We start from the raw sequence: 56224 nt of genomic DNA on the forward strand, positions 1-56224 counted from the left end.
CGACCGTCGCATCGGTGTTGAGGTCGGTCGTCATGAAGGTCACGAAAGCGAGCGGCGCGCCGTTCTGGCGCACCAGCAGCACGTGTTGCGCGGCGAGGTAGTCGTCGTCGAAGGCGGCCACCGAGAAGCTCTTCTCGCGCACGTCGCGCTCCTCGAGCCACGCGTCGGAGATCGCGCGCAGCACCGGCAGGCTGTCGCTCATGCGCGCAGGATCGATGTGCTCGAACGTAAAGCCGTCGCGTTCGCCGCGCTTGAGCGCATAGCGCAGATGGGCGCGCTGCGGTCCCTTGAGATCGAACTCCTGGAGCATCACGCGCGCTTCCTCGCCGAGCTTCATCAGCGTGAGGCCGGCGTCGAGATAGAGCGGCAGGGCGTCGGCGCGAACCTGATAGAACGCGGCGCGGCCGCCGTGCGCGTGTGCGAGCGAGACGAACTCGCGAATCAGCGCGGGCCATTCATTGCGCGGGCCCACCGGGTCGTGCAGCGCGGCCCACGTGCGCCCGCGCTTCGCATACATGAGGAACGCGTTGCGCGAGGACGAGAACAGGAAGCTCTTGTCGCCCATGAGCGCGAGGCCTGCGTCGCTGCGTTCCTGCGCGCGCACGATGCGCGCGGCTTCGGCCAGATCCTCGCTCGCGGGAATCACGAAGCGGCCCGCGGCCGGACGCAGTAGTTGCCACGACGCGAGCGCCGCTGCGAACACGCCCGCGCCGAGGGTCGCGCGCAGCGCGCGCGGCGCGCGTTCGTCGAACGCGAATTGCCACCAGAGATGCTGCGAATACTCGACATCGCGGAAGGCGAAGAACAGCACCCACACGGCGAGCGCGATCACGCAGCCCACCGAGGCGAGCCACGCGGGTGTGAAGGGTTCGGCGAACAGCGACGAATGACGGTTGAAGCGGCGGCGCGTGGTGAGCAACAGCGCGATCAGCACGCACAGCACGCCGGCTTCGACGAACGCGAGGCCCTTGGTGAGCGAGAGCGCGAGGTTGGCCACCGCGAGCATGAGAGCGAGCCACCAGGCGGCGTCGAGTCGGCGCAGCAGGCCGCGCGCGACGAACAGCAGCAGCACGCCGAACAGGCTGCCGAGCAGTTGCGAGCTTTCGAGCACCCAGAGCGGGATGAAATTCTGCAGGAGTTCTATGCGCTTGGTGAACGCGGGCGTGGCGCCCGAGATCACGAGCATGCTGCCGGTCACGAAGGTGACGATGGCGAGGAACAGCGGGGCGAGCTGCGAGACGCCATGGACGCCGCGCCTCGCGAAGTCCGTGTTGAGCGGATTCTTGAGCGCGCGGCCTTCGAACGCGGCGAGCAGCGCAGCCGAGAGCGCGAGCGGCGCGCCGAAATAGATCGCGCGATAGGCGAGCAAGGCAGCGAACACTTTGGGGCCCGGCACGCTCTCGCCGAGTGCGAACACCATCGCCGCCTCGAACACGCCGATGCCGCCGGGCGTGTGGCCGATCAGGCCGAGCAGCATGGCGACGCTGTAGACGGTGAGGAAGTCGGCAAAGCCGATATGCGCGTGCGGCATCACCGACCACAGCGCGAGGCCCGCGCCGACCACGTCAAGCGCTGCGAGCAGCAACTGTGCGACGAGGTCGCGCCGCGCGGGGACGGTGAAGCGCAGCCAGGCGCGCTTGAACGGCGCGGCTTCGCGCGCCTCGCTGGGGCAGGCCGCGATGAGCCCCGCGCCGAGCGCGAGCACCACGCCGCCGATCCAGCGCAGCGCTTCGGGCGAGAGGTGCAGCAGGCCCGTGAGCGTGTCGGCGGCGCCGACCATGCCGAGCGCGCTCATGAGCGCGAGGGCGAGCGCGAGCGTGACGCTCGTGAACACCGTCATGCGGCCGACTTGCGCCGCCGTGACGCCCGCGCCGCCGTAGACGCGGCAGCGCACGGCGCCGCCCGTGAGCGCGCCGAAGCCCGTTACGTTGCCGAGCGCCGAGCCGGCGATGGCGCCTACCCACAGCGCACTGCGCGAGACGCGCGCGCCGAGGTAGCGCAGGCCGACCGCGTCGCGGCCCACGAGCGCGACGAAGCTGATGGCGGTGGCGCCGAGCGCGCCGGTCCATTGCGCCGGGCTCAGGTGCCAGAGCTGGCGAATGACCGAGCGGTAGTCGACGGACTGCGAGAGGTGCTGAAACACCAGCAGCAGCAGCGCGCAGATGCCGATGGCGAAGGCCGGCGCCACGAAGCGCTGCAGGCGCAACGCGCGGGCGCGGCGGCGCAACGCCACGGCGGCGGGGCGCGCAATGCGCGAAGGGGGCGATTCAAACATGGGTTGACCTGGCGATTCTCCGATGCCGCGCGGGCGCCGTGGTTGGCGTCTTCAGGGCGGCATCGCATAGTGTTTGTCGATGGGTCCGGCGGTTGCGCGTTGCCGCGGCAGGCAGCGCAAGGGGCCGTGGGGCTGGCCTTTACGGCGAGCCAAACCGTAAACGTTTGGTAAATGACTGGTAAAAAAACAAACGCGCGGAGCGACCTGATGGTTGACCCCGTGCCCGAGAAACATCGAGGGAAGTCTCAAAGGGCCGGATAATCCAAAGAGCGGAGCGGGGCATTGTATCGTTCGCAACCCAATGATGTTTACGGCCGGATTGGGTCCTTTCTGAAACCACTGTGACCAATTCGAGACACGCTTTTTAATTCTTTTACTTCGGGTGTCGGTGGAGGTAGTCTGATTCGGTCACCTGCTGTTTGACTGCGGAAGTTCGACTGCGTCGGCGTTGCATCGGGCCTGAGTGAGTGCTTCAGCACATACTCAGGCCGACAGGAGAAAGACGTGAAACGACTCGCCCTGACTTCGCTTTCGTTCGTCGCGCTCGGCGCCGCCGGCGTCGCGCATGCGCAGACCAGCGTCACGCTGTACGGCACCCTCGACACGTCCATTACCTACGTCAATCACGCCAACGGCAACAAGAATCTCTGGGCGCTCGGCAACAGCAGCTACGGCAATCTGTCGGGTTCGCGCTGGGGCCTCAAGGGCGCCGAGGATCTGGGCGGCGGCCTCAAAGCCATCTTTCAGTTGGAGAGCGGCTTTAATCCGTCGACGGGGGCGTTGGGCCAGGGCGGCCGCCTGTTCGGCCGCCAGGCATACGTGGGCCTGACGGCAGCGCAGTACGGCTCGCTCACGCTCGGGCGCCAATATGACCCGGTGATCGACCTTGTTCAGGGCATCACCGAGGACAACTACCTGGGTTCCGTATTCGCGACGCCCGGCGACGTCGACAACTATGACAACAGCTTCCGCGTCAACAACGCCGTCAAATACACCACGCCAGTCTGGAACGGCCTGCAGGCCGCCGCCATGTATTCGTTCGGCGGCATCGCCGGCTCGACGGGGGCCGAACAATCGTATTCGGCGGCGGTGGCGTACAACCGCGGACCTGTCTCGCTCGCGGGTGGCTACTTCTACGCGGCCAACAGCCAGGCGGGCAGCGGCATCCGGACCACCGGATGGAGCAGCACCTCGGACGGCACCTTCGACAGTTCCATCAACCGCGGCTATGTGAGCGCTCACTCGCTTTCCATTGCACGCGCGGCGGCGCAATACTCGCTCGGCCAATTCACCTTCGGGCTCGGATACAGCAACGCGCAATACGCGCCGGACGGCAGCTCGGTATTCCACGGCACCGAGAAGTACAACACGGGGCAGGGCTTCATGAACTATCACCTGACACCGGTGCTCCTGCTCGGCCTCGGCTATGCCTATACGCATGCCAATGGCGACACGAACGCAAATTACCACCAGGTGTCGATCGGCGCGGATTACAGCCTTTCTAAGCGCACCGACATCTACATGACGGCGGGCTGGCAGCACGCAAGCGGCGACCAGGGCGACGGCCTGGGCGGCTCGATGCCAGCCGAGGCGTCGATTGGCTCGTACGGCTATAACGGCACGGCGACGCAGACCATGTTCAATCTGGGCCTGCGGCACAAGTTCTGACGCGTCACGGTGCTTGATGAAGGTCGGGAGCGCTGCATGGGCGGCGCGTCCGGCCTTTTTTCAGGGTGGCTGCGGCGGGCTCGATGCGGCGTCCACCCATACTGCGGCGGGCGCCGGCGCCCGCCGGACTCGTCGAGGCCGCTAACGGGCAAGGCGGCGTGCCGTGAGCAATGCGAACCAGTTGACGCAACGCCCGGCGGCGCTCCGCACCGTTGCAAACGGCGGCCGCCATGCGCTCGTGAGCGTCACGCACGCAGCGGCGCCCGGCGCGGCGGCGCTTGGTGCGGCGGAGTTTCCGGCGTCTACGCTAAGCCAGAGGCGTTCGCCGCGATAGACCCGCAGCGTTTCGCCCGGATTCAGCCAATAGTCGTAAGGCGAGCGTGCGCGCGTGAGCCAGATACGCGCGCCGCGGACGTGCAGTGTCCCGTCCGCGCGCACGCGCCATGTGAATGTGCTGGCCTCGGGCACGGCAAAGTGGATTGACAGGGCTGGCAGCACCTCATCGTGCGCGAAGGCGGCGAAGGGAGTGAAAGCACGGAAAGCACCAGAAGCGCCTTCCCGATCGGCCTGCTGCGAAGCGGAATCCATCGTGTTCTCCATGATGAGAAGCCGACGGACGGGACACAGTCACACAAAAAACAACAGCCCCGTCGATGCCGGCGGGGCTGTGATTTGCGTACGACAGACTGGACTACCCGGATTGCTCGTCCGCACACATTCCCCATGCCATGCCTTTGGGCATATGCCACGGGTGATTCATCGCGTTCGCGTGGATGAAGGTGACGGATGTGTGCATGGGTCGAGTGTGCGGGGGCACGCTTGCACTGTCAACAAGATTTGTAGGACAAGTCGTACTCGACGGTAGGGAATCGATGTTCGCAACCGCTTCGCCTGGTTCCCGGTCCGTCGTCGCGCCCCTTGTCGCGCGCGCCGGTTTCCGTCAGGATGGGCTCTTTTCTCATGCGGAACGATTTTGGCGGTCTGAGGACTCGGAGAGACGTGCTGCAGAAAGACAAAAGAGTGAATATTTGTATCTGATATACCACATACGAAATATTGATTTTTGTGGCGCCGCAGCATATGATTGAGTCATTCGATGATTCAATCTTGTGGAGCTTCAAATGGATTTCATATCTCTCGCAGTCTTCGGTTTGTCAGTTGTCGGCTTAGGCGTGGCGGCAACGGTTATGATCGCCAAATGGCTGCCGCGGGCGGCCATCGAGCAGGCGGCCGAGCATGGCCGTTTTGTCGGCCTCGGCGTGGCGCCGCGCGCGAAGCTGGACTTGCATGCGGAGCGCCGCCCGCTGGTCGGCGTGCGAGTTGTTAAAGAGGCAATGAATGTCGTCAGAACACACTGAAGCAGTCGCTACCCGGGAAGCCGCGTCGCTCAAGCTGGCGCTGCAGCCCATCAACGCCACGCTGAGCCTGCGCGATCAGGCTTACGCGATGTTGCGCCAGGCCATCGCCGACGCGGATATCTACCAGACACGCGAAGAAATCCGGCTGGACGAGCGCGTGCTGAGCGAGACGCTTGGCGTGAGCCGCACGCCGGTGCGCGAGGCCATGACGCTGCTGGAGCAGGAAGGCTTCCTGCGCATGGTGCCGCGTCGCGGCATCTATATCGTGCGCAAGAGCAAGCGCGAGATCGTCGAGATGATCCAGATGTGGGCCGCGCTCGAAAGCATGGCGGCGCGCCTCGCGACGATCCACGCAACGGACGCGGAAATCGCGAAGCTGCGCCACATGTTCGACAATTTCCGCGACAGCACGCCGGCCGAGCATATCGCCGAGTATTCGGACGCCAACATCGCGTTCCATCAGGCCATCGTCGAGCTTTCGAAGTCGCAGTTGATCCTCGATACGATCAAGAACATCTTCGTGCACGTGCGCGCTATCCGGCGCATGACGATCTCGCAGAGCGACCGGGCATCGCGCTCGATCGTCGATCATCTGCGCATTATCGAGGCGCTCGAAAAGCGCGATACCGAGCTTGCAGAGCGGCTCGTGCGCCAGCATTCGCTCGATCTTGCGGCTTACGTCGAGAAGCATTGCGATTTTCTGGACTGAGCGCAGCAGGGCAGTCATTCACTTGAGAAAGGCGGGCGACCATAAGGTCGCCCGCTTTTTTTGCTTGGGCGGCGGTCATCGTGGGCGAGGAAGGCGAGGAGGCCTGCCGGCGAGACTTTATGCGCATCAAGGCAGGACGCCCAATCCCGCGCACGGAATCTGAAATATCTCGGCACTATCGACTCGGGGTTTTCCCTTGCTCCTTGTACGCCAAAACTGCATAAATTCCTTCAAAACCTTGCCAGGTAAGGATTTCGGCTGATTCAACCTGCATTTGCACGCGGTAAATCCCCTCTTGCTTCGTTGTGATATATCACATACTGTATTGAACAAGGACGCAGCAAAGCAGCAACCGCGGACGCCCAGGCGCTCCCGCAGTCCACCGATTTTTCGAAACTCGCCCGGCCACGACTAACCAAGGGAGACATGACATGGGCAAGGCACTGGATGGGGTGCGCATTCTCGATTTCACGCATGTGCAATCGGGCCCGACCTGCACGCAATTGCTTGCATGGTTCGGCGCCGACGTCATCAAGGTAGAGCGCGCCGGCGCTGGCGACATCACGCGCGAGCAGCTGCGGGACATCCCCGACGCGGACAGCCTGTACTTCACGATGCTCAACGGCAACAAGCGTTCGGTCACGCTCGACACGAAGAATCCGCAAGGCAAGCGCGTGCTCGAGCGGATGATCCGCGATTGCGACGTGCTCGTCGAGAATTTCGCGCCCGGCGCACTGGAGCGCATGGGCTTCAGCTGGGAGCATATCCAGACCCTCAACCCGCGCATGATCGTGGCTTCGGTGAAGGGCTTCGGCCCGGGCCCCTACGAGGACTGCAAGGTCTACGAGAACGTCGCGCAGTGCGTGGGCGGCGCCGCCTCCACCACGGGCTTCGACGACGGCCCGCCAGTCGTCTCCGGCGCGCAGATCGGCGACAGCGGCACGGGCCTGCATCTCGCGCTCGGCATCGTCACGGCGCTGTATCAACGCACTCACACCGGGCGCGGGCAGAAGGTGCTGGCCGCCATGCAGGACGGCGTGCTCAACCTGTGCCGCGTGAAGTTGCGCGACCAGCAGCGGCTCGATCGCGATGGCGTCATGAAGGAGTATCCGCAGTACCCGAACGAGAGCTTCGGCGACGCCGTGCCGCGCGCGGGGAACGCCTCGGGCGGCGGCCAGCCGGGCTGGATTCTCAAATGCAAGGGCTGGGAGACCGATCCGAACGCGTATATCTATTTCATCGCGCAGGCGCCCGTGTGGGACCGCATCTGCAAGCTGATCGGCCGCGAGGAATGGATCGACGATCCGCTTTACGCCACGGCCAGCGCACGCCTGCCGCATCTCAAGGAGATCTTCGCCGAGATCGAGCGCTGGACCATGCATCGCACCAAGTTCGAAGCGATGGCGGTGCTCAATCGCCAGCACATTCCGTGCGGCCCGATTCTTTCGATGAAGGAGATTGCCGCCGACGAATCGCTGCGCGCAACCGGCACGATCGTCGAGGTCGACCATCCGGTGCGCGGCAAGTACCTCACGGTCGGCAACCCGATCAAGCTCTCGGACAGCGCCACCGAGGTCACGCGCTCGCCGCTGCTGGGCGAGCACACGGACGAAGTGCTCGCCGAATTCGGCTACAGCGAGGCGGATATCCGTTCGCTGCGCGCTTCGGGCGCGATCTGAACTGCCGGTATGTGAAGCAGCACGCGAAGATCGATGCGGGCGCAACGATGCGCCCGTGCCCATGAACGACTGAATCTTTGAACCGACGGACCGCGCGGCGCCAGCGTGCCGCGCGCCACGCAACGATGGAGCGAAGCATGGACACATGGATGCGCTTGATGGCGAACGACGGCAGTATCGTGTTCGGCCGCGTAGAGGACGGTTATCTGCATGAATACGAAGGGCTCGATCAACCGGTGCCCACCGGCGCAGTGCTCTCGCTGCGCACGCTCACGCCGCTCGCCCCCTGCACGCCGGGCAAGGTCGTGGCGCTCTGGAACAATTTTCATGCGCTTGCGTTGAAGCTCGAAAAGCCGGTTCCGGAGCATCCTCTCTTTCTGATCAAGCCGAAGGAGTCGGTGATCGGATCGGGCGTGCCGATTCGCCGGCCCGCTCACTATGCGGGAAAAATCGTCTTCGAAGGCGAACTGGGCGTCGTGATCGGCAAGCGTTGCCGCAATGCGAGTCTTGCCGAGGCAGAGGACGCGATCTTCGGCTACACGATCGTCAACGACGTGACCGCGGCGGGCCTGCTCGCGGAAAATCCGCACTTCCCGCAATGGTGCCGCGCTAAAGGTTTCGATACATTCTGTTGCCTGGGGCCTGCGATCGTTTCGGGTTTCGACTGGCGCAGCGCGCGCGTCGTGACGCGGCTCGATGGCGTGGAGCGGCAGAACTATCCGCTCGACGACATGGTGTTCACGCCCGCGCAGCAAGTGAGCCTGATTTCGCAGGACCTCACGCTCGAACCCGGCGACGTGATTGCGTGCGGGACATCGTTGGGCGTGGGCTCGATCGGCGATGGCGCGACGGTCGAGGTCGCGATTGAAGGCATCGGCACGCTGGTGAACGCCTTGGGTGCGAAAGCCGGCGCCGCGCAGGATCCGGCGCACGCGGGCCGCGAGGCGATAACAGCGGCGTAGCCGGACAAGCAGTCCGGGACCAGCAGGAGAACGCTCGCGCGTGTCGCGCGATGCACGACATGATGCATTGCGCGACGAGACGAACGATTGGGTCGCAACGAAAGGCGCGCCGCAAGCAGGCATTCGAAGCGCGAACGGATTACGTGCGCGGCATGAGTGCCGCGTGCGAGGAGGAGAGATGCCGGAGCAACTGGCAGGCGACGTGGCATGGCTTGGCGGCAGCCTGCTGTACGCGTGGCTTGCATGTGTATTTGCACAATTGGCGGCGCTCGCGCCGGCATGGGCGCGGCGCGCGCCCGAGCGCGCGAAGCCGCGCTGCAAGCATGCGCGCGAGGTGGCGCCACGGGTGCGCACCGCGCTCGCCATATCGTTCGCACTGCTACTGACGGTGCCGCCGGGCTTGCTGGCGGCGCTGGTTGCGTACCGGCCCGATGCGGTGGGCGCTGCGGAATGCGGCGTGCTTGCCGGTTTATGGCTGGGTGCGCGGCACAACCTCGCGAAGCGCGCGCGGGCCACCGCAGTGGCGGGCTGCGTGGTGAGCGCGGTGTCCATGGGCGTCTGCCTTGTCAGCTTCCTGATGATGCCGGCGCTGTCCACTTCGGGGCGCGCTGCGCTTTACGTCACGGCAACGCTGGGCGCGCTGCTCGCTGGCGCGGCCGCGAGCGCGTTCGCATATGGCGCAAGTGTTGGCATGAGCGGCGGCGCAGGCATGAACGAGCGCCGCCGCTTGCCATTCCGGCCGGGCGATTGTGTGGTGCATGCGATTGCGTTCGTTCTGTTCGCGATACTGGGCTACGGCTTTGCGGCGGTGCGCATTCTGGCCTCCGCCGAATTAGGGCTTTCCGTGCTGGTGGCCGCCTGCGTGCTGGCCGCCGCATTCGGCGTGCGTCTCATGGGCGGCGCGCGCCTCCCGGTTGCGCCGCGTCCGGGCATCGTGCGTGCGTCTGCCGGTGAGCAGGCCGACGCGGACGCGCGGATCGCGTCGAAACCGCCTGCTCGATCCCGCTTCGCAGGCGTGCCCAGTGTCTGGCTCGCGGCGGCTTGCGGCCGCTGCGCGCTCGAACCCGCGAGTCTCGACCTCTGGCTGGCGGACTGCGAACCACCGTTCGAAACGCCCCGCACGCTGCATCACGCCTCGCAGGACTTGCCGCGCCGCAGACGCAATCGCAGCCGCGAGGGCGCGCTCAGGCTGCGCCAGGGGCTGCGCCAGGGGCTGCACCACGGATTGCACTGAGGCAACCCGTTCAACAATTCGGGGGGGAAAGGAGCAAACGATCAGGCTTGCCTGATAGTTGCCCCTTGAGCCATCACGTCTTACTTATGCAGTGACGACTCGGACACCCGGGTGATGTCTTCGATGAGCTGTTTGCCTTCCTCGAGCAGGAAGCGCTTGAAGGCGAGCGCGACCGGCGGCAGGCGCTTGTTCTTGCGGTGCACGAGGTACCAGTTGAGCATTACCGGGAAGCCCTCGACGTCGAGCACCGTGAGGTGTCCGACCTGCAATTCGAGGCTGACCGTGTGCGCCGAGAGAAACGCGATGCCCATGCCGGCGATCACGGCCTGCTTGATCGTCTCGGTGCTCTGGATCTCCATTGCGATCTTCAGGTTCGTGATCTTGCCGGCAAACCCTTCCTCCATCGAATTCCACGTATCCGAGCCGCGCTCGCGCACGATGAACGCCTCGTTCGCGAGTGTGCTCAGCTTGATGTTGCGCTTGTTCGCCAGCGGGTGCGAGGGCGCCGCCACGATCACGTAGGGGTGCGGGGCGAAGGCTTCGTTGATGGCATCGGTCGTGTGCGGCGGGCGCACCATGACCGCCAGATCGGTCTGGTTGGTCGAAAGCTGCTGCAGCAATTGCTCGCGGTTGTGCACCGAGAGATTGAGCTGCACGCCCTTGTAGCGGCGCGTGAATTCGGCGAGCAGGCGAGGAAAGAAGTAGTCGCCCGCGCTGATCACGGCCACGTTGAGCTTGCCGCCGGAGATGCCCTTCAGCTGGCTCATGGCCTCGTCGACTTCATGGAACTGCTGAATGATCGCGCGGCTGTAGTGCAGCATTTCCGAGCCGGCAGGCGTGAGATAGATCTTCTTGCCGAGCTGCTCGAACAGCGGCAGGCCCGCGTGGTCCTCGAGCTGCTTGACCTGCGTGGAAACCGCCGGTTGCGTGAGATGAAGCTCCTCGGCGGCACGCGAAAAACTGAGGTGGCGCGCCACGGTCTCGAAGACTTTCAACTGGCGCAGCGTGGCGTTTCGCATGGTCATGGTCGAACCATAAAGGATACTGAATCAACATAATAACAAACTTTAATTATGAGTAATCGAGTAATCACCCTAGCATGAGTTGAAAGGCGTTCGAATGCCGTGCTTTGACATGCGGGTTAACGCCTGGAAAAGCGATAAATAGCGGGAAAACCCGTAATAAAAGGTGGCTTGACGTACTTCTCAGGCACTTTATGAATTCGCGGAATGAAAGGGGAATTACGTATTTTCATTCGAATTTTTATGTGCCGATGAGAATAAAAATAAGCAGTAAATTAGGGTGGATTCGAAGTCTATAAGTCGATGTTTATGCAAGCCGGAAAAGCGGCTGCAATTCTTGATCGGATAGTGGAGACAACCGAGATGAATGCAATCAGTCAAAGGAGCGAAGGTGGTCCGTTTTGGACGAACCGCTGGGGTCAACTGGTGGTGGGCATGCTATGCATGGCGCTCGTTGCCAACCTGCAGTACGCGTGGACGCTCTTCGTCGCGCCCATGAACGCACGCCATCATTGGGGCGAAGCCTCGATTCAGCTGGCATTCTCGATCTTCATCCTGACTGAAACCTGGCTCGTGCCGATCGAAGGCTGGCTCGTCGACAAGTTCGGCCCCCGCCCGGTTGTCATGGGCGGCGCGGTGTGCGCAGGCCTCGCATGGGTGCTTTACTCGTATGCGACCACGCTGCCGATGCTCTATGCAGGCTCGGTGCTCGCGGGCATCGGCGCGGGCGGCGTGTATGGCACCTGCGTGGGCAATGCGCTCAAGTGGTTCCCGGACCGTCGGGGTCTCGCAGCGGGCCTGACCGCGGCGGGCTTTGGCGCGGGTGCGGCCGTCACCGTGATCCCTATCGCGAACATGATTTCGCGTTCGGGCTACGAGCACACGTTCTTCTTCTTCGGCATCCTGCAGGGCGTGGCGATTCTCGTGCTCGCGCTGCTGCTTGTGAAGCCCGCACCGCGCGCCGCCATGGCAGCGGGCCGCCGCCTCGTCTCGCGCGTCGACTACACGCCGGGGCAGATGGTCAAGCAGCCGGTATTCTGGGTCATCTACGTGGCGTTCGTTGCCGTTGCCGCGGGCGGCCTGATGGCGACCGCGCAGATCGGGCCGATCGCGAAGGACTGGGGTCTTGCGCGCATGCCGATGACCGTGTTCGGCGCGACGCTGCCGCTGCTCACGCTCACGCTGTCGATCGACAACATCTGCAATGGCTTCACGCGTCCGCTGTGCGGCTTCATCTCCGACAAGATCGGCCGTGAGAACGCCATGTTCTTCATCTTCGTGGGTGAAGGCCTCGCGCTGCTCGGCATGATGGAGTACGGCACGAACCCGTATGCGTTCATCACGTTCGCCGCGCTCATCTTCCTGTTCTGGGGTGAGATCTTCTCGATCTTCCCGGCAATCTGCGCCGACACCTTCGGCAGCAAGTACGCCGCAGCCAACGCAGGCACGCTCTATACCGCGAAGGGCACGGCCGCACTGCTCGTGCCGGTGGCCTCGGTGCTCTCGGCAGCGGGTGGCTGGAGCGCGGTGTTCATCGCAGCGGCGATCATCACGATCGCAGCGGGCATCGGCGCGAAGTTCATCCTCGCGCCCATGCGCCATCGCCTGATCGAGCGCAGCGACGAGCATTCCGCCTCGCTCTCGGCAAATCCGGCCGGCCTGCAGACCGGCGAATGAGCCGCGAATATACGCTGACACGGGCCAGACCATGTCGATGAACGTTTCGCTGCAGCAACTCAAGGTATTCGTCGCGGTCGCGCGTGAGCGCAGTTTCACGCGTGCCGCGCGCGAATTCGGGCTCACGCAGTCGGCGGTGAGCCGCTGCGTGCGCGATCTCGAAGAGGCCATCGATCTGAAGCTGTTCGATCGCACGACGCGCCAGGTCGAACTCACGCTCGCAGGCAGTGGGTTCGAGCGGCGCATCGGGCGCTTGCTCGACGAGATCGAAATGGCGTTGAACGAAGGCCGCGACGCGCATCATGAATATAGCGGCGTCGTACTCGTGGCGAGCAATCCAGCGCTGTCCTCAGGCTGGGTTCCCGCCGCGTTCGCACGTTGTGCGGCGGCGTTTCCTTCGTTGACGCTGCAATTGCGGGACTTGCCGCAAGCCGCCGTTTTGCAGGCCGTCGAGCAGGGCGAAGCCGATTTCGGCGTGATCGCCGAAGCCATGCCGTTCACGAGCGCCAACTTCGAGATGCAACCGCTTGCCGCCACGCCGTTGTGTGCCGTGCTGCCCTCGCATCATCCGCTCGCGCTGCAAGGAGCGCTGCGCTGGGACGAACTCGCGCGCGAGCCGCTTTTCACGCTCAATCGCGATGCAGGCTGCCATGGCGCGGTGATGCGCGCGCTCCAGGGGCTGCGGCCCGAGGGACGTCCGGTTCAGGAGCTTGCGCATGTCGAAGGCGTCGCGCGCATGGCGCAACTGGGCATGGGCATCGGCATTCTGCCCATCAGCGACGACGGCGCGCGCGCGAAGCACGGCGACGCATCGGGCGCGGCGTGCCATTGGCCGGTGCCGGCGGGACCGCTCGTCGCGCGCGTGCTGCAGCCGGTCGTGATGGTGAGCACGATGCTCGTGCGGCGCCGCAATCGCTCGTTGCGTCCTTGCGCTCAAGCCGCGTGGTCACAGTTCGCCGCGGACGGCCAGATTGCAGAAGACCACGCCGCCACCGCATCGACGCATGTCACGCACGACGCCCGCGTCGCGCCGCGTTTCGAACGCGAAACCGCCGTGCTCGCGCGCATCGGCTGACTTCTTTCGGGCGCTCCTCGCGAGCGCTTTTCCTTTCTCTTTCGTGTTTCAAATGCAAAACGGGCCGCGCTTTTCGAGCGCGGCCCGTTTATTTCACGCTACTTATTTTCAGGCCGCCCGTTGCGCCATGCGTTCGCGCTGCTTGATGAGCGCGAGCACAGTGTCGATGGCCGGCGTGGCTTCGCCCACGAGTTGCCCCATCTCCTGCACGACGGTCAGCAACGGATCGATTTCCATCGGCCGGCGCTGTTCCAGATCGACGAGCATCGAGGTCTTGTGCGCGCCCACCGCGCCCGCACCGTTGATGCGCCGCTCAACGTCGACGCGGAAATTCACGCCGAACCGCTCGGCAATGCGCTGTGCTTCGAGCATCATCGTGCGCGCGACGGCGCGCGTGGCCGGGTCTTCGGTGATGATGTCGAGCGTGGCGTGCGTGAGCGCGCTGATCGGATTGAAGCAGAGATTGCCCCACAGCTTGAGCCAGATTTCGTCGCGGATGTTCTCGCGGATCGGCGCGTCGAAGCCGGCGGCCGTCATGACTTCGTGCAGTTGCACGATGCGCGAGGTCCGCTCGCCCGACGGCTCGCCGATCGGAAACTTCTTGCCGTACACGTGACGGATCACACCCGGTTCTTCGATTTCGGCGGCAGGGTAGAGCACGCAGCCAATCGCGCGCTCGGGCCCGAGGCGCGTCCATTGCGAGCCGTCCGGGTCGATGCTTTCGAGCCGCGAGCCTTCGAACTTGCCGCCGTGGCGGTAGAAGTACCAATAGGGAATGCCGTTGGTGCCCGTCACGATGGCAGTGTGCTTGCCGATGAGCGGCTGCATCGAATCGATCACGCCCGCCACCGAATGCGCCTTGAGCGTGATGATCACTACGTCCTGCACGCCCAGCTCGCGCGGATCGTTCGTACAACGGACCTTGGCGACGTACTCCTCGCCGTCCATCAACAGACGCGCGCCGCGTTCGCGCATGGCGGCCAGATGCGGGCCGCGTGCGACGAAGCTCACGTCGGCGCCCGCGCGGGCCATCTGCACGCCCATCATGGCCCCAATGGCGCCCGCTCCAAAGATGCAGATCTTCATGGATTCCCCCAATGACGTTGAAAACCGCGTGCCCGCGCGCGATGCGAGTGACAGGGTGATTCAGGCCACTCGCCGCACGCGCAGGCGATGGTTCGAGCATAGGGGCTGCCGTCGATTAACGACAGTTAAAGTTTGTCGGCGCAATCATCAGGAAAACATTATGGACTACGTGTTTTCCCGGGGTTTGCAGCGATTTCGCGAGATCAGCAGGGCTTGGGGCGGGCGTGGATCAGGCACGGCGGACCAGCAGGAAGCTCATGCCAATGATGCCCAGAAACGCGCCGCACGCGCGATTGAACCAGCGGCGCACGCTCGCGCGCGTGAGCCAGCGGCCCAGGTACATGCCTGCGAGCGAGTAGAGCGCGATGGCCACGCATTCGAGCACGAGAAAGCTCGCGCCCAGCACGGCGAATTGCGGCAGCATCGGCTTGGCGACGTTGACGAACTGCGGCAAGAACGCGGTGAACACGAGGATCGCCTTCGGGTTGCCCGCCGCCACGAGGCACTCGCGCCGGGCGATGCGCGCGAGCGTGGCGTCGTCGTCGAGCTTCATGCCGATCGGGGCGGCGTCGCTGCGCCAAAGCTGCACGGCGAGCCACATCAGGTAGGCCGCGCCCGCGAGCTTGATCGCGAAGAAAATGGCTTCCGACGCGCGCAGCACGAATGCGAGCCCGGTTGCCGCGAGCCCGATCATCGCCGCGAATGCGACCAGCCGGCCCGTGCCGCCCACGAGCGCGCGCATGAAGCCGTGGCGCGCGGCCACGTTGATCGACAGGAGATTGTTTGGCCCCGGCGCCATATTGAGCGCGAAGCAGGCGGGCAGGAAAAAGAGCCAGGCAGTGAGGGACATGATCGGGATTCGGCACGGTGCGCGCGCCCAGTGGCGCATTGCGCGATTCTAGCGCGAAGCGTATCCGCCACGGGCCGCGAAATCGCGCGCCGGTCCGCTTGCGCAAAAAAGGGCCGCACGCTTAAATACGCCAGTCGCGTGCGGCCTTGCTGAGCGGCCGGTGCGGAGTGCATCCACGAACATCCCCGAGAACTGGAGCCGTTCATGAATGGAAAGACCGTTGCCGAGCGCGAAGCGGCTGGCCGCGCCGCGCGCGAACGCGCCAAACGCTCGAGCCACAAGCAGGTGGGCGAGCTCAAGCGCGACCCGGTCGCGCTGCTCAAACAGAGCAGCGGGGGGCGCGTGCCCAATCTCGTGCCGCTGCGCTACGGGCGCATGATCGTCTCGCCCTTCACGTTCTTTCGCGGCAGCGCGATCCTGCAGGCTCACGATCTCGCCCATGTGCCTAACACGGGCATGGTCATGCCGATATGCGGCGACGGCCATCTGCTCAACTTCGGCGGCTTCGCCACGCCCGAGCGCCAGCTCGCGTTCGATCTCAACGATTTCGACGAGGTGGCTTCCGGCCTTTGGGAGTGGGACCTCAAGCGCCTCGTGGCGAGTTTCGTGGTGGCCGCGCGTCATCTGCGCTTTTCGCGCGGCGTGGCCGAAGATCTCGTCATGGCGACGGTGAACACGTATCGCGACCGCATGCGCGAGTACGCGAATTTTGGCGCACTGGAACTCTGGTACGACAAGATCACGTTCGACCGCATGGTGGAGACCGCGCTCACGCCCGAGGGCCGGCGCCTGATTCGCCGCGGCATGGAGAAGGCCGCGGGCCGCACCCACGAGAGCATGCTGGAAAAGCTCGCTTATCGTCACGGTCGCAGCGATCCGGGCAATGGTGAAAGCAGCGAAGCGCCCGCCGCCCCGCACTGGACGATCCGCGACGCCCCGCTCGCGCTCTTTCACGTGCACGGCCCGAACTCGCTTTACGAGCACGAAGACAACTGGCTCACGCACAGCGACTGGCGCTCGATGATCATGCCGACCTACGAGGCTTATCTGAAGACGCTCGCGCCCGACCGCCGCGAGCTGCTCGAACACTTCGCGATCCAGGATCTCGTCTTCAAGGTGGTGGGCGTGGGCAGCGTCGGCACGCGCTGCCTCGTGATGCTGCTCGTCGATCATCACGACAAGCCGCTTTTCCTGCAGTTGAAAGAGGCGCGCCAATCCGTGATTTCCCGGTATTTCAAGGGGCCCGGATTCAAGCACGAGGGTGCGCGCGTGGTGCAGGGGCAGCGTCTGCTGCAGGCCGCGAGCGATCTGTTTCTCGGCTGGTCCACAGGCCCCTCGGGACGCCATTTCTACTTTCGCCAGTTGCGCGACATGAAGCTCTCGGTGGACCTCGAATTGCTCGACAGCACGTTGCTCGCGGGCTACGCGCGCCTGTGCGGCTGGGCGATGGCGCGTGCGCACGCGAAGTCGGGCAATGCGGCCATCGAGATCGCCTCATACATCGGTCGCGGCGACGCGTTCGCCGAAGCGCTCGGGGGCTATGCGGCCAGCTACGCGGATCAGGTGGAGCGCGACTACGAAGCGTTCGTCAAGGCCGCGCGCAGCGGCGAGATCGTGGCGCGCAGCGACGAGGACATGGCCGCCGATTTCCGCGTCTGAATTTGGCGGGTCTGGGGGCTGGCGCGCCGAATCCGTCGAGTTCAGGGCTGATGCGGTCCCGCACGCGCGTTCGCATGGTCCCGTATACTGGGCGTGCCGAATCGCCACATCGCCACGCATTCATGCATTTGCCTTCCCATTCCGAGGACGATCCGCGTCCATCGCCGCCCGAGCGGCCCAATGATGAAGACTGCTGCCAGAGCGGCTGCAGTCCCTGCATCTTCGATCTCTACTATGAAGAGATGGACCGTTGGCGCGCCGCGATGAAGGCCTGGGAGGCGCGCGAGGCCGCGCGCCGGCCGCCTGATCGCTGATCCCGTACCCCCCGCCAGACCATCATGTTCGATCCCGCTTTGCCGCTTGCTGCCAGCCAGCCCGACTCCGCCGCGCTCGACGCGCTGCACGCGTTCGCGGAACGTCACCCGCGCCTGTTCGTGCTGACCGGCGCGGGCATCAGCACGGACTCGGGCATTCCCGGCTACCGCGATGAAAACGGTACGTGGAAGCGCTCGCCGCCCATCACGCTGCAGGAATTCCTGGGCTCCGAAAACGCGCGCCGGCGTTATTGGGCGCGCAGCATGATCGGCTGGCCGACCGTCGGCCTTGCGCAGCCCAACGGCGCGCATCGCGCGCTTGCGCAACTCGGCGCGGCGCAGCGGATCGCCGCGCTCGTCACGCAGAATGTCGACGGCCTGCATCAGCGTGCGGGCAGTTCCGATGTGATCGAGCTGCATGGCAGCATCGGCCACGTGCATTGCCTCGATTGCGGGGCGCGATACACGCGAGCGTCGCTACAGCCGCGTCTCGAAGCCGGCAATCCGGCGCTGGCGGACGCGTACGCCGAGCCCGCCGCCGATGGCGACGCGCATCTCGACTTCGACGGCGAGCAGGCCTTCGATATTCCCGCCTGCGAGGCGTGCGGCGGCGTGCTCAAGCCGTCGGTGGTGTTCTTCGGCGAGAACGTGCCGCGCGAGCGCGTGGCGGCGGCCTCGGCGGCCCTCGACGAGGCGGATGCGGTGCTGGTGGTCGGTTCGTCGCTGATGGTGTATTCGGGCTATCGCTTCTGCGCGTGGGCGCAGCAGCGCGGCAAGCCCGTGGCGGCGATCAACCTCGGCAAGACACGCGCCGACCCGCTGCTCGCGCTCAAAGTGGCGGCGCCGTGCGCGGCCACGCTCGAAGCACTGGCCGCGCGCCTGAATGCGGCATAGGCGTCACGATTAGCGCCACGATTTCAGGCAGTGCGCGAGGGGCATCAGCATCGCAGCACCATGAAGCGGTCGCGAAGCAGCGACACGGCCATAAAGTAGCCACAAGGAAGCCACAAGGAAGCCTCATGCCGAACACGATCGCGGAACTCGAAGCCTGCTACGGCGCGCCGAACGAGCGCTCGCTGCGCAAGGAAATCGATCATGTGAACGCGGACTACCGCCGCTTCATCGAACTGTCGCCGTTCGTGGTGCTCGCGACAGGCGGCCCCGAAGGCCTCGACTGCTCCCCGCGCGGCGACGCGCCCGGCTTCGTGCGCATCCTCGATTCGCGCACCCTGGCCTTGCCCGACCGCCCGGGCAACAACCGCGTCGATAGCTTGCGCAACGTGGTGGCCGCGCCGCAGGTCGGCCTTCTGTTCATGGTGCCGGGCGTGGGCGAGACGCTGCGCGTGAACGGCCGCGCACGCGTGAGCCTCGACCCCGATCTGCTCGCGAGCTTCGCCGTGGATGGCAAGCCGCCGCGCTCGGTGCTGCTGATCGACGTGCAGAGCGTGTACTTCCACTGCGCGAAGGCGATCGTGCGCTCGAACCTCTGGGATCCGGCGCGCCATGTCGAGCGCTCGCAGCTGCCGAGCGCGGGCGACATGCTGCGGCGCGTGAACGCCGAGCAATACGGCGAGACCTTCGACGTCGAACGCTACGAGGCCGACCTTGCCGAGCGCATGAAGAAGAGCCTGTACTGACCGATCCACGCAATTCCACGCATATCCACGCAACCCGAATCCACGACACGATGAACGATCCCGAGGATCACGATATCCACCGCCTTACGGCGCCCGCCGCCGCGCGCAACGCCGCGCCGATCCTCGACGTATTGCGCAGCGCGCTGCCCGCGCGCGGCACTGTGCTGGAGATCGCGAGCGGCACGGGCCAGCACGCCGCGCATTTCGCGGCTGCGCTGCCCGGCATCGAGTGGCAGCCGAGCGACGCCGATCCGCGCGCCCGCCTGTCCATCGCCGCGTGGCGCGCGCATGCGGGCCTCGCGAACCTGCGCGAGCCGCTCGATCTCGACGTGCGCCGCGAGCCCTGGCCCGTGAATGCCGTGGACGCCATCGTCTGCATCAACATGATTCACATCGCGCCCTGGGAGGCGGCTGTCGCGTTGATGAAGGGCGCGGGCGCGCGCGTTCCTGCGGGCGGCGCGCTGGTGCTCTATGGTCCGTACCGGCGCGGCGGCGTGCACACGGCGCCCTCGAACGAGGCCTTCGATGCCGATTTGCGCGCGCGCGATCCGTCGTGGGGCGTGCGCGACCTCGAAGCCGTCGAAGCGCTCGCGCAGGCCGAAGGTTTTACCTGCGAGGCCGTGGTGCCGATGCCGGCCAATAACTTCAGCGTGGTCTTTCGCAAGCAGGCGGCTACGGCGAGCCAGTAGGCGATGGCCGCACTCTTGCGCGCTCCGGCACGCCGCGGGGAGGAGGATTCCCTTATCCTTGCACGATCGATGCCGCGCAGCATTGTCCGATCGAAGCCGCGCGGCATTGCCCCAATCGATTGAAGTGGAGATTCAACATGAGCAAACAGCCAATCGGCGTGGTGGGTCTGGCCGTGATGGGGCGCAATCTCGCGCTCAACATCGAGAGCCGCGGTCATGCGGTGTCGGTGTTCAACCGCACCCGCGAGAAAACCGACGAGCTGATCGCTGAGTACCCCGAGCGCAAGCTCGTGCCGACCTACACGCTCCAAGAGTTCGTCGCGTCGCTCGAAAGGCCGCGCCGCATCCTGATGATGGTGAAGGCCGGCGAGCCCACCGACGCCACCATCGCCGCGCTCAAGCCGCTGCTGGACCAGGGCGACATCCTGATCGACGGCGGCAACTCGCATTTCACCGACACCATCCGCCGCAACCAGGAGCTCGCGAAGGCGGGCCTGCACTTTATCGGCACGGGTGTCTCGGGCGGCGAGGAAGGCGCGCTCAAGGGCCCGTCGATCATGCCGGGCGGCCCGCGCGACGCCTACGATCTGGTTGCGCCGATCCTCACCGAGATCGCCGCGAAGGCGCCCGATGGCGAGCCGTGCGTCGCGTACATGGGTCCGGACGGTGCGGGCCACTACGTGAAGATGGTCCACAACGGCATCGAATACGGCGACATGCAGTTGATCGCCGAAAGCTACGCGGTGCTCAAGCAGGTGCTCGGGCTCTCGAACGAGGAGCTGGGCCAGGTCTACACGGAATGGAACCAGGGCGAGCTCGACAGCTACCTGATCGAAATCACCTCGAAGATCTTCGGCAAGAAGGACGAGGAGACGGGTCAGTATCTCGTCGACGTGATTCTCGACCGCGCCGCGCAAAAGGGCACCGGCAAATGGACGAGCCAGAACGCGCTCGACGTGGGCGCGCCGCTGCCGCTCATCACGGAAGCCGTGTTCGCGCGCGTGCTCTCGTCGCTCAAGACGCAGCGCGTGGCCGCGAGCAAGGTGCTCGCGGGCCCGGACGCCAAGCCGTTCCCGGGTGAGCGCAAGGCGTTCGTCGAAGCGGTGCGCCGCGCGCTGTACTTCTCGAAGGTGATCTCGTATGCGCAGGGCTTCGCGCAACTGCGCGCGGCCTCGGACGAGTACAAGTGGGATCTGCAGTACGGCACGATCGCGAAGATCTTCCGCGCGGGCTGCATCATCCGCGCGCGCTTCCTGCAGAAGATCATGGACGCCTACGCGAAGGCCCCGCAGCTCGACAACCTGCTGCTCGATCCTTATTTCCGCGACGTCGCCGCGAACTACCAGGCGGCGCTGCGCGAAGTGGTGGTTCAGGCGGTGAACTCGGGCGTGCCGGTGCCGGCGTTCTCGTCGGCGATCGCGTACTTCGACGGCTATCGCTCGGCGCGCGTGCCCGCGAACCTCGTGCAGGCGCAACGCGACTTCTTCGGCGCGCATACCTTCGAGCGTGTGGACAAGCCTGGCAACTTCCACGCCGACTGGTCATGAGGCGCACAAGGGCTAACGCTTGCTGAACGCTGTTGAGAGAAAAAGGGAGCCATCGGGTTCCCTTTTTTATTGACGTTTATGCAACGATGTTTTGCGTAATTGAGGTTTACCCTGGTACGGGTAAACGCCTAGACTTACATCAAACGCTGACGAACAAAGAGTTCGAAGCGGACACAAAACCAGATGGAGGTCAAATCATGAAAAAGTTCTTCCCTGCAGTTGTGGTGGCCGCAGCACTCGCTATCCCGGCCGTTTCGTTTGCACAGTCGAGCCAGCAAGGTTTGACCCGCGCCCAGGTGCGCGCGGAGCTCGTCGAGCTCGAACAGGCCGGTTACAACCCGGCGGATAACCAGGTGAACTATCCGCAGAATCTGCAGGCCGCGCAGGCCCGCGTGACCCAGGAAAAACTCGCGCGTGGCGATACCAGCGGTTACGGCGCGCCGGCTGTGGGCACCTCGCAGGCGGGCGGCCCGGCAGTGCAGCCGCGGCAAGTTGCCCCGTCGCAATCGGTTTATTTCGGTCACTAAGTGGTTAGTGGCCGCAGGTTGAAGCGAAATCGCGCAGAGTGGCTTCGCGCAGGTGGCGGTTGGAAAGTGTAGTGTGTAGTAGAAGTTGTTTTATGCAGCAGGTAGTGGAAGTGGTAGTACGCAAGTAGAAGGTGTAGCAGTTGGAGTAAGCAGTACGTAGTAGATGTTGTTTTGCGCAGCGGTCAGTAGTGGAAGGTGCAGTGCGCAGTAGAAGGTGAAGTTAGCAAAGAGGTGTAGTTGGCAGTTGCAGTATCAGCAGGCGGTAGCAACACGTAGTCAGCAGTAGAAGGTGCAGTTAGCAAAGAGGTTGCATTAGCAGTTGCAGTACGTAGCACGAAGTTGCAGTACGCAGTAGCAGTATGCAGTCCCAGCGCGGCCCGGTATTTTTCCGGCCCGCGCTTTTCTTTTGGGCATGCGGTTCATGCGATTGGCAGGAAGGCTTCAACGGCCCGGCAGATGCGGCACGCCTTCGTTGCTCGCCACGCTCAGTTGATGGATTGTTCGGTGCGCCTTGTTCAGCTGCGCCTGGGCGGCGATGCGTTGCGCTTCGAGCTGCGCCACGTCCTTGCGCACCTGATGCTGGCGTGCGCTCACGCGGTGCTCCTGCTCCGCATGGCGCTGCAGGTCCACGCGCAGTCGTTCGGCCTGCGTTTCCGCCTGCTCGATCTGCTTTGTGAGCAGCGTGTTTTGCGCCGCCAGTTGGGCGAGACGGGTTTCACCGTCGGCAAGGCGCGTCGCCTGGTCTTCGAGATGATGAAACGCCGCGCTGGCCGAATCGAGATCGGCGGCCCGCAAGGCGTGCCAGAGCGTATTGTCCTGATGCAGGGTCACGAAGTAAGAGAGCGTGGGGCCATGAAACAGCAGTGTCACGACATAGTCGAAGCTGCGGAACACGCGGAAAGTGATGAGTTCGCCGGCGGCTGCGAGCGCTTCGAACGAAGCGCCCTCTGCGACTTGCACGGGCCGGTTGCTCAGATGTGCGGGCACGGCCGGCACCGCGTGCAGCGTGGAGACCGGGCGCGCCATCGGGCCGGCATCGGGCGAGTTCGGAGCAAGCGTTTCGGCGCCGCTGGGCGCGCCATCGTCGATGACGACGCCTCCACCGGCGGCGTGCGCAGCATCGCTCTCGGGTGCGGCTTCGGGTGGCGTGCCGGGTTCGACGGCGACGAGATGCGAGGCGCCGTTGGAGAGCCCGGCGCTGCGGCGATTCAGGAACGATTTCACGGCGTTTCCCCCAAAATGTCACGTCACGCTTCGTGGCGCGCGGCCGGGGTGGCCTGCGCTACGCGCACGCTCAATGCAGCAGGCGACGCTGACGTGCAATATCGTCGAATAGCGTGTGGCCGGGTTCGAGCGCTAACAGCCAGGTTTCGTCATAACCGCTCAGAGCGTCGAGCGCGTCGCGCAGGCGCTCGACCACGATGGCCGGAATTTCGACCGTGGCTTCCCGGCCGCCGGAAAGCCGCGCGATACTGGCGTGCTGAATCAGTTCGTCGGCGGCTTCCGCGACGTCGGCAGCAAAGACGAGATGGTTATTCAGCAATTCGACGAGGCCAGGCGAGGCGGCGACGTCTTCGACATTGATCTGCACGGAAAGGAAAGTGGCTTTATTCATCCTGGTGTTCCTCACGGACGTTGCACCACAGCGAGAGGCCTTTCGCTTAATTGTCTGATTGTCTGATGAGAGCAGCAGGACCCAGTATAGGCGAGCACGCAAGCGAATGGGCCGGGCGTGCGCGAGCCTGGGCGGGCAGCGCCGCTGCCCATGCGCGGCGCTCGCGGCTGCGCGCGAAAGAAGAGCGCCACGCATGGGACGATATAATGGGGGCCGTTCGCCAATTCCGGCTTGGCAGGGTATCGCAGGCGAACGCCAGCGGCCCCACGCGCATCCCGGATACGTATCCGCGCCGTACGTGGCGTGGAAACAGCGAGGAACCAGCGAGGTACAGCAAGATGAATCGACAACGGCGAAACCCGGGCGCGTACGCGGCATTGGCCGCGCTCACGCTAGCCTGTAGCGCCTGCAGCACGGTCATGCCCCCTTGGGAGAGCAATACGACTCCGGCACCCGCCGTGACCTCCACCGGCGTGCCGGCCGGCTACTACCGCGTCAACCCCGGCGACACGCTTTCGCGTATCGCCAGCGCTTATGGCCAGCGTCCGCAAGACCTCGCGAGCTGGAATCAGATGCCGCCGAACGCGCAAGTGCTGCCGGGCCAGGTGCTGCGTGTCGCGCCCCCGCCGGGCTACGCCAATGCGGCTCCCCAGCCGCCCGCTTACACGAGCGCCGCGCCCGCGGCCGCCGGCGTTGCTGCACCTTCGCCCGCACCGGCTGCGCTCGCGCTGGCGTGGCCCGTGCGCGGCCCTATCCTGCAGCGTTTCTCGCCGGGCAAGTCCAACGGCATCGTGATCGGCGGCACCCAGGGCGAGCAGGTCAGGGCCGCCGCCGCGGGCCGCGTGGTCTACGCGGGCTCGGGCATCGAGGCCTATGGCCCGCTCGTCATCATCAAGCACAACGACCAGACCGTGACGGCGTACGGCCGCAACGGCAGGCTGCTCGTGAAGGAAGACGACGTCGTTTCGCAAGGCCAGCCGATCGCCGAAATGGGCGTCGACAACGACGGCATTCCGGGCGTGGTGTTCGAAGTGCGCAGCGACGGCAAGCCGGTCGATCCGCTGCAACTGCTGCCGCGCTAGGCACGCGGTGGCCGGACCATTGCACCCCGGGGCCATGCGCCCCGGTTTCGTTTCAGGCTTCCGTGTTTCAGGCTTCCCTTCGCAAGCCGTTTGAAAATACACTCGATGGTTTCCACGCCGCGCAAGGCGGCGGAACGCGCCGTGCGCGCACGGCCATTATGAGGAACCCATCCGCATGATCGATCTGCGTAGCGACACCGTTACCCGCCCGAGCGCCGCCATGCTTGCCGCCATGACCAGCGCCGAAACCGGCGACGACGTCTGGGGCGACGATCCCACCGTCCTGCGCCTGCAGGCGCGCGTGGCCGAGGAAGCCGGCAAGGAGGCGGGCCTGTTCTTTCCCAGCGGCACCCAGAGCAACCTTGCCGCGCTGATGGCGCATTGCGCGCGCGGCGACGAATACATCGTTGGCCAGGCGGCTCACACGTACAAATACGAAGGCGGCGGTGCGGCGGTGCTCGGCAGCATCCAGCCGCAGCCGCTCGACAACGCCGAGGACGGCACGATCCCGCTTGAGCGTGTCGCCGCAGCGATCAAGCCAATCGACGATCACTTCGCGCGCACGCGCCTGTTCGCGCTCGAGAACACCATCGGCGGGAAGGTGCTGCCCGCGGCCTATGTCGCCGAGGCCACGCAGTTCGCGCATGGCCGCGGGCTTGCCACGCACCTCGACGGCGCGCGCGTGTTCAATGCGGTGGTTGCCTCGAACCAGTCGCTCGAGGCGCTGACCGAGGGCTTCGATTCGGTGTCGATCTGCTTTTCGAAGGGTCTGGGCGCGCCGGTTGGTTCGGTGCTGGTGGGCAGCAAGGCGCTGATCGATTCGGCGCACCGCTGGCGCAAGATGCTGGGCGGCGGCATGCGCCAGGCGGGCGTGCTCGCGGCGGCATGCCTCTACGCGCTCGATCACAACGTGGCGCGCCTCGCCGACGACCACGCAAACGCCGCGCGTCTCGCGGCCGGGCTCGCGCAGATCGATGAAGTGAAGGTGGCGTCGCAGGCTACCAACATGGTGTTCGCGCAGTTCCCACAGGCCGATTGCGCGCCGCTGGAGGCGTGGCTCAAGGAGCGCGGCATCCTCACGCAAATGCTTTATGCGTCGCGCTTCGTGACGCACCTCGACGTGAGCGCCGCCGATATCGATACGTTCGTTGCGGCGGTGAAGGGTTACTTCACGCGCTGAAGGCCAAAGCGAAGCGCGCCGCGCCGGCGGCGCGGCCGCCGCTCACCGCCGCTTACCACGGCTCCTCATCGCTTGATCGCGCGGTGCGACGGCGCGAACAGCCGCAACCCGCTCGCCACGCTCGCCGCCGCGGCGAATATGGCGCCGAGGCCCAGCGCCAGCGTGGGCCCATGCGCGCCCACCACGCCGAAGCACAACGCTACGAGCGCCGCGCCCGTCGCTTGTCCGAGCAGGCGCGAGACCGCGATGGTGCCGCTCGCGCCGCCGCTGCGCTCGGGCGGCGCGGACGACATGATCGCCTTCAGGTTCGGCGACTGGAAGAAGCCAAAGCCCGCGCCGCAGATCGACATGCGGATCACGATGTCGAGCACGTTCGGATGCGCGGGCAGCATCGCCAGCGACGCCATGCCGGCCGCGAGGATCGCGAGGCCGACCGCGCCCAGCAGGCCCGGCGGATAGCGGTCGGAAAGCCGTCCCGCAATGGGCGCGGCGGCGGCCACCACTACCGACCACGGTGTCATCAGGAAGCCGGTCTCCACCTGGCTGCGCATCAGCACGGTTTCGAAATAGAACGGCAGCGAGACGAACGCGAGCCCCTGGGCCGCGAACGCGCACATGGCCGTAATCGAAGAGAGCGCGAACACGGGGCGCTTGAAGAGATCCACGGGCAGCATCGGCGCGGGATGGCCGGCCTCGCGGCGGATCAGCAGCGCGCCGAACCCGAGCGCGGCGAGCGCCGCCACGATCACTTCTTTTGCCGGCGCGCGCTGCGCTGCTTCGCCGAGCGCGAAGATCAGCGCGGAGAAGGTCACGAGATTGAGCAGCGCGGCGAGCGGGTCGAACGCGTGCTTGCCGCGTTCCGTGTGCGGCAGCGCGGGCAGCGCGAACACGAGCGCGACCGCGCCGAGCGGCACGTTGATCGCGAACAGCCATGGCCAGGTGCCCGCCGAAAGGATGATCGAGGCGACGGTCGGCCCCACGGCGAACGAAACCCCCACGACCAGCGCGTTCATGCCCACCCCGCGCCCGAGTCGGTGCGGCGGGTACAGGAAGCGGATCAGCGCCGTGTTGACGCTCATGATCGCGCTCGCGCCGACGCCCTGCAGCACGCGTGCGCCCGCGAGCGCCGTGAGCGTGGGCGCGAGCGCGCAGGCGAGCGAGGCTACCGTGAAGATGGCGAGCCCGCTGATATAGATGCGCCGATGGCCGATGATGTCGCCGAGCGCGGCGAGCGGCAGCAGCGTCGCCACCATCGCGAGCTGGTAGGCGTTGATGATCCAGACCGAGGCGGCGGGCGCCGCGTGCAGATCGGTGGCGATGGCGGGCAGCGCGGTGTTGGCGATGGCGGTGTCGAGCGTCGCGAGCGCGACGGCAAGCATGATGGCGGCCATCGCGCGGCGGTTTTGGGGCGACATGGGCGCGTCGGCGCGCTCGATGAGGCTTTGCGCGGTGCGGGTATCGGACACGGCGGGTCTCGGGCGATGCGAAGCTGGGGCAGGGAAATACGCGGACGCGGCAGGCGCGGCGCGCGCAAATTGGCGATTGTTGCAGACCCTGCGCGATTCTGCAGCGGATGCTTCAAAGGGGACAGGGCCGGGAGGCATCGCCGATAGCAACGCAACTAACTGCCAAGTATGCGCAATCCGCGCGAGCCGCCGCCACGCTGCGCATTCACGCGCGCCGCGGCGCGCGAAGCCAATGGCGCAGCGCCGCACGCCACCCAAAAATGTCCTACTCTGCAAACTGACTTGTGGCGGTCGGGCTGCTGCATTGACGTCAGCATTTGCCCTGTCCGCCTCCGCTCCGCCCGCCGTTTTACGGGAGACATTCGATGACAGCAGTGGGTCTTGAATTCGACCAATTGAAGAGCAGTGCCGACGCCCTGCGCCGCTCCGTGTCGAACCGCCTGATGTACGGCGTCGGCAAGGACGCCGTGACCGCGCGTCCGCACGACTGGCTGCATGCCGCCGCGCTGGCCGTGCGCGACCGCCTCGTCGAGCGCTGGATGGTGACCACGCGCAGCCAGTACGACCAGGACGCCAAGCGCGTCTACTACCTGTCGATGGAGTTCCTCATTGGCCGCACCTTCTCCAACGCGCTGCTCGCGCTCGGCATTTACGAGCCGATGAAAGAGGCGCTCGCGAGTCTCGGCGTGGACATGGAGGCGCTCATCGACCTGGAGCCCGACGCCGCGCTCGGCAACGGCGGCCTCGGGCGGCTCGCCGCGTGCTTTCTCGATTCTATGGCCACGCTCGGCATTCCGGGCTTCGGCTACGGCATCCGCTACGACTACGGCATGTTTCGCCAGCAGATCGTCAACGGCGAGCAGGTGGAGGAGCCCGACTACTGGCTGCGCTCGGGCAACCCATGGGAGTTTCCGCGCCCCGAGGTGCAGTACCCCGTGCACTTCGGCGGGCGCACCGTGCAGCGCAACGGCACCGTCGAATGGATCGAGACGCACACCGTGAACGCGATGGCCTACGACACCATCATTCCAGGCTATGCGACGAGCGCGACCAACACGCTGCGCCTGTGGTCCGCGCGCGCCTGCGAAGAACTCGATCTTTCCGCGTTCAACCAGGGCGACTATCAACGCGCGGTGGAGGCGCGCAACGTCTCCGAGAACGTCTCGCGCCTGCTCTATCCCGACGACTCGACCATGGCGGGCCGCGAGCTGCGCCTGCGCCAGGAGTACTTCTTCGTCTCGGCGACGATGCAGGATCTGATCCGCCGCTATCTGCGCACGCACAGCACGTTCGGCCGCTTTTCGGACAAGGTCGCGGTGCACCTGAACGATACGCACCCGGTACTGGCGATTCCCGAACTGGTTCGCCTGTTCGTGGATGTCCACCACATGCCCTGGGAAGAAGCGATGGCCCATATCAAGCGCGTGTTCTCGTACACGAATCACACGCTGATGCCCGAAGCGCTGGAAACCTGGGATGTCGAACTATTGGCGCGCCTGCTGCCGCGCCACCTCGAAATCATCTTCGACATCAACGCCGCGTTTCTGCGCGAGGCGAGCGAGAAAGGCCCGCACGATCTCGACTTCATCCGCAGCATTTCGCTCGTGGACGAATACGGCCAGCGACGCGTGCGCATGGCCTATCTCGCGATTGTCGCGAGCCACAAGGTGAACGGCGTCTCGAAGCTGCATTCCCAGTTGATGACGCGCGATATCTTCGCTGACTTCGCGCGGCTCTATCCCGAGCGCTTCACGAACGTGACCAACGGCATCACGCCGCGGCGCTGGCTCGCCCAGGCGAGCCCGCCGCTCGCGCGGCTCGTGGACGAGACTATCGGCACGCAGTGGCGCAAGGATCTGTTCGAGCTCGGCGCGCTGCGCAAGTTGGCTGGCGACGCTGCGTTCGAAGCGGCATTTCGCGCGGCCAAGCGCGAGAACAAAGTGCGCCTCATCAGGCGCATGACCGCGCGCACCGGCCTCGCGTTCAACCCCGACGCGTTGTTCGACATGCAGGTCAAGCGCATCCACGAGTACAAGCGGCAATTGCTCAACGTGCTTCATGTGATCACGCGCTACAACCGCATCGTGCAGTCGCCCGAACGGGACTGGGTGCCGCGCGTCGTGCTGTTCGCGGGCAAGGCGGCCTCGGCGTACCGCATGGCCAAGACCATCATTCGCCTCATCAACGATGTGGCCGCGAAGGTGAATCACGACCCCGTCGTGGGCGATCGTCTCAAGGTGGTGTTCGTGCCGAATTACGGCGTGAGCGTAGCCGAACTGCTGATTCCGGCCGCCGATCTTTCCGAGCAGATCTCGACAGCGGGCACCGAGGCGTCAGGCACCGGCAACATGAAGCTCGCGCTCAATGGCGCGCTCACGATGGGCACGCTGGACGGCGCGAACATCGAGATCGGCGAGGCCGTGGGCGCCGACAACATCTTCATCTTCGGCAATACGGCCGATCAGGTCGACGCGCTGCGCGGCGCGGGCTATCGGCCGCGTCAGATCTACGAGGAGAATGCCGAGTTGCGCATGGCGCTCGACCAGATCCGCCGCGGCTTTTTCGCGCCCGACGATCCGGCGCGCTACCAGGAGATCTTCCACACGCTCGTGGACTGGGGCGATCACTACATGGTGCTGGCCGACTACGCCGCGTTTGTTCAGGCCCAGGAGGCCGCGGACCGGCGCTTCATCGACATGCACAGCTGGACTGCGAGCGCGATCGAGAACGTGGCGGGCATGGGCATGTTCTCATCGGATCGTGCGATTGCGGAGTACGCGAGGGAGATATGGCGCACGAAGCCGGTTGAAATGGGGCGCTGATTTGCGCCCCTGATTTGCGCCGCCGAACTGACGACGCGCCGTGCAGGCGGTGGATTTACTGTGTGGCGGGGCGCGATGCGCTGGCCTGGGCGCCGGGATTGCCGGCAGCGCTTGCGGCTTTCGCCGAGCGCACGGCCTGCTCGACGCGTTCGAGGAAGACGATATCGGCGCTCCAGACCGCTTCACGGGATTCGCCGCCCGTCACCACGATCAACTGATGCCGGGCCTCCTGCCAGATCCACGCGAGCCAGCCCACCACCACCAGCATCACGCCGCATGCGAGTCCGGCACCCAAGCCGAATGCGCCGCCCACCGCCGCGAGCGCCACGCCGATCAGCGACAGCGCGATGGGCACGGTGCGCTTGCGCTGTCCGGGGACGATGCGCAAGTCGTCGATGTCGCGCAGCGGAAAGACCTGGCCAGCAGCAGAGAGTGCGGTGCGCGTGACCGAGACGCCAGCTTCGTTGAAAGGGAGTTCCATCGATTCGATCGCTGCGAGGGGAAAGGGCGCAGCGTACCAGAAGCGCGCGCGAAGCGGCAGCCAGCATGGCGCCGCACGGAGCTGGCGCTTGCCTGGAGCTTGTGGCGAATGCCGAGGCGCACGGCCACCGGGTTCTGCGAACCGCTGCCCGACGGCGCGCAGATGCTCGACGCCGAGTCGCCGATCTGCGCGTAACGCTTCGTTCAGAGTGACAGCAGCGACCCCGTGCGAATCGGCCTGTCGCCGGCAATGCGTGCGACCTCCATGCCGGCCGTGGCGAAGCGCGCGCTATGCCGCGCGTACATCACGCCGCTCACGCCCGCGTGCAGCGTGGTCAAGGTGTCGGTGAGCGGGTCCACGATGTCGGCAACCGGCGCGCCCGCTTCGATCCATGCACCACATTCGGCGCGGAACACGATCACGCCGCTGGCGGGCGCGACGATCGGCTCCGTGCCTGCGAGCGGCGTGGCCGGATGCGCGAGCGGCGGCAGCGGGGCCGCCGCGCCGTCGATCGCGCCATAGCCGGTCAGATACTCGACGATGGCCTGTGCGTCGTGCTCGGCGAATTCGTGCGAGACGTCGCGCTGGCCGCGCAATTCCACCGTCACGGAAATCGAGCTGTGCGGAATCGGAAAGCGCTGGCCGAAGCGCTCGCGCAGCTCCGACCAGCAGAAGCTGTGAATCTCGTCGAACGGATTGCCAATCGAGTTGAGCGCGAGCAGCGACGCCTTGGCGTCCAGATAGCGCGCGAGCGGCTCGACCTCGGGCCAGAGTTCGGGGTTCGTGTAGATGTGCAGCGCGGCTTCCCAGTCGCAATGCAGGTCCAGCACGATGTCGGCGTCGTAAGAGAGGCGTTGCAGCGCGAGGCGCTGCGATTCGATTTCGGTTTTCGGCGTTTGCGTCGCGAGCGCCTCGCCCATCGCGGCGCGAATGGTGTCGCGGTTCGCATCGGCGTCGGGCCCGAGGCGCGACTCGATGCGCGGCAGCACGAGCGCCGTGAGATCGTAGAAGTTGCGGTTGAAGTTTTGCGCGGTGTTCGACTCGAAGCGGCCGATGAGATGGCCGAGCCAATGCTGGTTCAAACCGATTGGATTCGGTACCGGAACCACGACCACTTCTCCGCGCAACTTGCCCGCCGCCTCGAGCGCGGCCAGCTTGCGCCGCAGCGCCCAGGCCGTGAGCATGCCAGGCAACTCGTCGGCATGCAGCGACGCTTGCACGTACACCTTCTTGCCGCCGGGCTGGCCATAGTGGAAGCTCGTGATCTGGCGCGCGGTGCCGAGGGCGGGCGCTATCAACGGGTGGTGGTGAGTTTGCATGATGGGCTCGCGCGGCGCGTGGGGGCGCGCGACGCGTTCAGTGTGAGGGTAGGGAGGGCCCGCTGGCGGGCCGGTGCCCATGATCTTAGCCGATCTGGACAGCGGGCTGAAAGCTGGCGTTTGCCAGCGCGGGCGCACCTGATGAGGGCGGGCCAGCCAGAAAAACAAAAGCCCGGCGCAAAGGCCGGGCTCTCTACCATCATTGTTCAGCCGAAGCGCGCTTTCACGCGGCACTGGCTTTTGCGCAGGGCGTGCGGGGCTTAGCTGCCGTACACGTCGAAGTCGAAGTACTTCGCTTCGATCTTCTTGTACGTGCCGTCCTTGATCATGTCGGCGATGGCCTTGTCGATCTTCGCCTTCAGATCGGCGTCTTCCTTGCGCAGGCCGATGGCGGCGGCGCCGGTCGGGATTTCCTTGCCGGCGAACTGGAAGCCCGCGCCGCGCGGCGTCTTCAGGAAGCCGAGGTCGGCTTGCACTTCATCCTGCAGCGCTGCGTCGAGGCGCCCCGAGAGCAGGTCGGCATAGACCTGGTCCTGGTTCTGGTAAGGCACCACGTTCACGCCCTTCGGCGCCCAGTTTTCCTTCGCGTAGGTTTCCTGGATCGTGCCCTGCTCGACGCCCACCGACTTGCCCTTGAGCGCGTCGGCCGTCGGCTGGAGGGCGGTGCCCTTCTTGGCGACGAGGCGCGTGGGCGTGTTGAACAGCTTCGCCGAGAAGGCGATCTGCTCGGAGCGCTGCGGGGTGATCGTCATCGACGAGAGCACGCCGTCGAACTTCTTCGCCTTCAGGCCCGGGATCATGCCGTCGAAGTCCTGCTCGACCCACACGCACTTGGCGTTCAGGCGCTTGCAGATTTCGTTGCCGAGGTCGATGTCGAAGCCGACGAGCTTGCCATCGGGTGCCTTCGATTCGAACGGCGCGTAGCTCGCGTCGACGCCGAAGCGCACGGTGGACCAATCCTTCGCGTGGGCGACGCCGGCCGAGACCGCGAGCAGGGCTACCGACAGGGTGGCAAGCAGTTTTTTCACTATGTGGACTCCTCGTATGGTTCAGGGCGCGCAGCGGGCGGTTGTGCCGTCGCCGCGCATGGTTCCGGCGCGGCTCGCGCAGGAACTCTGCTTGGGCTCGCTGGCTTGGGAGCGAGCGGCGGCGCAAAGCTTACCCAGGTCAAAATTGCTGCGTGGCTAGTGTTATACCGGATGGCGGGATTCGAAGCGCGCTAACGAACGTTCGCGCACTGTTGCGGAACAGCGCAAAGCCTTGTGGGGCAAGGCATTCGGGGCGCGGACCGGGCGCTGCGCACGGCACCGGCGAGGGCCAGGTCGCGATGCAGCGCCGCAACAGTCGGAAGAATGCGCGGCGGGGCATGGAGGGCGTGCAGGCGTATGTCGGCGAGTTGAAAAAGAAACGATGGCCTGCTGTTGGTTTGCGTGTAAGGCGCGAGTGATATGAGCGCCTGAATCAGACCACGCGCGTGCCCGCGCGGTACGTCGCGCGCGGCACCGGCAGCGTGTCGAGCATCGCCACGCGCACAAAGTCGGCACGCAGGCCGGGCGCGATCGCGCCGCGGTCCGCGAGACCAGCCTTGTGCGCCGGCTCCCACGAGACCGTGGCGAGCGCGCGCGGCAGCGTCCAGTCGGCCCGGGTCACGAGATCGAAGGCGGCGGTGAGCAGGCTCGACGGCGCGTAGTCCGACGAAAGAATGTCGAGCAGGCCGGCCTGCGCGAGTTCGAGCGCGGAGACGTTGCCCGAATGCGAGCCGCCGCGCACCACGTTCGGCGCGCCCATGATCGTGGCAATGCCGCGCTTTTTCGCCTCGGCCGCCGCCGCGCGCGTGGTCGGAAATTCGGCGAGCACGATGCCTTCGCGCGCGGCTTGCTCGACGTGCTCGACGAGCGTGTCGTCGTGGCTCGCGAGCGGGATGCGACGCGCGCGGCAGCGCTCGACGATCGCATGGCGATGCGCGTCGGCGTAGCGCTCCTGCTCGGTGGTCATTTCGGTGAGCATGGTGGCGGCCTGTTCGTCGGTCCATTTGCCGTGGCGCTCCTGGAAGCGCCGCCATTGCGTGCGGTCGTGCCACTGGCGCTGGCCCGGCGTATGGTCCATCACCGAGGCGAGGCGCAGCAGCGGATGCTCGCCCAGCGTGTCGAACAGCTCGATCACGTCTTCGGTCGCGACCTCGCAGCGAAGGTGCAGAAAGTGCTCGGCGCGCAGCAGCTTGCGCTCCGAGAAGCGCGTGAGCGCGGCGGCGCTGGCGAGCTGCACCTCGCGGCCGCGCACGCCCACGGCTGCGCGCGTGCCGATGGCGAGCGCGTCGAACACCGTGGTAATGCCGGCGGCGGCGATCTGCGCATCGTGGATCACGAACGCGGCGTCGGTGTTCCAGTGCACGCCGGGACGCGGCGCGAGGTGTTTTTCGAGGTTGTCAGTGTGCAGCTCGACCAGCCCCGGCAACAGGAAGTCGCCTTCCCAGTCCACGGCCTCGGGCGCGGCGGTCGTGCCGCGCGAAAGCTCGCGGATCGCGCCGTTTTCGACGCGCAGCGTACCGGTGAATACTTCGTCTCGCGTCACGATGCGCGCGTTCTTGATCAACATCGTCGGGCTCCGGAGTTCAAACGTGAGTGTGCCTGACGCAAATGACAGGCCACGACTTTTCAAGGCACTTTCAGGCCATTTCAGCGACAGCTGCGCTCGCGAGGGGTGCGCTCAGCGCCAGCACCCGCGTGGCCACGCGGCCGCGCGTGTCCTCGTCGTGAAAGACGCCGACGATTGCCGCGCCGCGCTCGCGCGCTTCCACGATCAGGCTCGCGACCACGGCGCGGTTTTCAGCGTCGAGCGATGCCGTGGGCTCGTCGAGCAGCAGCACGCGATGCTGCGTGATCAGGCCGCGCGCGATGTTCACGCGCTGCTGCTCGCCGCCTGAAAAAGTGGCGGGCGCAAGCGTCCAGAGGCGCCGCGGCACGTTTAGGCGCGCGAGCAGCGCGGCGGCCCGCTCGCGTGCCTCGTCTTCGTTCACGCCGCGCGAGACGAGCGGCGCGGCCACGATATCGATCGTACTCACGCGTGGAATCACGCGCAGAAACTGGCTCACGTAGCCCACCACGCTGCGGCGCAGGCGCAGCACGTCGTGCGGCTCCGCGCCGGTGATTTCGAGGTGCTGGCCGGGCGCCGCGTCGTCGCGGATGGCGATCGAGCCGCCGCTCGCGAGATAGTTGCCGTACAGGCAGCGCAGAAACGTGCTCTTGCCCGCGCCCGAAGGTCCGACCAGCACCACGCATTCGCCGCGCTCCACGTCGAGCGAGACGCCCGCGAGCGCTTCGATGCCGATGCCGCCCTGAGCGTGCAGCGTGAAGGTCTTGCGCACGTCCTCCGCGCGCAGCATCAGGGCGGGGCGCTCGCCGAACGCGTGCGCAATCGAGGGATCCGGAGTCATGGCTCGTCCTATGCAGGCAGCACCGAGGCCACCAGCGTTTGTGTGTAGGGATGCTGAGGATCGTCGAGCACCTGGTCGGTCAGACCCGCTTCAACCACGGCGCCGCCCTGCATCACCATCAGGCGGTGCGCGAGCAGGCGCGCGACGCCGATGTCGTGCGTGACGATCAGCACCGAGAGATGCAGCGTCGTGGTGAGCGTGCGCAGCAGGTCGAGCAGCCGGGCTTGCACGGAAACATCGAGGCCGGCGGTGGGTTCGTCCATGAACACGAGGCGCGGGCCCGTGACGAGATTGCGCGCGATTTGCAGACGTTGCTGCATGCCGCCCGAGAACGCGGCGGGCAATTCGTCGATGCGCGCGGCGTCGAGCTCGACGCGCTGCATCCACTGCTGCGCGGTCTGGCGAATGCGCCCGTAGTGGCGCGCGCCCACGGCCATCAGTGGCTCGCCGATATTGGCCCCCGCCGAGACCCCGGCACGCAGCCCGTCGCGCGGGTTTTGCTGCACGAAGCCCCATTCGGTGCGCGCGAGCAAGCGTTGGCGCGGCTCGGAAAGCGTGAGCAGGTCGAGCGATTCGCCGTTCGTGTTCACGTAGTCGAGCGCGCCCGCATCGGCTTCGGTGCGCAGCGCGAGCGTGTTGAGCAGCGTGGTCTTGCCCGAGCCCGATTCGCCGACGATGCACAGCACTTCGCCGGAATACAAATCGAAGCTCACGTCGCGGCAGCCGTTGCGGCCGCCGTATTGCTTCGTGAGATGGCGGGCGCGAAGCAGAGGCGCGAAACCCGGCGTCATGCGTGTTCTCCCGATGGCTTCGTTTGCGAACTCGCCTGGTTATCCTGACTTTCCCGCCGCTCGTGGCAATAGTCGCTGTCCGAGCAGACGAACATGCGCTTGCCCGCATCGTCGACGACCATTTCGTCGAGGAAGCTCTCGCGCGAGCCACACAGCGCGCACGCGTGATCCCAGCGCTGAACCTCGAACGGGCGATCGTCGAAGTCGAGGCTTTTCACCGGCGTATAAGGCGGAATCGCATAATGCGGCGCTCGCGGCCCGCGCCGAACAATTGCAGCGCAGGATTCATATGGAGCTTGGGATTGTCGAACTTCGGAATCGGCGAGGGCGAGGTGAGATAGCGGCCATTCACCGTGACCGGGTAGTCGTAGGTCGTGGCGATGCTGCCGTGCTGCACGATGTCTTCGTAAAGCTTCACGCTGATGAGCCCGTAATCGGCGAGCGCGTGCAGCTTCCTGCACTCGGCTACGCGGGGTTCTAAACGGAACAGCGGTTCCGGCATCGGCACCTGGTAGACGAGGATCTGCTTCTCGGTGAGCGGCGTTTCGGGAATGCGGTGACGCGTCTGCACGATCGTCGCATCGCGGGTGCGCCGCGTGGTGGCCACGCCGGCCGTGCGCGCGAAGAAGCGGCGAATGTTGACGGCGTTGGTGGTGTCGTCGGAGCCCTGGTCGATCACCTTGAGCGTGTCGTTCGCGCCGATGATGGCGGCCGTCACCTGGATGCCGCCCGTGCCCCAGCCATACGGCAGCGGCATTTCGCGCGAGGCGAACGGCACTTGATAGCCGGGCACGGCCACCGCCTTGAGCAGCGCGCGGCGGATCATGCGCTTGGTCTGCTCGTCGAGATACGCGAAGTTGTAGCCACCGGCAGCCTGCGTTTCATGCGAGGCGAGCGCGGCTTCGAAAGTATCGGGTGCGTTCATGCGGCCTCCCCGGAGGGCTGATCTCCGCACGCGTGCTGCGCACGCAAGCGGCGCACGAGTTCGAGTTCCGCCTGGAAATCCACGTAATGCGGCAGCTTCAGATGCTGCACGAAGCCCGAGGCTTCCACGTTGTCGCTGGGCGAGAGCATGAATTCGATGTCCTGGGTGGGCGAGGCCAGCGTTTCGCCGAGTTCCGCGGCGCGCAGCGCGCGGTCGACGAGCGCCATCGCCATCGCCTTGCGCTCCGCGTGGCCGAATGCGAGGCCGTAGCCCTGCGTGAAGGCGGGCGGCGCATCCTTGCTGCCCGCGAACTGGTTGATCATCTGGCACTCGGTCAATTCGATCTCGCCGATCTCGACCGCTTCGCCCAGTTCATCGAGCACCATTTCCACGGCTACCGAGCCAAAGCGGATCTCGCCCGCGAACGGATGCGAATGCGCATAGCCGCGCTGCGTGGCATAGCCCATCGCGAGCAGGAAGCCTTCGTCGCCGCGCGCGAGGTTTTGCAGGCGCACGCTGCGGTCGGCGGGAAATGCGAGGGGTTCGCGCGAGAGGTCGCGAGGTTCGCGTGCCTCGCTCGATGGTGTTTCCTGCTCGATCAGGCCTTCCTTGTCGAGCAGCGTGACCACGCGCGGCATGGACTCCGGTTCGTCCTGCGTGCCGTGTTGCAAGCGTGGCCTGTTAGACGATTCGAGATCCGAATCATTGTCGCCCTCTGCTAGCAGTGCGAAATCCAGCAGGCGTTGCGTATAGTCGTAGGTCGCTCCCAGCACCTGGCCGCCGGGCACGTCCTTGAACGTGGCGGAGATGCGGCGCTCGACGGCCATCTGCCCGGTTTCCACCGGCAGCGTGTAGCCGAAGCGCGGCAGTGTCGTGCGATACGCGCGCAGCAGAAAGATCGCCTCCACGAGATCGCCGGCGGCCTGCTTGATTGCGAGCGCGGCAAGTTCTTCGTCGTAGACCGAGCCTTCGGCCATCACGCGCGCCACGGCGAGACGCATCTGTTCGCGGATCTGCGTGACGGAGAGTTCGGGCACACGCGTATCGCCCCGGCGGGCTTGATCGAGCAGGCGCCACGATGCTTCGATCGCGCGCTCGCCTCCTTTGACGGCGACATACATCAGTTCACCTCCACACGAGTCGTGCGCGGCAGGCCCATGATGCGGGCGCCGCAAACGAAGTAGAAGTCGATGCCGCACGGAAAGAGCGGCGCGAGTTCCGCGCGTTCTTGCCAGAAGCGCGCGGGCAGGCCGGCGGGTGCGACGGTGCACGCCGATTCGATGCCGGGGCCGCGCAGCGTGGCCGGCGGGCCGTCGGCCAGGGCATCGACGCACACGAACACGGTGGCCGATTGCTCCGGCGACTCGGGCGTGCCGCACGCGAATGCGTCGAGCGGCGGCAGCGCGGCGGCGTCGTGCACGTAGGCGAAGACCGCTTCGCCTGGCGTGCCCGCGAGCGGCGCGTCCGCGTGAAAGCGCAGCGCGGCTGCCAGTGCGGCGTCGGGCCGCGCAAGCCATACGGGCGTGGCGTAGTCGCAGAGCGTGAGCAGCGCGGCAAAGGCCGCCCGGCTCGCGCGCGGCGCGTCGTGCGCCGCGGCATTCGTCGCGTTGTATGCCGATTCGGCCGCGGGCAGCGGCGTCTCGATCGTGGCGATGGTGCCCGGGCGCGAGAGCGCGCCGAGCAGCGTGCGAAATACGGTCTGCGTGTCGTGGACCGGATCGGCGAAACCGGGTGCGAGCGTACCGAGCGCCTCGTGCAGGGCGGTGCTGTTGCGTTGTTCGTTCATGCGTCGCCTCGAACCATCGTGAAGAACTCGACCTTTGCGCTGGCGGTCGCCTCGCGTTGCGCCGCGCGTTGCGCTGCCAGACGCGCCGCGAGCGGCTCGATCAACAGCGCGTGGAGCCGGTCGTGGCGCTCCGGCTGTTGCAGCAGCGCGTCGGCGAGCGCGGCCAGTTCGGCGCGGCGCTTGTCGCGGCCCAGATGGCACGCCACGCCCACGGTCGCGTCTGCGCCGCTGGGTGCGCGCAGTCGCAGCGTCGCGCGCGTCACCGTGGCTTCGCCGAGATTGAAGGCGTTGCCGGTGCCGCCGACGCGCCCGCGCACCATCGCGAGCCCGGTCTGGGCGCGCGCGCAGCCTCGAAAGCCGGCATGCGCTCGCCGCCCAGCGCGGCGGCGAGCGCCGTTTCGAGCTCGGCACGCGGCGTGCGCGCGAGAACCGCCATCCAGGCGCGGCGCGCATCGGGCGCGGCGGCGGGCGGGACCGAAGATGCGTTCATCGGAGTTCCTGTGTCGTGACCGGAGATGTACATTGAAGCATCTACTCATCTATACGTCTAAACGTCTAGACGCTTATGCGGACAATGATCGCGTGGGTGCAACGCAGAACGTTTTCATATTTCCATCACGCCGTGCGCACTACAATGCGCAAGCTACAGCCGATATTGAACCCCGGAGGAATGACAGCACCATGACATCGAACGACGAGGCCCCGCACAGCACGCTCGAGCGCGGCGCAGGCGTGGCGGTGTGGCGGCAGATCGAGCAGATTCTCGCGGCCGAGATCGCGGCAAAGGGCTTTGGCGAGGACGGCCGGCTGCCGAGCGAAGGCGAACTGGCACGGCGCTTCGACGTGAACCGCCACACGGTGCGGCGCGCCATGCTGGGGCTTGCCGCGCTAGGTCTCGTGAGCGTGGAGCAGGGGCGCGGCACCTTCGTGCAGCCCGGCGCGATTGATTACACCATCGGCAAGCGCACGCGCTTCACCGAGAATTTGCAGCGTCATCAGCATTCTGCGGTTGGCAAGCTGCTCGCGTCGTCGCGCGTGAAGGCCGATCCGGTCGTGGCGAAGGCGCTTGCCATGCGTGCCGGCGCGTTCGTGTATCGGCTCGAAACACTGCACGAGTCGGAAGGCGTGCCGCTCACTTATGCGCGCAGCTGGTATCCCGCCGCGCGCTTCGCCGATCTGCCCGCGGTCATGGCGCGCGTGGACAGCACCTCGAAGGCGCTCGCCGAATTCGGCGTGAGCGACTATCTGCGCAAGTGGAGCCGCATCGGCAGCGTGCTGCCCGAGCCCGAAGTGGCGCGGCGGCTGAATATCAACCGGCAGCAGCCGGTGCTGTGGGTCGAGAACGTCGATGTCGATCTCGATGGCGTGCCCATCAAGTACGGCATCACGCATTTCGCGGCGGACCGCGTGCAGTTGATGGTGGAGCACGACGTATGAGCGCGCCGCATGAAGACTGGAGCGAGGCGACGCGCTTCGCGCTCTATTACGCGCCGCCGCGCGCCTCGGCGTGGTGGCGGGCCGGCTGCGCCTGGCTTGGCCGCGACCCGGAAAGCGGCGAAACGCTCGCACCGCCGCAGCCGGCCGGACTCGCGCCGCCGCTCGATGCGCTCACCGGCGCGCCGCGCCGTTACGGCTGGCATGGCACGCTCGTGCCACCGTTCCGGCTTGCGGCAGGCGTGACGCCGCAAACGCTCGTGGCTGCCGCGCAGGCGTGGGCGGCGGGCCGCGCGCGCTTCGAAGTCGCGGTGGAGGCGGCCATGCTCGGGCGCTTCGTCGCGCTGCGGGCCGCCGACGAAAACGGCGCGCAGGCGTTGCGCGAACTCGCCGCCGACGCCCTGCGCACGCTCGGCCACCTGCGCGCCGCGCAGACCGCCGACGAGCTTGCGAAGCGGCTCGATGGGCCGCTCACGCCGCGCCAGCGCGCCTATGTCGAAGAGTGGGGCTATCCGTATGTGTTCGACGAATTCCGCTTCCACATGACGCTCTCCGATTCGCTCGACGACGCAGCCGTGTGCGCCGCGCTCGCGCACGCATGGAATGCCCAGATGCGCGATGCGGGCATGCTGCCCGTGGAGGGCGTCGCGTTCTACGTCGAGCCGCGTCCGGGCGAACCGTTCTCGTTGTGGCAACGGGTGGATTTTCCCGCCGACCAACCGGCGCACATGCAGGCACGGGAGCACGCATGACCACCGGAGCGACAACGGACACGACATCGCGCCTGATCTACGTGATGGGCCCCTCGGGCGCGGGCAAGGACTCGCTGCTCGGCTTTGCGCGTGCGCGGCTCGCGTCCGATGGGGTGCTTTTCGCGCACCGCTATATCACGCGCGAAGTGGACGGCGGCGAGAACCACATCGCGCTCACCGGCGCCGAATTCGAGGCGCGCTCGCGCCTTGGTCTGTTCGCGCTGCAATGGCGCAGCCACGCGCTGAGGTATGGCATCGGCGTGGAGATCGACCAGTGGCTCGCGCTCGGCTGCACGGTGGTGCTGAACGGCTCACGTGCGTACGTGAACGAGGCGCTGGCGCGCTATCCGCAGATGACGCTCGTGCATGTGAACGCCGCGCAGCACGTGCTGGCCGCACGGCTTGCCTCGCGCGCCCGGGAGACGCCGGAGCAGATCGCCGCGCGCCTTGCGCGGCGCGCGTCGTTCGAGGTGCCGGCGGGGGCGTCGCTCACGCACATCGACAACTCGGGGCGGCTGGAGGATGCGGGGCTGGCTTTCATAGAGACGGTGCAGCGTGTGGCGGCAGCAGCAAGGTGACCCAAAGCCCCTCTCCCTAAGAGGGAGAGGGGTTGGCGAGAGGGTGGGGATCAGGTGCGCAGCGCCACCATCTCCGAGACGCGTTGGGCGGCCTGCTGGAGCGGTTCGAGGAAGGCCTTGACCATCTGCTTCGCCGAGGTGCGCTGGGCATTGCCGCTGATGTTCATGGCGGCGATCACGCGTCCCTGGCGGTTGCGGATCGGCGCTGCGATCGAGATGAGTCCGCCCTCCAGCTCCTGGTCGATGATGGACCAGCCCTGCTGGCGCACCTGCGCAATGATCCTCTTGAGCTCGTCCTTGTCGGTGACGGTGCGCGGCGTGTGCGCATAGAGCGGCGTCGCGCCGAGCGTGGCGTCGAGCGTCGGCTCGTCGAGCGCCGAGAGCAGCACGCGGCCCATGGAGGTGCAGTAGGCGGGCAGACGGCTGCCGATCGAGAGGTTAATCGTCATGATCTTGTGCGTGGGCACGCGCAGCACATAAACGATCTCGGTGCGGTCGAGCACGGCGGCCGAGCAGCTTTCGTGCACCTCGGCCGAGAGTTGCTCCATGACCGGCTCGGCCAGATTCCAGAACGGCATCGACGTGAGATACGCGAAGCCAAGGTCGAGAATCTTGGGCGTGAGCCGGAACAGGCGCCCTTCGGCCTCCACATAGCCGAGCGTTTGCAGCGTGAGCAGGATGCGGCGCGCGCCGGCGCGCGTGAGGCCAGTGGCCGCTGCGACGTCGGTGAGCGTCTGCTCGGGGCGCTCGGCATTGAACGCGCGAATCACGGAAAGCCCGCGCGCGAACGACTGCACGTAGGAGTCGCCCGGTTTTTCGGGGGACTCCGGCTGCTCGTCGGAAGGGGCGTGCGAAGCGCGGCTGGCGGGGTTCATGGCGTCGTGGCGTCGGATCAAGGGCGGGAGGCGGCGCGTAAGGAACCCATGACGATAGCGCAAGCGCATGGATTCGCCAACCGGTGCACGGCGAACTACGCCGGTCGAGACGGAAAAATTCAAGTTGTTCGCAGGTTTTATCGCTTCATATTTGATTTTCCGCAATTCACCAGCTTTATATTGATATTGACATAAATATTGAAGTGGTGAAAGTGCCTTGAATAAGGCTGAGCCTCTTTATCAGATTATTTTCCATTGGACTAGTCGAATAGTACTGTCGGACTCAGGCCGGGATTGTCTGATTCCCCTTTTTTCGACGCTCTGTCTCCGCGCGCGTTTTCACATTGCCGGAAATTCGTCATACGCGAGAAGCCCGCTGTGCGGGGCTGTGTGCACATCTGTAGGGCGGATGAAAGTTAATTGCGTCTTTCCGTCGCGCTTGTGCGGGATAGCTTTGTCGCAAGCAGAAAACCTTAGCTTGGATCAAATTTTCGGATAACGCCTTTCCGTAGAATTTCGCCAAACACGTAAGGGGTGTATTTTGCGTCGGCATTTTTGCGATGGAAATACATGAAAGCGTCCAGGTAGTTAAACGAAAACGCAGGCAAACATGAAGAGAAAAGCCTTCAAAAGGTGGTTAATCCCCCTCGGCAGCGGGCTGCTCGCCTCCCTCGCGGGGTGCAGCGAGCTGACCGTGCTCGATCCCAAGGGCAGTATCGGCGTGGCCGAAAAGCACCTCATCGCCACCGCCACATGGGCCATGCTGCTCGTGGTGGTGCCGGTGATCCTGCTCACGCTCTTTTTTGCCTGGCGCTACCGCGCGTCTAATCGCAACGCCACCTACGCCCCCAAATGGGCGCATTCCACCGCGATCGAAGTAGTCGTCTGGAGCATTCCGGCCGTCATCATCCTGTTCCTCGCGATCCTCACCTGGAAGACCTCTCACGAGCTCGACCCGTACAAGCCGATCGAATCGAACGTCAAGCCCATCAATGTCGAGGTCGTCGCGCTCGACTGGAAGTGGCTCTTCATCTACCCGGACCTCGGCATCGCCACGGTGAACCAGCTCGCGGTACCGGTGGGCACGCCGGTCAATTTCCGCATTACGTCGGATTCGGTGATGAACTCGTTCTTCATTCCGCAACTGGGCACTCAGGTCTACGCGATGGCGGGCATGCAAACGCGCCTGCACCTCATCGCCGACCATGCCGGCGACTATGCGGGCATCTCGGCTAACTACAGCGGCAAGGGCTTTTCGGACATGAAGTTCCGCACGCTCGCCACCAGCCAGCAGGACTTCGACACCTGGGTCCAGAAGGTCAAGGCGTCGCAAACCGCGCTGTCGATGGACCAGTACGCGAAGGTTTTGGAGCCGAGCGAGAAGGCACCGGTCGAGTACTTCTCGACGGTCGATCCGAAGCTCTTCAACAACATCATTGGGAAGTACAACAACGGCCACGTCACGGATTTCACCGACCCGTCGTGCGTGACCAAGGGGTAAGCGGCATGTTCGGCAAACTTACATTAGAGGCAGTTCCGTTCGATCAGCCGATCATCATGGGCGCCGCGGCATTCATGGCGCTGATCGTAATCGGCGTGCTCGGTCTCGTCACTGTGACGGGCAAGTGGAAGTACATCTGGAGCGAGTGGATCACGAGCGTGGACCACAAGCGCATTGGCGTCATGTACATGATCGTGGCCGTGCTCATGCTCGTGCGCGGCTTTGCCGACGCCGTCATGATGCGCATCCAGCAGGCCATCGCGCTCGACGCGCCGGGCTACCTGCCGCCGCATCACTACGACCAGATCTTCTCGGCGCACGGCGTCATCATGATCTTCTTCATGGCGATGGCGCTCATGGTCGGCCTGTTCAACCTCGTCGTGCCGCTGCAGATCGGCGCGCGCGACGTGGCGTTCCCGTTCCTGAACTCGCTGTCGTTCTGGATGACGGCCATCAGCGCGATTCTCATCAACGTCTCACTCGTGATCGGCGAGTTCGCGCAGGTGGGCTGGCTCGCGTATCCGCCGCTGTCCGAGTTGCAGTTCAGTCCAGGCGTCGGGGTCGACTACTACATCTGGGCCGTGCAGCTTTCGGGCGTTGGCACGCTCATTACCGGCATCAACTTCTTCGTGACCATCATCAAGATGCGCGCGCCGGGCATGAGCCTCATGAAGATGCCGGTGTTCACGTGGACGGCGCTGTGCTCGAACGTGCTCATCATGGCCACGTTCCCGATCCTCACGATCGCCGTTGCGCTGCTGGGCTTCGACCGCTACCTCGGGATGCACTTCTTCACGAACGACGGTGGCGGCAACATGATGCTGTACCTGAACCTGATCTGGGCGTGGGGCCACCCCGAGGTGTACATCCTCGTGCTGCCCGCGTTCGGCATCTATTCGGAAGTCATGGCCACGTTCTGCAAGAAGCCGCTGTTCGGCTACAAGACGATGGTCTATGCGTCGTGCGCCATCATGATTCTTGCGTTCCTCGTGTGGGCGCACCACTTCTTCACGATGGGCTCCGGCGCCAACGTCAACGCGTTCTTCGGCATCGCCACCATGATCATCGCGATCCCCACGGGCGTGAAGATCTTCAACTGGCTGTTCACCATGTATCGCGGGCGTGTGCATTTCACCGCGCCGGTGCTCTGGACGATCGGCTTCATGGTCACGTTCTCGATCGGCGGCATGACCGGCGTGATGATGGCTATTCCGGGCGCGGACTTCGTGCTCCACAACTCGCTCTTCCTGATTGCGCACTTCCATAACGCCATCATCGGCGGCGTGGTGTTCGGTTACCTCGCGGGCCTCCATTACTGGTTCCCGAAGGTGTTCGGCATCAAGCCCAGCGAAAAGCTCGGCAAGGCGTCGTTCTGGTGCTGGTTCGTGGGCTTCTACGTGGCATTCGTGCCGATCTACGTGCTCGGCTTCATGGGCGCAACGCGTCGTCTGAACCACTACGACAACCCCGCATGGCAGCCGTATTTCATCGTGGCCGCCATCGGCGTGGCCATCATCGCAGTTGGCGTGGTGTTCCAGGTGCTGCAGTGGGTGATGGCGTTCGTGAATCGCAACAAGGCGGAGTGCCACGACGTCACGGGCGATCCGTGGGATGGCCGCACCCTCGAATGGGCGACTTCGTCGCCGCCGCCGGTCTATAACTTTGCGCTCATCCCGCAGGTGCAGGAGCTCGACGCCTTTACGCACATGAAGGAAACGGGCCGTGGCATGGGCCTCGCCGCGAAGTACAAGGACATTCACATGCCGTCGAATACGTCGGCTGGCTTCTTCATCGGCGTGTTCAGCTTGTTGCTGGGTTTCGCGGGTGTCTGGCATATCACGTGGCTCGGCGTGCTCGCCTTTATCGCCATCGTCGTTACCGTTGCTGTACGCAGCTTTAGCGACGACGACGGCTACTACATTCCGGCCGCGAAGGTTCGCGAGATCGAAGAGAAGCGCCATCGCGCGGCGGTTGCCGCCGAGCGCGAGATGGAAGCTGTGGAGGCTTAATCGATGTTACAAAAAACCAATGCGGCAACGCTTGCCGATTTCGATCACGACGATCACCCGCCGTCGCATTCCGTGTTCGGGTTCTGGGTCTACCTGATGACGGACTGCGTCCTGTTCGCGGCGCTGTTCGCGACGTTCGGCGTGCTCGGGCATCAGTTCGCGGGCGGCCCAACGGGCAAGGACCTGTTCAACATCAGCGACGTTGCAGTCGAGACCGCGGTGCTGCTGGTTTCCAGCATCACCTACGGCTTCGCCATGCTCGGTGCGCAGCAGCGCAAGAGCGGCGCGGTTGTCGGCTGGCTGGCCGTGACCTTTGTTCTGGGGGCGCTGTTTCTCGTGCTGGAGCTGCGCGAGTTCTCGCACCTGATTGCCGAGGGCGCGGGCCCGCAACGCAGCGCGTTCCTCTCGTCGTTCTTCGTGCTGGTCAGCACGCACGGTCTGCACGTCTTCTTTGGCCTCGTCTGGATGGCGGTGCTGATGATGCAGGTAATCCGCCGTCCGGAACTGGACGAGCGGGAAGTGCGCCGCCTCACGTGCCTGAGCCTTTTCTGGCACTTCCTCGACGTGGTGTGGATCTGCGTGTTTACCTTTGTCTATCTCGGGAGCGTGATTTAAATGGCGCATTCTCATAGCGAAGCCCATGGCAGCCTCGGCAGCTATGTGGCGGGCTTTATTCTCGCGGTGCTGTTGACCGCCGGCGCGTTCGGCATCGTCATACACGGCACAATGGCGCCGAACACCATGATGGTCGTGCTCGCCGTGCTTGCCTTCGTGCAGGTGGTCGTGCACCTTGTGTTCTTCCTGCATCTGAACACGTCGTCGGGACAGGGCTGGAACGCGCTCTCGCTCGCCTATACTGTGCTGGCTGCTGCGTTCCTGATCTTCGGCACGATCTGGGTCATGCACAACGTCGGCATGAACATGATGTCACGGTAGTTCATGGGTTCTGCACGGCGCCTCGGGAAGCCTCTCCCGGGAGCTTGGTCCGCAGGGTGACGGCCGCACAGACACTGGTTCTGTGTGGCCGTTTTCATTTCATATGATGGAATTTTCCTCGCCGATCAGGAGAGATGCCAGCTTGACACCCGCACAACGCGACGCATATTATGGATGCCAATTGTTCGGTTATCGATCATGAGTTCGGTTATCGAACAAATTGCATCTGAACCTGGAGACTCTCATGACGGAAGCATTCATCTGCGACGCGATACGAACGCCGATCGGCCGCTACGCGGGCGCCCTTGCGCAGGTTCGCGCCGACGACCTCGGCGCGGTGCCGCTCAAGGCGCTCATGGAGCGCAACAAGGAGGTGGACTGGGCAGTAATCGACGATGTGATCTACGGCTGCGCGAACCAGGCGGGCGAAGACAACCGTAACGTCGCGCGCATGTCGTCGTTGCTGGCGGGCCTGCCGCAGGCCGTGCCGGGCTCGACGGTGAACCGCCTCTGCGGCTCGGGCATGGACGCCGTGGGCATTGCCGCGCGTGCGCTCAAGTCGGGCGAGACTGGCCTGATGATCGCGGGCGGCGTGGAGAGCATGAGCCGCGCGCCGTTCGTGATGGGCAAGGCGGCAAGCGCCTTCGCCCGCGACGCCGCGATCTACGACACGACCATCGGCTGGCGCTTCGTCAACAAGCTGATGAAGCAGCAGTACGGGGTGGACTCGATGCCCGAGACCGCCGAGAACGTCGCTGTCGATTACGGCGTGAGCCGCGCCGATCAGGACGCGTTCGCGCTGCGCAGCCAGCAGAAGGCTGCGCGCGCGCAGGCAGACGGCACGCTCGCGCAGGAAATCGTTGCGGTGACGATCGCCCAGAAGAAGGGCGATCCGCTCGTGGTGTCGCGCGACGAGCATCCGCGCGAGACGAGTCTCGAGACGCTGGCGAAGCTCAAGGGCGTCGTGAGCCCGGATGGTTCGGTCACCGCGGGCAATGCGTCGGGCGTGAACGACGGCGCGTGCGCGCTGCTGCTCGCGAACGAGGCCAATGCGAAGCGTTTCGGTCTCACGCCGCGTGCGCGCGTGCTCGGCATCGCGACCGCGGGCGTGGCGCCGCGCGTGATGGGCATCGGACCGGCGCCCGCCACGCAGAAGCTGCTCGCGAACCTGAACATGACCATCGACCAGTTCGACGTGATCGAGCTCAACGAAGCGTTCGCTTCGCAGGGCCTGGCTGTGCTGCGCATGCTCGGCGTGGCCGACGACGATCCCCGCGTCAACCCGAACGGTGGCGCAATCGCGCTGGGTCACCCGCTGGGCATGAGCGGGGCACGTCTCGTGACCACGGCGATGTATCAGCTGCACCGCACGCAAGGGCGCTATGCGCTGTGCACGATGTGCATCGGCGTGGGCCAGGGCATCGCTATCGCCATCGAGCGCGTTTAATGTCGATCAGGCGGCTGAAGCAAGCTTGAGCCGCCGCTTCGCCAAGGCGTTACCCAAGCCGCGAATCTTCGGATTCGCGGCTTTTTTCATCCTGCGAGGCAAGGCGACGTTTCAAGATCGGCAAAAATTGTCAGTATTGTTTCGCGATGCAGATCAATGGCGCGTTGATTTTTGTTATACGTTCTGCTTAATCTGATACGGCTCGTGGCCATCCACTAGTCGGTTTTCGAGCGGCACGCGTAGAATCGTCAGACTTCGGCGCAAGCCGTTGCAGAGAAAGTGCCCCCCGACTTTTGAGGAGAATACGGATGATGAAGGCAACAGCGTTGGCGGCAGTTGTGCTTGGCATGGCGTTCGCGCAAGCGGCATCGGCGCAAACGGAGCAGCCGGCGTCAGCGCCCCAGGCCCAATCGGCGCTCGCGAGCGCGACGCAGAATCTCGTTGCGAATACACCGCCGGTTCACGTGCAAGTCAAGATCGTCGGCATCGACCGCGCATCGCGCGTGATCACGGTGCGTGGCCCGCGCGGCAACGAAGTCCAGATCGCCCTGAGCCAGCAAGTGAGCAACTTCGACCAGCTCAACGTGGGCGATACCGTCGACGTGCTCTACAAGAACGCGCTACTCGTGACGGCTGAAAAGGTGACGGGCAAGGACAAGGGCATTCGCAAGCGCGTCGACACGAATGTGTACCTCCCGGCGTCGTCGGGCTATGACGCGGCGCGCCAGGTCGAAGTCCAGGCCACCGTGCAGCACATCAACGCGAAGAAGCGCGAAGTGACGCTGCGCGGCGCGTATCAGACGGTCACGCTGGAAGCCACGCCCGACATCGACCTGAAGAAGCTAAAGGTGGGCGACACGATCCACGCCGTGTTCGTTTCCGCCTATGCGACGCAGATCACGCCGGTTGGCGCTACGAACTAAGCAGTACAACCAGCTGCACCGGGCCGCGAGGCCCGGTCGCAAGCAGAAACGCAGGAACAAACAGAAACGCCGGCATATCGCGAATCCATCGCAATATGCCGGCGTTTCTGTTACTGGCGGGCGCCTTTGCGGCGCCCGTTTTTCGTCATGCTGAGTTTCTGGCAACGGCTTACATGCCGGCCATGCACATGTACTTGACGACGACGTAGTCATCCACGCCGTAGTGCGAGCCTTCGCGGCCGAGGCCCGACTGCTTCACGCCGCCGAACGGCGCGACTTCGTTCGAGATCAGGCCGGTGTTGATGCCCACCATGCCGTATTCGAGCGCTTCCGCCACTCGCCATACGCGACCGATGTCACGGCTGTAGAAGTAGGCGGCGAGGCCGAATTCGGTATCGTTCGCCATCCTGATCACTTCTTCGTCCGACGAGAAACGGAACAGCGGCGCGAGCGGGCCGAACGTTTCGTCGCGAGCGACCTTCATCGCGGGCGTGACGTTGGTGATCACGGTGGGCTCGAAGAAGCCGTGGCCGAGCGCGTGGCGCTTGCCGCCCGTGAGCACTTGCGCGCCCTTCGCGAGCGCGTCCTCGATGTGCGATTCCACCTTCAGCACGGCCGCTTCGTTGATGAGGGGGCCTTGCGTGACGCCGGCTTCGGTGCCGAGGCCGACCTTGAGCTTTTCCACGGCATCGCGCAGCTTCGCCGCGAACGTGTCGTACACGGCCTCGTGCACGTAGAAGCGGTTCGTGCACACGCAGGTCTGGCCGCTGTTGCGATACTTGGAGATGATGGCGCCTGCCACTGCCGCGTCGATATCGGCGTCTTCGAAGACGATGAACGGTGCGTTGCCGCCCAGTTCGAGCGAGACCTTCTTGACCGTCGGCGCGCACTGGCCCATGAGCAGGCGGCCGACCGGCGTCGAGCCCGTGAACGAGAGCTTGCGCACCGTGGGATTGCTCGTGAGCTCGCCGCCGATGGCCTTCGGGTCGCCGGTGACGACGCTGAAGATGCCGGCAGGCACGCCCGCACGCTCGGCCAGCACGGCCAGCGCGAGCGCCGAGAGCGGCGTGGCTTCGGCGGGCTTCAGCACGATCGGGCAGCCGGCCGCGAGTGCGGGACCGACCTTGCGCGTGATCATCGCGGCGGGGAAGTTCCACGGCGTGATGGCGGCGCACACGCCCACCGGTTCCTTGGTCACGACGATGCGCTTGTCGCTGGCGACGGTCGGAATCGTGTCGCCGTAAATGCGCTTGCCTTCTTCGGCGAACCATTCGAGGAACGACGCGGCGTAGCCGATTTCACCCTTCGCCTCGGCGAGCGGCTTGCCTTGCTCGGTGGTGAGGATGAGCGCGAGGTCGTCGGCGTTGGCCATCATCAGGTCGTGCCACTTGCGCAGGATGACGCTGCGCTCCTTCGCGGTCTTGGCGCGCCATGCGGGCCATGCGGCGTTCGCGGCCGAAATCGCGCGGCGCGTTTCGGCGGCGCCCATGCGCGGCACCGTGCCGATCAGCGCGCCCGTGGCGGGGTTGGTCACGTCGAGCGTGGCGCCGTCTTCAGCGCCTTGCCATTCGCCGTTGATATAGGCCTTGCTTTGCAGCAGCGATGCGTCTTTCAGGTTCATGCCTGAGCTCCCGATAACGTTGATTCGATTCGAAATCAATGCAGTAACAACGACTAACGGCACAGCGGCAAACGCCGGTGTGCCGTTTCGTGGACGGCCCGCGCGCGGCGGGCCGATGGACTTTGCCGAGGTTTTGCGGCGCAGGCTTACGCCGGCACGCCCACGGCTTCCTTGATCGACTCTTCGAGGATCGCGAGTGCTTCGTCGAACACGGTGTCCTGGATGGTCAGCGGGAACAGGAAGCGCACGACGTTCGAGTACACGCCGCAGACGAGCAGCAGCAGGCCACGGTTGAGCGCGGCGGTCTGCACGCGCTTGGTGAAGTCGGCGTCGGCCTCGCTCGTGCCCGGCTTGCAGAATTCCACGGCGTTCATCGCGCCCGGGCCGCGCACGTCGGCGATTTGCGGCACGTCGGCCTTCATCGCGTTGAGCTTGGCCTTGAGCTTGTCGCCGAGCTTGGTGGCGCGCTCGCACAGCTTTTCTTCTTCGATGATCTCGATCACCGCGTGCGCCGAAGCGACAGCCAGCGGGTTGCCCGCGTAGGTGCCGCCGAGGCCGCCCGGCGCTGCCGCGTCCATGACTTCCGCACGGCCCACCACGCCCGACAGCGGCATGCCGCCGGCGAGGCTCTTGGCGATCGTCATGAGGTCCGGCGTGACGTCGTAGTGCTCCATCGCGAACAGCTTGCCGGTGCGCGCGAAGCCCGTTTGCACTTCGTCGGCGATCAGCAGGATGCCGTGCGCGTCGCAGATTTTGCGCAGGCCGCGCACGAAGTCGGCAGGCGCCTGGTAGAAGCCGCCTTCGCCCTGGACCGGTTCGAAGATGATCGCGGCGACGCGCTTCGGATCGATATCGGCCTTGAACAGCATCTCGATGTGCTTGAGCGAATCAGCCGTGCTGATGCCGTGGACCGAGTTGGGGTACGGAGCGTGGTAGACGTCGGCCGGGAACGGGCCGAACGCGAGCTTGTACGGAGCGACCTTGCCGGTGAGCGCCATGCCCATCAGCGTGCGGCCGTGGAAGCCGCCCGCGAAGGCGATCACGCCTGGACGGCCGGTGTGGGCGCGGGCGATCTTGACGGCGTTCTCGACGGCTTCGGCGCCGGTCGTGAAGAACGCGGCCTTCTTGGCGAAGTTGCCCGGTGCGCGCTGGGCGACCTTCTCGGCCAGCGAGACATACGACTCGTAGGGGACGATCTGGTAGGCGGTGTGGGTGAAGTGGTCGAGTTGCGCCTTGATGGCGGCGACGATTTTCGGATGGCGGTGGCCCGTGTTGCACACGGCGATGCCGGCCGCGAAGTCGATGAAACGGCGACCTTCGACGTCCCACAGTTCCGCGTTCTCGGCGCGCTCGGCGTAGAAGTCGCACATCACGCCCACGCCGCGCGGGGTAATGGCGTTTTTGCGGTTCTGCAGTTCGGCGTTCTTGCTCACGGTCGTCTCCTTCAAAAACGGTGTCGGATGCTGGTTGGATGGGCGGACCACTGCTGGGTCCATGCCGCGACTATACTCAGGTTTGGCTCTAAAATTCAGAGCCATTCAGATAAATTCATAGGAGCCAATTTCGTGCGAGCGAGTGTTCTGTCCGACTGGCTGGCCCAGCGGCTCGAGCGTGGCAGCGGGCAGCCGGTCTACCGGCAACTGCACCGTCTGCTGCAGCAGGCGATCCTCTCGCGCGAGCTGCCGGCGGGCGCGCGAGTGCCGTCGTCGCGGCTGCTGGCGGCCGAGTTGGGGATCGCGCGCAATACCGTCACGCAGGTGTACGAGCAGCTAGTGCTCGAAGGCTATGTGACTTCGGCGACGGGGCGCGGCACCTTTGTTGCCGATACGTCGCCCGACGAGATCGTTGGCGCGGCGGAAATTGGCTCTCTGCAAGGGGGCAGAAATGTCGATAGATCTGGATCCGCGCCTTATTTTGGGCCGGCGCGCAGGGGCGGGGATCCGGGGGGCATCGCAACTAACAGCCTTGCAGGGCAGGCATGGGCGAGCTTGGGTGCGGCGCCGGCAGTGCCCTCCGCGCCGGCTGCGCAGATGGCCGCCACACCGAATCGTCGCGCCGATGCCTTGAGCGGGCCCGTGCCGCTCGCGACCCTGGCCCAGCGCACGGCAGCCCGCGCGCTCTCCACGCGCGGCGCGCGCCTGATTGCGGGCGCGGGCGTCTCGAAGCGACAGGGCGGCGCATTCATGCCGGGCGTGCCTGATGTTTCGCGCTTCCCGGCGCGCATCTGGACGCGCCTGCACAACAAGTACTGGCGCAGCCTGCGCCCCGATCTGCTCACTTATGCGCCGGGCGGCGGCCTCGCGCTATTGCGCCACGTGCTGGCCGATTACCTGCGCACGTCGCGCTCGGTGCGCTGCTCGCCCGAGCAGATCATCATCACGACGGGCATTCACCAGTCGGTGGACCTGGCCGTGCGTCTGCTCTCCGACCCTGGCGACACGATCTGGACCGAAGACCCGTGCTATTGGGGCGTGCGCAGCGTGATGCAGGTCTCCGGCCTCAAGCCGCGCCCGATCGCGGTGGACAGCGAGGGCATCAACCCGTCGCCCGACGATTTCGCCGCCGCGCCGCCGAAGCTCATTCTCGTCACGCCCTCGCACCAGTACCCGCTCGGGATGGTGATGAGCCTCGCGCGCCGCCGCATGCTGCTCGAGTACGCGCGCCAGCACCAATGCTGGATCATCGAGGACGACTACGACAGCGAGTTCCGCTACGGCAGCCGGCCGCTCGCGTCGCTGCAGGGGCTCGACACGGCGGGGCAGGTGATCTACGTGGGCAGTTTCGGCAAGACGCTGTTTCCGGGGCTGCGCGTGGGCTATCTCGTCGCGCCGGAGCCGCTTGCCGAAAGCTTCGCGACCGCGAGCGCCGAGCTATATCGCGAGGGCCAGCTCTTGCAGCAGGCCGTGCTGGCGGAGTTCATCGCCGAAGGGCATTTCACCTCGCACATCCGCAAAATGCGCGCGCTGTATGGCCAGCGCCGCCAGGTGCTGCTCGATGCGGTCGCACGCCGTTACGGCGACGCGTTGCCCGCGATGGGCGGCGACGCGGGCCTGCACGTAGTCATGCAGTTGCCCGAGGGCAGCGACGACCGCGCCGTGGCCGAGGCCGCGCTCGCGCGCAATATCGTCGTGCGGCCGCTTTCCGGCTATTACTCGGCGCGCGAGCGCGCGGCGTCGGGCTTGCTGGTCGGCTATGCGTGCGTGCCCGACGAGGAGATCGCGCCGGCGTTCGATACGCTTGCGGAGGCGATCGATGCGAGTTTGCCGGTGCTGGGGTGAAGCGCCGGCGGCATCGGCTCGATGCCTCGCTCGCGTCCGTTACATCCGGATCAACACCGCCCCGCACGTCACCAGCACGCAGGCAACCAGGCGGCGCGCCGTGAGTTTTTCGCGCATGAACAGCCACCCGATCAGCACCGCGAAGATCGACGACATCTCGCGCAGCGCGGACACCATCGCGATCGGCAGATAGCGGAACGCCTCGATTACGAGGCAATACGCGGTGAGCGCCAGCACGCCCGCGAGCATGCCGCGCACGGCGTTGCCCTTCGAAACGAACATTTGCGCCGCGCCGCCGCGCAGCTTGCACACCACGATGAACTGCGGGACGTTCCAGAGCAGATAGACCCACATGATGTAGCTGAGCGGGTTGCCGGCGAGGCGCGCGCCGAGGCCATCGACGATCGAATAGGTTGCGATGAAGAAGCCCGTCGCCAGCGCCCAGGGCACGCTTTCACCCGAAAAGCGCATGCCGCGCCGGAACGCGAGCGACATGATGCCGAGCGAGACGAGCAGCACGCCGGTGGCGGCGAGCGCATGCAGATCCTCGTGCGCGAATACCAGCGCGCCCACGAACACGAGCAACGGCGAGAGGCCGCGCGCGATCGGGTAGATCTGCCCGAAGTCGCCGCTGCGGTAGGCGCGGATCAGCGCGAAGCAGTACGCGAATTCGAGCAGCGCCGATGCCGCGATATACGGCCAGCTCGCGGGATCGGGCGGCGGCAGCACGCATACGCCGACCGCGCTCACCAGCACATAAGGCACCGAGAACATGCCGAGCAGCCAGACGCGGTCGCCCGAGAGGTGAAGGAAGGCGTTCCAGCTCGCATGCATGAGCGCCGAAAGCAGAACCAGCAGGACCACGAAGCTTGCCATCGAACGAGCGCGAAGAATGGGGAGGAGGATGCGGTTGCGGCCGCAAGCAGCCGATTATTCCAGCGAATCTGCCGTAGCGCCAGAACGCCAGGCAGCGCTGCCCAAAAGAAAAAGCGCGGGCTGCACGGCGGATGCCATGCAGCCCGCGCTTCGCCTCGCCCGCCGGCGATGAGCAGGGGATGCGCGCGGGCAGCGTCAGATCACGCGTGCGCGCAGCTTCGCCGAGACAAGGTCGATCACCGTGACCACGGCGATCACCATGATCAGCACCGCGCTCGTCTGCGCATAGTCGAACGAGCGGATCTCCTCATAGAGCACGACGCCGATGCCGCCCGCGCCCACCATGCCTACCACCATCGCCGAGCGCACGTTCGATTCGAACCGGTAAAGCGCGTACGAGATCCACAGCGGCATGACCTGGGGCAGCACGCCATAGATGATCTCGTCGAGCGGCGTGGCGCCGGTCGCGCGCACGCCCTCGGCGGGGCGCGGATCGATGGCTTCGACGGCTTCGGCGAAGAGCTTGGCAAGCACGCCCGTGGTGTGGACCCAGAGCGCCAGCACGCCTGCGAATGGCCCGAGGCCCACCGCGACGATGAAGAGCATCGCGAACACCATCTCGTTGATGGCGCGGCACGCGTCCATCAGGCGGCGCACCGGATGCAGGAGCCAGCGCGGCGCGAGATTGTGCGACGACATCAACCCGAAAGGGACCGCGCAGACGATCGCGAGCGCCGTGCCCCACAGCGCCACCGCCACGGTTACCCACATCTCGTGCACATAGGTGCGCCATTCGGTGAAGTCGGGCGGGAAGAAGCCGAGCGCGAAGGTGCCCATGTTTTGCGAGTCGGCGAAGAGTTCGAGCGGGCGCATGTCCGCGCCGCGCCACGCTGCGCCGAGCAGCACGAACACGAGCGCCCACGGCACGAGCGACCACCAGCTGCGCTTGCCCGCTGCGGCGGCTTGCGTTGCACCCTGCGTTGCGACCGCCGGATTGGACGTCGGATTGGACGTCGGTGGCGCGAGCCGCGATGCGTCGAAGTCCATCGTGCCCATTACGGCTTCGCGGCGTTCGAGAGCGCACCGATCTTCGCGTCGATGGCCGCGATCTGGCTCTTGCGGTCTG

At 65.5% G+C, this 56224-nt stretch carries 50 protein-coding genes and 2 pseudogenes (2 of these 52 only partly in view); 28 read left to right on the plus strand and 24 right to left on the minus strand.

Annotation, left to right across the window (positions count from 1 at the left end; genetic code table 11):
* A protein-coding gene (gene mprF, locus P5W98_RS20935; protein ID WP_421026177.1) for a bifunctional lysylphosphatidylglycerol flippase/synthetase MprF crosses the window boundary here: on the minus strand, window positions 1-2275 show its 5' portion. It extends 338 nt beyond the left edge of the window; only the first 2275 of its 2613 coding nucleotides appear in the window; its start codon is at window positions 2273-2275; the stop codon falls past the left edge of the window.
* Between the two features lie 504 nt (window positions 2276-2779).
* Here mprF and P5W98_RS20940 point away from each other — a divergent pair.
* Window positions 2780-3943 carry a porin gene (locus tag P5W98_RS20940; RefSeq protein ID WP_421026176.1) on the plus strand — a complete coding sequence of 388 codons (1164 nt, stop codon included), beginning with the start codon at window positions 2780-2782 and terminating at the stop codon, window positions 3941-3943.
* A 141-nt stretch (window positions 3944-4084) separates the two neighbouring features.
* Here the strand turns inward: P5W98_RS20940 and P5W98_RS20945 are convergent, their stop codons facing one another.
* Window positions 4085-4531 (minus strand): DUF2917 domain-containing protein, encoded by a 447-nt coding sequence (locus tag P5W98_RS20945; RefSeq protein WP_421026175.1) that lies wholly within the window; start codon window positions 4529-4531, stop codon window positions 4085-4087.
* 533 nt (window positions 4532-5064) lie between these two features.
* On the opposite strand from P5W98_RS20945, the gene P5W98_RS20950 reads away from it, so the two are divergent.
* The 5 genes from P5W98_RS20950 to P5W98_RS20970 all read left to right on the plus strand — a co-directional run bounded on the left by P5W98_RS20950 (window position 5065) and on the right by P5W98_RS20970 (window position 9885).
* On the plus strand, window positions 5065-5301 hold the full coding sequence (locus tag P5W98_RS20950; RefSeq protein ID WP_421026174.1) for a hypothetical protein: 237 nt from the start codon (window positions 5065-5067) through the stop codon (window positions 5299-5301).
* Window positions 5282-6010 (plus strand): GntR family transcriptional regulator, encoded by a 729-nt coding sequence (locus tag P5W98_RS20955; protein ID WP_421026173.1) that lies wholly within the window; start codon window positions 5282-5284, stop codon window positions 6008-6010. The genes P5W98_RS20950 and P5W98_RS20955 overlap by 20 nt, the downstream gene beginning before the upstream one ends.
* 431 nt (window positions 6011-6441) lie before the next feature.
* Window positions 6442-7689 (plus strand): formyl-CoA transferase, encoded by a 1248-nt coding sequence (gene frc / locus P5W98_RS20960; protein ID WP_421026172.1) that lies wholly within the window; start codon window positions 6442-6444, stop codon window positions 7687-7689.
* A 137-nt stretch (window positions 7690-7826) separates the two neighbouring features.
* Entirely contained in the window at window positions 7827-8651 is an 825-nt protein-coding gene (locus P5W98_RS20965) for a fumarylacetoacetate hydrolase family protein (protein WP_421026171.1), read from the plus strand.
* Window positions 8652-8829: 178 nt separating this feature from the next.
* Window positions 8830-9885 carry a hypothetical protein gene (locus P5W98_RS20970; RefSeq protein ID WP_421026170.1) on the plus strand — a complete coding sequence of 352 codons (1056 nt, stop codon included), beginning with the start codon at window positions 8830-8832 and terminating at the stop codon, window positions 9883-9885.
* An 80-nt stretch (window positions 9886-9965) separates the two neighbouring features.
* Here the strand turns inward: P5W98_RS20970 and P5W98_RS20975 are convergent, their stop codons facing one another.
* Window positions 9966-10910, minus strand: a complete 945-nt coding sequence (locus P5W98_RS20975; protein ID WP_421026169.1) for a LysR family transcriptional regulator — start codon at window positions 10908-10910, stop codon at window positions 9966-9968.
* Between the two features lie 360 nt (window positions 10911-11270).
* On the opposite strand from P5W98_RS20975, the gene oxlT reads away from it, so the two are divergent.
* A complete protein-coding gene (gene oxlT / locus P5W98_RS20980) occupies window positions 11271-12584 on the plus strand; it encodes an oxalate/formate MFS antiporter (protein ID WP_421026168.1) in 1314 nt (437 codons plus the stop codon).
* 31 nt (window positions 12585-12615) lie between these two features.
* The gene (locus tag P5W98_RS20985; protein WP_421026167.1) at window positions 12616-13659 is read left to right on the plus strand and encodes a LysR family transcriptional regulator; all 1044 of its coding nucleotides are present in this window, start codon (window positions 12616-12618) and stop codon (window positions 13657-13659) included.
* A gap of 108 nt (window positions 13660-13767) precedes the next feature.
* Here P5W98_RS20985 and P5W98_RS20990 read toward each other — a convergent pair whose 3' ends face one another.
* Together P5W98_RS20990 and P5W98_RS20995 are read right to left on the minus strand one after the other, a co-directional pair.
* Window positions 13768-14745, minus strand: a complete 978-nt coding sequence (locus P5W98_RS20990) for a 2-dehydropantoate 2-reductase (protein WP_421026166.1) — start codon at window positions 14743-14745, stop codon at window positions 13768-13770.
* Between the two features lie 229 nt (window positions 14746-14974).
* A complete protein-coding gene (locus tag P5W98_RS20995) occupies window positions 14975-15595 on the minus strand; it encodes a LysE family translocator (protein ID WP_421026165.1) in 621 nt (206 codons plus the stop codon).
* 204 nt (window positions 15596-15799) lie between these two features.
* Between P5W98_RS20995 and P5W98_RS21000 the strand changes: the two genes are divergently transcribed.
* The 7 genes from P5W98_RS21000 (at window position 15800) to P5W98_RS21030 (ending at window position 21968) form a co-directional block, all read left to right on the plus strand.
* Window positions 15800-17254, plus strand: a complete 1455-nt coding sequence (locus P5W98_RS21000) for a DUF2252 domain-containing protein (protein WP_421026164.1) — start codon at window positions 15800-15802, stop codon at window positions 17252-17254.
* Between the two features lie 122 nt (window positions 17255-17376).
* The gene (locus P5W98_RS21005; protein ID WP_421026163.1) at window positions 17377-17568 is read left to right on the plus strand and encodes an oxidoreductase-like domain-containing protein; all 192 of its coding nucleotides are present in this window, start codon (window positions 17377-17379) and stop codon (window positions 17566-17568) included.
* Window positions 17569-17592: 24 nt separating this feature from the next.
* Window positions 17593-18462, plus strand: a complete 870-nt coding sequence (locus P5W98_RS21010; RefSeq protein WP_421026162.1) for an NAD-dependent protein deacetylase — start codon at window positions 17593-17595, stop codon at window positions 18460-18462.
* A gap of 125 nt (window positions 18463-18587) precedes the next feature.
* On the plus strand, window positions 18588-19205 hold the full coding sequence (locus P5W98_RS21015) for a pyridoxamine 5'-phosphate oxidase family protein (protein ID WP_421026161.1): 618 nt from the start codon (window positions 18588-18590) through the stop codon (window positions 19203-19205).
* 50 nt (window positions 19206-19255) lie between these two features.
* The gene (locus P5W98_RS21020) at window positions 19256-19894 is read left to right on the plus strand and encodes a DUF938 domain-containing protein (protein ID WP_421026160.1); all 639 of its coding nucleotides are present in this window, start codon (window positions 19256-19258) and stop codon (window positions 19892-19894) included.
* Window positions 19895-20031: 137 nt separating this feature from the next.
* Window positions 20032-21441, plus strand: coding sequence for an NADP-dependent phosphogluconate dehydrogenase (gene gndA, locus P5W98_RS21025; protein ID WP_421026159.1), 1410 nt, complete (start codon window positions 20032-20034; stop codon window positions 21439-21441).
* Window positions 21442-21638: 197 nt separating this feature from the next.
* Window positions 21639-21968, plus strand: coding sequence for a DUF4148 domain-containing protein (locus P5W98_RS21030; RefSeq protein ID WP_421026158.1), 330 nt, complete (start codon window positions 21639-21641; stop codon window positions 21966-21968).
* A 441-nt stretch (window positions 21969-22409) separates the two neighbouring features.
* Here P5W98_RS21030 and P5W98_RS21035 read toward each other — a convergent pair whose 3' ends face one another.
* Together P5W98_RS21035 and P5W98_RS21040 are read right to left on the minus strand one after the other, a co-directional pair.
* Entirely contained in the window at window positions 22410-23192 is a 783-nt protein-coding gene (locus tag P5W98_RS21035; protein WP_421026157.1) for a DUF2968 domain-containing protein, read from the minus strand.
* A gap of 70 nt (window positions 23193-23262) precedes the next feature.
* On the minus strand, window positions 23263-23583 hold the full coding sequence (locus tag P5W98_RS21040) for a hypothetical protein (protein ID WP_421026156.1): 321 nt from the start codon (window positions 23581-23583) through the stop codon (window positions 23263-23265).
* Window positions 23584-23921: 338 nt separating this feature from the next.
* Here P5W98_RS21040 and P5W98_RS21045 point away from each other — a divergent pair, with 338 nt between their 5' ends.
* Both P5W98_RS21045 and ltaE read left to right on the plus strand, forming a co-directional pair.
* Window positions 23922-24665 (plus strand): peptidoglycan DD-metalloendopeptidase family protein, encoded by a 744-nt coding sequence (locus P5W98_RS21045; RefSeq protein ID WP_421026155.1) that lies wholly within the window; start codon window positions 23922-23924, stop codon window positions 24663-24665.
* Window positions 24666-24840: 175 nt separating this feature from the next.
* Complete coding sequence (gene ltaE / locus P5W98_RS21050; protein WP_421026154.1) at window positions 24841-25845, plus strand: low-specificity L-threonine aldolase; 1005 nt, start codon at window positions 24841-24843, stop codon at window positions 25843-25845.
* A gap of 65 nt (window positions 25846-25910) precedes the next feature.
* Here the strand turns inward: ltaE and P5W98_RS21055 are convergent, their stop codons facing one another.
* The gene (locus P5W98_RS21055) at window positions 25911-27260 is read right to left on the minus strand and encodes an MFS transporter (protein WP_421027044.1); all 1350 of its coding nucleotides are present in this window, start codon (window positions 27258-27260) and stop codon (window positions 25911-25913) included.
* Window positions 27261-27676: 416 nt separating this feature from the next.
* Between P5W98_RS21055 and P5W98_RS21060 the strand changes: the two genes are divergently transcribed.
* Window positions 27677-30133 (plus strand): glycogen/starch/alpha-glucan phosphorylase, encoded by a 2457-nt coding sequence (locus tag P5W98_RS21060; RefSeq protein WP_421026153.1) that lies wholly within the window; start codon window positions 27677-27679, stop codon window positions 30131-30133.
* A 55-nt stretch (window positions 30134-30188) separates the two neighbouring features.
* On the opposite strand, the gene P5W98_RS21065 is transcribed toward P5W98_RS21060, so the two are convergent.
* The 10 genes and pseudogenes from P5W98_RS21065 to phnG form a co-directional block, all read right to left on the minus strand.
* A complete protein-coding gene (locus P5W98_RS21065) occupies window positions 30189-30614 on the minus strand; it encodes a DUF6232 family protein (protein ID WP_421026152.1) in 426 nt (141 codons plus the stop codon).
* A 203-nt stretch (window positions 30615-30817) separates the two neighbouring features.
* The gene (locus tag P5W98_RS21070; protein WP_421026151.1) at window positions 30818-31933 is read right to left on the minus strand and encodes a M14 family metallopeptidase; all 1116 of its coding nucleotides are present in this window, start codon (window positions 31931-31933) and stop codon (window positions 30818-30820) included.
* Window positions 31934-32193: 260 nt separating this feature from the next.
* Window positions 32194-32961, minus strand: a complete 768-nt coding sequence (locus P5W98_RS21075; protein WP_421026150.1) for an ABC transporter substrate-binding protein — start codon at window positions 32959-32961, stop codon at window positions 32194-32196.
* Between the two features lie 433 nt (window positions 32962-33394).
* The gene (locus P5W98_RS21080) at window positions 33395-34528 is read right to left on the minus strand and encodes an alpha-D-ribose 1-methylphosphonate 5-triphosphate diphosphatase (protein WP_421026149.1); all 1134 of its coding nucleotides are present in this window, start codon (window positions 34526-34528) and stop codon (window positions 33395-33397) included.
* A gap of 70 nt (window positions 34529-34598) precedes the next feature.
* Complete coding sequence (gene phnL, locus P5W98_RS21085; protein WP_421026148.1) at window positions 34599-35366, minus strand: phosphonate C-P lyase system protein PhnL; 768 nt, start codon at window positions 35364-35366, stop codon at window positions 34599-34601.
* 8 nt (window positions 35367-35374) lie between these two features.
* The gene (gene phnK, locus P5W98_RS21090; protein ID WP_421026147.1) at window positions 35375-36157 is read right to left on the minus strand and encodes a phosphonate C-P lyase system protein PhnK; all 783 of its coding nucleotides are present in this window, start codon (window positions 36155-36157) and stop codon (window positions 35375-35377) included.
* Window positions 36154-37082, minus strand: a pseudogene (locus P5W98_RS21095) (alpha-D-ribose 1-methylphosphonate 5-phosphate C-P-lyase PhnJ). The gene phnK and the pseudogene P5W98_RS21095 overlap by 4 nt, the downstream one beginning before the upstream one ends.
* A complete protein-coding gene (locus tag P5W98_RS21100; RefSeq protein WP_421026146.1) occupies window positions 37079-38203 on the minus strand; it encodes a carbon-phosphorus lyase complex subunit PhnI in 1125 nt (374 codons plus the stop codon). Before P5W98_RS21100 ends, P5W98_RS21095 begins: the two are co-directional and overlap by 4 nt.
* Complete coding sequence (gene phnH / locus P5W98_RS21105; protein WP_421026145.1) at window positions 38203-38868, minus strand: phosphonate C-P lyase system protein PhnH; 666 nt, start codon at window positions 38866-38868, stop codon at window positions 38203-38205. Before phnH ends, P5W98_RS21100 begins: the two co-directional genes overlap by 1 nt.
* Window positions 38865-39358: pseudogene (gene phnG / locus P5W98_RS21110) on the minus strand (phosphonate C-P lyase system protein PhnG). The gene phnH and the pseudogene phnG overlap by 4 nt, the downstream one beginning before the upstream one ends.
* 191 nt (window positions 39359-39549) lie before the next feature.
* On the opposite strand from phnG, the gene phnF reads away from it, so the two are divergent.
* From phnF to phnN, 3 genes are read left to right on the plus strand one after another with little or no spacing between them, the layout of a single operon-like run.
* A complete protein-coding gene (phnF, locus tag P5W98_RS21115; RefSeq protein WP_421026143.1) occupies window positions 39550-40305 on the plus strand; it encodes a phosphonate metabolism transcriptional regulator PhnF in 756 nt (251 codons plus the stop codon).
* A complete protein-coding gene (locus P5W98_RS21120; protein ID WP_421026142.1) occupies window positions 40302-41054 on the plus strand; it encodes a DUF1045 domain-containing protein in 753 nt (250 codons plus the stop codon). The genes phnF and P5W98_RS21120 overlap by 4 nt, the downstream gene beginning before the upstream one ends.
* Window positions 41051-41632, plus strand: a complete 582-nt coding sequence (phnN, locus tag P5W98_RS21125) for a phosphonate metabolism protein/1,5-bisphosphokinase (PRPP-forming) PhnN (protein ID WP_421026141.1) — start codon at window positions 41051-41053, stop codon at window positions 41630-41632. Before P5W98_RS21120 ends, phnN begins: the two co-directional genes overlap by 4 nt.
* Window positions 41633-41682: 50 nt before the next feature.
* On the opposite strand, the gene P5W98_RS21130 is transcribed toward phnN, so the two are convergent.
* Entirely contained in the window at window positions 41683-42507 is an 825-nt protein-coding gene (locus P5W98_RS21130; RefSeq protein ID WP_421026140.1) for an IclR family transcriptional regulator, read from the minus strand.
* 610 nt (window positions 42508-43117) lie between these two features.
* Between P5W98_RS21130 and cyoA the strand changes: the two genes are divergently transcribed.
* The 6 genes from cyoA to P5W98_RS21160 all read left to right on the plus strand — a co-directional run bounded on the left by cyoA (window position 43118) and on the right by P5W98_RS21160 (window position 49323).
* Window positions 43118-44008 carry a ubiquinol oxidase subunit II gene (gene cyoA / locus P5W98_RS21135; RefSeq protein ID WP_421026139.1) on the plus strand — a complete coding sequence of 297 codons (891 nt, stop codon included), beginning with the start codon at window positions 43118-43120 and terminating at the stop codon, window positions 44006-44008.
* Between the two features lie 5 nt (window positions 44009-44013).
* Window positions 44014-46017 carry a cytochrome o ubiquinol oxidase subunit I gene (gene cyoB / locus P5W98_RS21140; RefSeq protein WP_421026138.1) on the plus strand — a complete coding sequence of 668 codons (2004 nt, stop codon included), beginning with the start codon at window positions 44014-44016 and terminating at the stop codon, window positions 46015-46017.
* A gap of 3 nt (window positions 46018-46020) precedes the next feature.
* The gene (gene cyoC / locus P5W98_RS21145) at window positions 46021-46632 is read left to right on the plus strand and encodes a cytochrome o ubiquinol oxidase subunit III (protein WP_421026137.1); all 612 of its coding nucleotides are present in this window, start codon (window positions 46021-46023) and stop codon (window positions 46630-46632) included.
* Window positions 46633-46953, plus strand: a complete 321-nt coding sequence (gene cyoD / locus P5W98_RS21150; RefSeq protein WP_421026136.1) for a cytochrome o ubiquinol oxidase subunit IV — start codon at window positions 46633-46635, stop codon at window positions 46951-46953. It begins immediately after the preceding gene.
* A gap of 244 nt (window positions 46954-47197) precedes the next feature.
* Window positions 47198-48400: a 3-oxoadipyl-CoA thiolase gene (gene pcaF / locus P5W98_RS21155; protein WP_421026135.1), complete on the plus strand. Its 1203-nt coding sequence runs from the start codon at window positions 47198-47200 to the stop codon at window positions 48398-48400.
* Between the two features lie 311 nt (window positions 48401-48711).
* Window positions 48712-49323, plus strand: coding sequence for a hypothetical protein (locus tag P5W98_RS21160; protein ID WP_421027043.1), 612 nt, complete (start codon window positions 48712-48714; stop codon window positions 49321-49323).
* A gap of 169 nt (window positions 49324-49492) precedes the next feature.
* Here P5W98_RS21160 and gabD read toward each other — a convergent pair whose 3' ends face one another.
* Together gabD and gabT are read right to left on the minus strand one after the other, a co-directional pair.
* A complete protein-coding gene (gabD, locus tag P5W98_RS21165; protein WP_421026134.1) occupies window positions 49493-50944 on the minus strand; it encodes an NADP-dependent succinate-semialdehyde dehydrogenase in 1452 nt (483 codons plus the stop codon).
* Between the two features lie 146 nt (window positions 50945-51090).
* Window positions 51091-52314 (minus strand): 4-aminobutyrate--2-oxoglutarate transaminase, encoded by a 1224-nt coding sequence (gene gabT / locus P5W98_RS21170; RefSeq protein ID WP_434716984.1) that lies wholly within the window; start codon window positions 52312-52314, stop codon window positions 51091-51093.
* A 195-nt stretch (window positions 52315-52509) separates the two neighbouring features.
* Between gabT and P5W98_RS21175 the strand changes: the two genes are divergently transcribed.
* Window positions 52510-54222, plus strand: a complete 1713-nt coding sequence (locus P5W98_RS21175; protein WP_421026132.1) for a PLP-dependent aminotransferase family protein — start codon at window positions 52510-52512, stop codon at window positions 54220-54222.
* Between the two features lie 39 nt (window positions 54223-54261).
* Here P5W98_RS21175 and P5W98_RS21180 read toward each other — a convergent pair whose 3' ends face one another.
* The 3 genes from P5W98_RS21180 to phnD all read right to left on the minus strand — a co-directional run.
* The gene (locus P5W98_RS21180; RefSeq protein WP_421026131.1) at window positions 54262-55098 is read right to left on the minus strand and encodes an EamA family transporter; all 837 of its coding nucleotides are present in this window, start codon (window positions 55096-55098) and stop codon (window positions 54262-54264) included.
* A 195-nt stretch (window positions 55099-55293) separates the two neighbouring features.
* Window positions 55294-56145: a phosphonate ABC transporter, permease protein PhnE gene (phnE, locus tag P5W98_RS21185; protein ID WP_421027042.1), complete on the minus strand. Its 852-nt coding sequence runs from the start codon at window positions 56143-56145 to the stop codon at window positions 55294-55296.
* Between the two features lie 8 nt (window positions 56146-56153).
* Window positions 56154-56224: the 3' end of a phosphonate ABC transporter substrate-binding protein gene (gene phnD / locus P5W98_RS21190; RefSeq protein ID WP_421026130.1), read on the minus strand. Its footprint extends 916 nt past the window's final position; 71 of the gene's 987 nt are visible here — the last part of the coding sequence; its start codon lies beyond the right edge, outside the window; the stop codon is at window positions 56154-56156.

The sequence above is a fragment of the Paraburkholderia sp. A1BS-2L genome (genome assembly GCF_051125205.1).
Lineage (GTDB): Bacteria > Pseudomonadota > Gammaproteobacteria > Burkholderiales > Burkholderiaceae > Paraburkholderia.

What these genes read in the sequence shown, in the direction of transcription:
- P5W98_RS20955 (WP_421026173.1), top strand. Translation starts at nt 5,282, where the DNA reads ATGTCGTCAGAACACACTGAAGCAGTCGCTACCCGGGAAGCCGCGTCG.
- phnF (WP_421026143.1), top strand. Translation starts at nt 39,550, where the DNA reads ATGACATCGAACGACGAGGCCCCGCACAGCACGCTCGAGCGCGGCGCA.
- P5W98_RS21045 (WP_421026155.1), top strand. Translation starts at nt 23,922, where the DNA reads ATGAATCGACAACGGCGAAACCCGGGCGCGTACGCGGCATTGGCCGCG.
- P5W98_RS21180 (WP_421026131.1), bottom strand. Translation starts at nt 55,098, where the DNA reads ATGGCAAGCTTCGTGGTCCTGCTGGTTCTGCTTTCGGCGCTCATGCAT.
- P5W98_RS21055 (WP_421027044.1), bottom strand. Translation starts at nt 27,260, where the DNA reads ATGTCGCCCCAAAACCGCCGCGCGATGGCCGCCATCATGCTTGCCGTC.
- pcaF (WP_421026135.1), top strand. Translation starts at nt 47,198, where the DNA reads ATGACGGAAGCATTCATCTGCGACGCGATACGAACGCCGATCGGCCGC.
- P5W98_RS21065 (WP_421026152.1), bottom strand. Translation starts at nt 30,614, where the DNA reads ATGGAACTCCCTTTCAACGAAGCTGGCGTCTCGGTCACGCGCACCGCA.
- P5W98_RS20985 (WP_421026167.1), top strand. Translation starts at nt 12,616, where the DNA reads ATGTCGATGAACGTTTCGCTGCAGCAACTCAAGGTATTCGTCGCGGTC.
- phnE (WP_421027042.1), bottom strand. Translation starts at nt 56,145, where the DNA reads ATGGACTTCGACGCATCGCGGCTCGCGCCACCGACGTCCAATCCGACG.
- gabD (WP_421026134.1), bottom strand. Translation starts at nt 50,944, where the DNA reads ATGAACCTGAAAGACGCATCGCTGCTGCAAAGCAAGGCCTATATCAAC.
- P5W98_RS21120 (WP_421026142.1), top strand. Translation starts at nt 40,302, where the DNA reads ATGAGCGCGCCGCATGAAGACTGGAGCGAGGCGACGCGCTTCGCGCTC.
- P5W98_RS21010 (WP_421026162.1), top strand. Translation starts at nt 17,593, where the DNA reads ATGTTCGATCCCGCTTTGCCGCTTGCTGCCAGCCAGCCCGACTCCGCC.
- cyoD (WP_421026136.1), top strand. Translation starts at nt 46,633, where the DNA reads ATGGCGCATTCTCATAGCGAAGCCCATGGCAGCCTCGGCAGCTATGTG.
- phnK (WP_421026147.1), bottom strand. Translation starts at nt 36,157, where the DNA reads ATGACGCCGGGTTTCGCGCCTCTGCTTCGCGCCCGCCATCTCACGAAG.
- cyoA (WP_421026139.1), top strand. Translation starts at nt 43,118, where the DNA reads ATGAAGAGAAAAGCCTTCAAAAGGTGGTTAATCCCCCTCGGCAGCGGG.
- P5W98_RS20990 (WP_421026166.1), bottom strand. Translation starts at nt 14,745, where the DNA reads ATGAAGATCTGCATCTTTGGAGCGGGCGCCATTGGGGCCATGATGGGC.
- P5W98_RS21000 (WP_421026164.1), top strand. Translation starts at nt 15,800, where the DNA reads ATGAATGGAAAGACCGTTGCCGAGCGCGAAGCGGCTGGCCGCGCCGCG.
- P5W98_RS21060 (WP_421026153.1), top strand. Translation starts at nt 27,677, where the DNA reads ATGACAGCAGTGGGTCTTGAATTCGACCAATTGAAGAGCAGTGCCGAC.
- P5W98_RS21020 (WP_421026160.1), top strand. Translation starts at nt 19,256, where the DNA reads ATGAACGATCCCGAGGATCACGATATCCACCGCCTTACGGCGCCCGCC.
- cyoB (WP_421026138.1), top strand. Translation starts at nt 44,014, where the DNA reads ATGTTCGGCAAACTTACATTAGAGGCAGTTCCGTTCGATCAGCCGATC.
- P5W98_RS21030 (WP_421026158.1), top strand. Translation starts at nt 21,639, where the DNA reads ATGAAAAAGTTCTTCCCTGCAGTTGTGGTGGCCGCAGCACTCGCTATC.
- phnL (WP_421026148.1), bottom strand. Translation starts at nt 35,366, where the DNA reads ATGACTCCGGATCCCTCGATTGCGCACGCGTTCGGCGAGCGCCCCGCC.
- frc (WP_421026172.1), top strand. Translation starts at nt 6,442, where the DNA reads ATGGGCAAGGCACTGGATGGGGTGCGCATTCTCGATTTCACGCATGTG.
- P5W98_RS20995 (WP_421026165.1), bottom strand. Translation starts at nt 15,595, where the DNA reads ATGTCCCTCACTGCCTGGCTCTTTTTCCTGCCCGCCTGCTTCGCGCTC.
- P5W98_RS20950 (WP_421026174.1), top strand. Translation starts at nt 5,065, where the DNA reads ATGGATTTCATATCTCTCGCAGTCTTCGGTTTGTCAGTTGTCGGCTTA.
- P5W98_RS21015 (WP_421026161.1), top strand. Translation starts at nt 18,588, where the DNA reads ATGCCGAACACGATCGCGGAACTCGAAGCCTGCTACGGCGCGCCGAAC.
- gndA (WP_421026159.1), top strand. Translation starts at nt 20,032, where the DNA reads ATGAGCAAACAGCCAATCGGCGTGGTGGGTCTGGCCGTGATGGGGCGC.
- ltaE (WP_421026154.1), top strand. Translation starts at nt 24,841, where the DNA reads ATGATCGATCTGCGTAGCGACACCGTTACCCGCCCGAGCGCCGCCATG.
- P5W98_RS21040 (WP_421026156.1), bottom strand. Translation starts at nt 23,583, where the DNA reads ATGAATAAAGCCACTTTCCTTTCCGTGCAGATCAATGTCGAAGACGTC.
- oxlT (WP_421026168.1), top strand. Translation starts at nt 11,271, where the DNA reads ATGAATGCAATCAGTCAAAGGAGCGAAGGTGGTCCGTTTTGGACGAAC.
- P5W98_RS21080 (WP_421026149.1), bottom strand. Translation starts at nt 34,528, where the DNA reads ATGTTGATCAAGAACGCGCGCATCGTGACGCGAGACGAAGTATTCACC.
- P5W98_RS20970 (WP_421026170.1), top strand. Translation starts at nt 8,830, where the DNA reads ATGCCGGAGCAACTGGCAGGCGACGTGGCATGGCTTGGCGGCAGCCTG.
- P5W98_RS21130 (WP_421026140.1), bottom strand. Translation starts at nt 42,507, where the DNA reads ATGAACCCCGCCAGCCGCGCTTCGCACGCCCCTTCCGACGAGCAGCCG.
- P5W98_RS21005 (WP_421026163.1), top strand. Translation starts at nt 17,377, where the DNA reads ATGCATTTGCCTTCCCATTCCGAGGACGATCCGCGTCCATCGCCGCCC.
- P5W98_RS20975 (WP_421026169.1), bottom strand. Translation starts at nt 10,910, where the DNA reads ATGACCATGCGAAACGCCACGCTGCGCCAGTTGAAAGTCTTCGAGACC.
- phnH (WP_421026145.1), bottom strand. Translation starts at nt 38,868, where the DNA reads ATGAACGAACAACGCAACAGCACCGCCCTGCACGAGGCGCTCGGTACG.
- P5W98_RS20945 (WP_421026175.1), bottom strand. Translation starts at nt 4,531, where the DNA reads ATGGATTCCGCTTCGCAGCAGGCCGATCGGGAAGGCGCTTCTGGTGCT.
- phnN (WP_421026141.1), top strand. Translation starts at nt 41,051, where the DNA reads ATGACCACCGGAGCGACAACGGACACGACATCGCGCCTGATCTACGTG.
- P5W98_RS21100 (WP_421026146.1), bottom strand. Translation starts at nt 38,203, where the DNA reads ATGTATGTCGCCGTCAAAGGAGGCGAGCGCGCGATCGAAGCATCGTGG.
- gabT (WP_434716984.1), bottom strand. Translation starts at nt 52,314, where the DNA reads ATGTGCGACTTCTACGCCGAGCGCGCCGAGAACGCGGAACTGTGGGAC.
- P5W98_RS21070 (WP_421026151.1), bottom strand. Translation starts at nt 31,933, where the DNA reads ATGCAAACTCACCACCACCCGTTGATAGCGCCCGCCCTCGGCACCGCG.
- P5W98_RS20965 (WP_421026171.1), top strand. Translation starts at nt 7,827, where the DNA reads ATGGACACATGGATGCGCTTGATGGCGAACGACGGCAGTATCGTGTTC.
- cyoC (WP_421026137.1), top strand. Translation starts at nt 46,021, where the DNA reads ATGTTACAAAAAACCAATGCGGCAACGCTTGCCGATTTCGATCACGAC.
- P5W98_RS21160 (WP_421027043.1), top strand. Translation starts at nt 48,712, where the DNA reads ATGAAGGCAACAGCGTTGGCGGCAGTTGTGCTTGGCATGGCGTTCGCG.